The organism is Clostridium sp. 1001283B150225_161107_B6 (assembly GCF_015556325.1).
In the GTDB taxonomy this organism is placed as follows: Bacteria; Bacillota; Clostridia; order Lachnospirales; family Lachnospiraceae; genus Enterocloster.
Window position 1 is genome coordinate 173015 of the sequence record NZ_JADNMD010000006.1, and the last position, 57671, is coordinate 230685.

At 50.5% G+C, this 57671-nt stretch carries 53 protein-coding genes and 1 riboswitch (2 of these 54 running past the window's edge); of the genes, 14 read left to right on the forward strand and 39 right to left on the reverse strand.

Annotated elements, in window-relative coordinates; translation table 11 throughout:
• Together glnA and dapF are read right to left on the reverse strand one after the other, a co-directional pair.
• On the reverse strand, window positions 1-581 hold the 5' end (the start) of the coding sequence (gene glnA / locus I2H39_RS15775) for a type I glutamate--ammonia ligase (RefSeq protein WP_138309361.1). It extends 757 nt beyond the left edge of the window; only the first 581 of its 1338 coding nucleotides appear in the window; it begins with the start codon at window positions 579-581; its stop codon lies off the left edge, out of view.
• A 219-nt stretch (window positions 582-800) separates the two neighbouring features.
• The gene (dapF, locus tag I2H39_RS15780; protein WP_138309362.1) at window positions 801-1661 is read right to left on the reverse strand and encodes a diaminopimelate epimerase; all 861 of its coding nucleotides are present in this window, start codon (window positions 1659-1661) and stop codon (window positions 801-803) included.
• A 193-nt stretch (window positions 1662-1854) separates the two neighbouring features.
• On the opposite strand from dapF, the gene I2H39_RS15785 reads away from it, so the two are divergent.
• The 6 genes from I2H39_RS15785 (at window position 1855) to I2H39_RS15810 (ending at window position 7779) form a co-directional block, all read left to right on the forward strand.
• A complete protein-coding gene (locus I2H39_RS15785; RefSeq protein ID WP_330640775.1) occupies window positions 1855-2748 on the forward strand; it encodes an AraC family transcriptional regulator in 894 nt (297 codons plus the stop codon).
• Between the two features lie 145 nt (window positions 2749-2893).
• Window positions 2894-4057, forward strand: a complete 1164-nt coding sequence (locus I2H39_RS15790) for an ABC transporter substrate-binding protein (protein WP_138309364.1) — start codon at window positions 2894-2896, stop codon at window positions 4055-4057.
• A 154-nt stretch (window positions 4058-4211) separates the two neighbouring features.
• Window positions 4212-5093 carry a branched-chain amino acid ABC transporter permease gene (locus I2H39_RS15795; RefSeq protein ID WP_138309365.1) on the forward strand — a complete coding sequence of 294 codons (882 nt, stop codon included), beginning with the start codon at window positions 4212-4214 and terminating at the stop codon, window positions 5091-5093.
• Between the two features lie 19 nt (window positions 5094-5112).
• A complete protein-coding gene (locus I2H39_RS15800) occupies window positions 5113-6219 on the forward strand; it encodes a branched-chain amino acid ABC transporter permease (RefSeq protein WP_347708591.1) in 1107 nt (368 codons plus the stop codon).
• Entirely contained in the window at window positions 6219-7085 is an 867-nt protein-coding gene (locus I2H39_RS15805; protein WP_138309367.1) for an ABC transporter ATP-binding protein, read from the forward strand. Before I2H39_RS15800 ends, I2H39_RS15805 begins: the two co-directional genes overlap by 1 nt.
• Entirely contained in the window at window positions 7072-7779 is a 708-nt protein-coding gene (locus I2H39_RS15810) for an ABC transporter ATP-binding protein (protein ID WP_138309368.1), read from the forward strand. The genes I2H39_RS15805 and I2H39_RS15810 overlap by 14 nt, the downstream gene beginning before the upstream one ends.
• An 85-nt stretch (window positions 7780-7864) precedes the next feature.
• On the opposite strand, the gene I2H39_RS15815 is transcribed toward I2H39_RS15810, so the two are convergent.
• From I2H39_RS15815 to ftsH, 10 genes are all read right to left on the reverse strand, one after another.
• Window positions 7865-8614 (reverse strand): FCD domain-containing protein, encoded by a 750-nt coding sequence (locus I2H39_RS15815; RefSeq protein WP_240305318.1) that lies wholly within the window; start codon window positions 8612-8614, stop codon window positions 7865-7867.
• A gap of 123 nt (window positions 8615-8737) precedes the next feature.
• The gene (locus I2H39_RS15820) at window positions 8738-9670 is read right to left on the reverse strand and encodes an acetamidase/formamidase family protein (RefSeq protein WP_195626958.1); all 933 of its coding nucleotides are present in this window, start codon (window positions 9668-9670) and stop codon (window positions 8738-8740) included.
• A 16-nt stretch (window positions 9671-9686) separates the two neighbouring features.
• Window positions 9687-10676 (reverse strand): NAD(P)-dependent oxidoreductase, encoded by a 990-nt coding sequence (locus tag I2H39_RS15825; RefSeq protein WP_195626959.1) that lies wholly within the window; start codon window positions 10674-10676, stop codon window positions 9687-9689.
• Window positions 10677-10691: 15 nt separating this feature from the next.
• On the reverse strand, window positions 10692-11393 hold the full coding sequence (locus tag I2H39_RS15830) for a cyclase family protein (protein ID WP_195626960.1): 702 nt from the start codon (window positions 11391-11393) through the stop codon (window positions 10692-10694).
• Window positions 11394-11405: 12 nt separating this feature from the next.
• Window positions 11406-12473, reverse strand: a complete 1068-nt coding sequence (locus I2H39_RS15835; protein ID WP_195626961.1) for a substrate-binding domain-containing protein — start codon at window positions 12471-12473, stop codon at window positions 11406-11408.
• A 95-nt stretch (window positions 12474-12568) separates the two neighbouring features.
• The gene (locus I2H39_RS15840) at window positions 12569-13549 is read right to left on the reverse strand and encodes an ABC transporter permease (RefSeq protein ID WP_195626962.1); all 981 of its coding nucleotides are present in this window, start codon (window positions 13547-13549) and stop codon (window positions 12569-12571) included.
• Between the two features lie 12 nt (window positions 13550-13561).
• Window positions 13562-15055 carry a sugar ABC transporter ATP-binding protein gene (locus I2H39_RS15845; protein WP_195626963.1) on the reverse strand — a complete coding sequence of 498 codons (1494 nt, stop codon included), beginning with the start codon at window positions 15053-15055 and terminating at the stop codon, window positions 13562-13564.
• A gap of 33 nt (window positions 15056-15088) precedes the next feature.
• Window positions 15089-15847: a 3-oxoacyl-ACP reductase family protein gene (locus I2H39_RS15850; RefSeq protein ID WP_195626964.1), complete on the reverse strand. Its 759-nt coding sequence runs from the start codon at window positions 15845-15847 to the stop codon at window positions 15089-15091.
• 279 nt (window positions 15848-16126) lie between these two features.
• The gene (locus tag I2H39_RS15855; RefSeq protein ID WP_195626965.1) at window positions 16127-16765 is read right to left on the reverse strand and encodes an orotate phosphoribosyltransferase; all 639 of its coding nucleotides are present in this window, start codon (window positions 16763-16765) and stop codon (window positions 16127-16129) included.
• Window positions 16766-17015: 250 nt separating this feature from the next.
• Window positions 17016-19160 carry an ATP-dependent zinc metalloprotease FtsH gene (gene ftsH / locus I2H39_RS15860; protein ID WP_195626966.1) on the reverse strand — a complete coding sequence of 715 codons (2145 nt, stop codon included), beginning with the start codon at window positions 19158-19160 and terminating at the stop codon, window positions 17016-17018.
• Window positions 19161-19399: 239 nt separating this feature from the next.
• Between ftsH and I2H39_RS15865 the strand changes: the two genes are divergently transcribed.
• Complete coding sequence (locus I2H39_RS15865; protein WP_195626967.1) at window positions 19400-21010, forward strand: CTP synthase; 1611 nt, start codon at window positions 19400-19402, stop codon at window positions 21008-21010.
• A 148-nt stretch (window positions 21011-21158) separates the two neighbouring features.
• A complete protein-coding gene (locus tag I2H39_RS15870; protein ID WP_171042639.1) occupies window positions 21159-21323 on the forward strand; it encodes a hypothetical protein in 165 nt (54 codons plus the stop codon).
• Window positions 21324-21470: 147 nt separating this feature from the next.
• Here the strand turns inward: I2H39_RS15870 and I2H39_RS15875 are convergent, their stop codons facing one another.
• The 5 genes from I2H39_RS15875 to I2H39_RS15895 all read right to left on the reverse strand — a co-directional run bounded on the left by I2H39_RS15875 (window position 21471) and on the right by I2H39_RS15895 (window position 26166).
• Window positions 21471-22214: an amino acid ABC transporter ATP-binding protein gene (locus I2H39_RS15875; RefSeq protein ID WP_138309372.1), complete on the reverse strand. Its 744-nt coding sequence runs from the start codon at window positions 22212-22214 to the stop codon at window positions 21471-21473.
• Entirely contained in the window at window positions 22211-23014 is an 804-nt protein-coding gene (locus I2H39_RS15880) for an amino acid ABC transporter permease (RefSeq protein ID WP_027641035.1), read from the reverse strand. Before I2H39_RS15880 ends, I2H39_RS15875 begins: the two co-directional genes overlap by 4 nt.
• Before the next feature lie 94 nt (window positions 23015-23108).
• Window positions 23109-24056 carry a transporter substrate-binding domain-containing protein gene (locus I2H39_RS15885; RefSeq protein WP_195626968.1) on the reverse strand — a complete coding sequence of 316 codons (948 nt, stop codon included), beginning with the start codon at window positions 24054-24056 and terminating at the stop codon, window positions 23109-23111.
• A gap of 314 nt (window positions 24057-24370) precedes the next feature.
• Window positions 24371-25279: a class B sortase gene (srtB, locus tag I2H39_RS15890; RefSeq protein ID WP_195626969.1), complete on the reverse strand. Its 909-nt coding sequence runs from the start codon at window positions 25277-25279 to the stop codon at window positions 24371-24373.
• Between the two features lie 26 nt (window positions 25280-25305).
• Window positions 25306-26166 carry a hypothetical protein gene (locus I2H39_RS15895; RefSeq protein ID WP_138309375.1) on the reverse strand — a complete coding sequence of 287 codons (861 nt, stop codon included), beginning with the start codon at window positions 26164-26166 and terminating at the stop codon, window positions 25306-25308.
• A 195-nt stretch (window positions 26167-26361) separates the two neighbouring features.
• Here I2H39_RS15895 and I2H39_RS15900 point away from each other — a divergent pair, with 195 nt between their 5' ends.
• Window positions 26362-27597, forward strand: a complete 1236-nt coding sequence (locus I2H39_RS15900) for a BTAD domain-containing putative transcriptional regulator (RefSeq protein ID WP_138309376.1) — start codon at window positions 26362-26364, stop codon at window positions 27595-27597.
• Window positions 27598-27724: 127 nt separating this feature from the next.
• Here the strand turns inward: I2H39_RS15900 and I2H39_RS15905 are convergent, their stop codons facing one another.
• The gene (locus I2H39_RS15905) at window positions 27725-29104 is read right to left on the reverse strand and encodes an MATE family efflux transporter (RefSeq protein ID WP_195627031.1); all 1380 of its coding nucleotides are present in this window, start codon (window positions 29102-29104) and stop codon (window positions 27725-27727) included.
• 317 nt (window positions 29105-29421) lie between these two features.
• Between I2H39_RS15905 and I2H39_RS15910 the strand changes: the two genes are divergently transcribed.
• Window positions 29422-29979: a sigma-70 family RNA polymerase sigma factor gene (locus I2H39_RS15910; protein WP_138309377.1), complete on the forward strand. Its 558-nt coding sequence runs from the start codon at window positions 29422-29424 to the stop codon at window positions 29977-29979.
• Complete coding sequence (locus tag I2H39_RS15915) at window positions 29976-30743, forward strand: hypothetical protein (protein WP_138309378.1); 768 nt, start codon at window positions 29976-29978, stop codon at window positions 30741-30743. Before I2H39_RS15910 ends, I2H39_RS15915 begins: the two co-directional genes overlap by 4 nt.
• Before the next feature lie 174 nt (window positions 30744-30917).
• On the opposite strand, the gene I2H39_RS15920 is transcribed toward I2H39_RS15915, so the two are convergent.
• The 5 genes from I2H39_RS15920 to I2H39_RS29230 all read right to left on the reverse strand — a co-directional run bounded on the left by I2H39_RS15920 (window position 30918) and on the right by I2H39_RS29230 (window position 36241).
• On the reverse strand, window positions 30918-32354 hold the full coding sequence (locus I2H39_RS15920; protein ID WP_195626970.1) for a L,D-transpeptidase family protein: 1437 nt from the start codon (window positions 32352-32354) through the stop codon (window positions 30918-30920).
• 205 nt (window positions 32355-32559) lie between these two features.
• The gene (locus I2H39_RS15925) at window positions 32560-33273 is read right to left on the reverse strand and encodes a peptidylprolyl isomerase (RefSeq protein WP_138309380.1); all 714 of its coding nucleotides are present in this window, start codon (window positions 33271-33273) and stop codon (window positions 32560-32562) included.
• A 303-nt stretch (window positions 33274-33576) separates the two neighbouring features.
• Window positions 33577-34767: a putative hydroxymethylpyrimidine transporter CytX gene (gene cytX, locus I2H39_RS15930; protein WP_195626971.1), complete on the reverse strand. Its 1191-nt coding sequence runs from the start codon at window positions 34765-34767 to the stop codon at window positions 33577-33579.
• 12 nt (window positions 34768-34779) lie between these two features.
• The gene (gene thiD / locus I2H39_RS15935) at window positions 34780-35571 is read right to left on the reverse strand and encodes a bifunctional hydroxymethylpyrimidine kinase/phosphomethylpyrimidine kinase (protein ID WP_138309382.1); all 792 of its coding nucleotides are present in this window, start codon (window positions 35569-35571) and stop codon (window positions 34780-34782) included.
• Between the two features lie 148 nt (window positions 35572-35719).
• Window positions 35720-35829, reverse strand: a riboswitch (TPP riboswitch).
• A 19-nt stretch (window positions 35830-35848) separates the two neighbouring features.
• Window positions 35849-36241: a hypothetical protein gene (locus tag I2H39_RS29230; protein ID WP_227146657.1), complete on the reverse strand. Its 393-nt coding sequence runs from the start codon at window positions 36239-36241 to the stop codon at window positions 35849-35851.
• 114 nt (window positions 36242-36355) lie between these two features.
• On the opposite strand from I2H39_RS29230, the gene I2H39_RS15950 reads away from it, so the two are divergent.
• Window positions 36356-36718 carry a helix-turn-helix transcriptional regulator gene (locus I2H39_RS15950; RefSeq protein WP_195626972.1) on the forward strand — a complete coding sequence of 121 codons (363 nt, stop codon included), beginning with the start codon at window positions 36356-36358 and terminating at the stop codon, window positions 36716-36718.
• A gap of 14 nt (window positions 36719-36732) precedes the next feature.
• Here I2H39_RS15950 and I2H39_RS15955 read toward each other — a convergent pair whose 3' ends face one another.
• Together I2H39_RS15955 and I2H39_RS15960 are read right to left on the reverse strand one after the other, a co-directional pair.
• Entirely contained in the window at window positions 36733-38037 is a 1305-nt protein-coding gene (locus I2H39_RS15955; RefSeq protein ID WP_138309384.1) for a GHKL domain-containing protein, read from the reverse strand.
• A gap of 7 nt (window positions 38038-38044) precedes the next feature.
• Window positions 38045-38833, reverse strand: coding sequence for a LytTR family DNA-binding domain-containing protein (locus I2H39_RS15960; protein WP_330640771.1), 789 nt, complete (start codon window positions 38831-38833; stop codon window positions 38045-38047).
• A 120-nt stretch (window positions 38834-38953) separates the two neighbouring features.
• Between I2H39_RS15960 and I2H39_RS15965 the strand changes: the two genes are divergently transcribed.
• Window positions 38954-40411 (forward strand): sodium:solute symporter family protein, encoded by a 1458-nt coding sequence (locus I2H39_RS15965; protein ID WP_138309385.1) that lies wholly within the window; start codon window positions 38954-38956, stop codon window positions 40409-40411.
• A 120-nt stretch (window positions 40412-40531) separates the two neighbouring features.
• Here I2H39_RS15965 and I2H39_RS15970 read toward each other — a convergent pair whose 3' ends face one another.
• The 9 genes from I2H39_RS15970 to udp form a co-directional block, all read right to left on the reverse strand.
• Window positions 40532-41854, reverse strand: a complete 1323-nt coding sequence (locus I2H39_RS15970) for a hypothetical protein (protein ID WP_195626973.1) — start codon at window positions 41852-41854, stop codon at window positions 40532-40534.
• 172 nt (window positions 41855-42026) lie between these two features.
• Window positions 42027-42290, reverse strand: coding sequence for a CD3324 family protein (locus tag I2H39_RS15975; RefSeq protein ID WP_138309387.1), 264 nt, complete (start codon window positions 42288-42290; stop codon window positions 42027-42029).
• 625 nt (window positions 42291-42915) lie between these two features.
• Entirely contained in the window at window positions 42916-43494 is a 579-nt protein-coding gene (locus tag I2H39_RS15980) for a L,D-transpeptidase (RefSeq protein WP_195626974.1), read from the reverse strand.
• A gap of 448 nt (window positions 43495-43942) precedes the next feature.
• The gene (locus tag I2H39_RS15990; RefSeq protein WP_195626975.1) at window positions 43943-44695 is read right to left on the reverse strand and encodes a Sir2 family NAD-dependent protein deacetylase; all 753 of its coding nucleotides are present in this window, start codon (window positions 44693-44695) and stop codon (window positions 43943-43945) included.
• Window positions 44696-44817: 122 nt separating this feature from the next.
• Window positions 44818-45720, reverse strand: coding sequence for a DMT family transporter (locus tag I2H39_RS15995; RefSeq protein ID WP_195626976.1), 903 nt, complete (start codon window positions 45718-45720; stop codon window positions 44818-44820).
• 39 nt (window positions 45721-45759) lie between these two features.
• A complete protein-coding gene (gene deoC, locus I2H39_RS16000; RefSeq protein WP_195626977.1) occupies window positions 45760-46395 on the reverse strand; it encodes a deoxyribose-phosphate aldolase in 636 nt (211 codons plus the stop codon).
• A gap of 15 nt (window positions 46396-46410) precedes the next feature.
• Window positions 46411-47598, reverse strand: a complete 1188-nt coding sequence (locus I2H39_RS16005) for a phosphopentomutase (RefSeq protein ID WP_138309400.1) — start codon at window positions 47596-47598, stop codon at window positions 46411-46413.
• Window positions 47599-47610: 12 nt separating this feature from the next.
• On the reverse strand, window positions 47611-48813 hold the full coding sequence (locus I2H39_RS16010) for a nucleoside transporter C-terminal domain-containing protein (RefSeq protein ID WP_195626978.1): 1203 nt from the start codon (window positions 48811-48813) through the stop codon (window positions 47611-47613).
• A gap of 25 nt (window positions 48814-48838) precedes the next feature.
• Window positions 48839-49618: a uridine phosphorylase gene (gene udp, locus I2H39_RS16015; RefSeq protein WP_138309402.1), complete on the reverse strand. Its 780-nt coding sequence runs from the start codon at window positions 49616-49618 to the stop codon at window positions 48839-48841.
• Between the two features lie 367 nt (window positions 49619-49985).
• Between udp and I2H39_RS16020 the strand changes: the two genes are divergently transcribed.
• A complete protein-coding gene (locus tag I2H39_RS16020; protein ID WP_138309403.1) occupies window positions 49986-50732 on the forward strand; it encodes a GntR family transcriptional regulator in 747 nt (248 codons plus the stop codon).
• A gap of 10 nt (window positions 50733-50742) precedes the next feature.
• Here the strand turns inward: I2H39_RS16020 and I2H39_RS16025 are convergent, their stop codons facing one another.
• The 5 genes from I2H39_RS16025 to I2H39_RS16045 form a co-directional block, all read right to left on the reverse strand.
• Window positions 50743-51507, reverse strand: a complete 765-nt coding sequence (locus I2H39_RS16025; protein ID WP_330640769.1) for a response regulator transcription factor — start codon at window positions 51505-51507, stop codon at window positions 50743-50745.
• Complete coding sequence (locus I2H39_RS16030; RefSeq protein WP_195626979.1) at window positions 51473-53143, reverse strand: histidine kinase N-terminal 7TM domain-containing protein; 1671 nt, start codon at window positions 53141-53143, stop codon at window positions 51473-51475. Before I2H39_RS16030 ends, I2H39_RS16025 begins: the two co-directional genes overlap by 35 nt.
• A 130-nt stretch (window positions 53144-53273) precedes the next feature.
• Entirely contained in the window at window positions 53274-56072 is a 2799-nt protein-coding gene (locus I2H39_RS16035) for a hypothetical protein (protein ID WP_227146651.1), read from the reverse strand.
• A 310-nt stretch (window positions 56073-56382) separates the two neighbouring features.
• Window positions 56383-57291, reverse strand: coding sequence for a PHP domain-containing protein (locus I2H39_RS16040; protein ID WP_195626981.1), 909 nt, complete (start codon window positions 57289-57291; stop codon window positions 56383-56385).
• Window positions 57248-57671 carry the final stretch of an MFS transporter gene (locus I2H39_RS16045; protein WP_195626982.1) on the reverse strand. 773 nt of this gene lie beyond the right edge of the window, so only the last 424 of its 1197 coding nucleotides appear in the window; its start codon lies beyond the right edge, outside the window; its stop codon occupies window positions 57248-57250. The genes I2H39_RS16040 and I2H39_RS16045 overlap by 44 nt, the downstream gene beginning before the upstream one ends.

Sequence of the window (57671 nt, forward strand, 5' to 3'; positions counted from 1 at the left end):
TGCTGGGCAGGGGCAATCTCATGATGGCTGGCCTCCACCTCAAAGCCCATCTCCTCCAGATTCAGCACAATGTCCCTGCGCACATTTTCCGCCAGGTCAATGGGGGACACATCAAAATATCCCGCCATCTCATGTGTGCTGGTGGTTGGCCGTCCCTCCTCGTCCGTATGAAAAAGGAAGAATTCGCATTCCGGCCCAACATTGAGCACATATCCCATGTCCTCGGCCCGTTTCACAGCCCTCTTAAGCACATACCTTGGGTCGCCGGAAAAAGGGGTCCCGTCCGGGTTATACACGTCGCAGATAAACCTGGCCACCTTTCCCTGCTGGGGTCTCCAGGGAAACACCTCAAAGGTATCCAGGTCCGGATACAGGTACATGTCGGACTCGTCAATCCTCACAAACCCTTCAATGGCAGAGCCGTCAAACATGCAGCGGTTATCCAATGCCTTTTCAAGCTGGCTGGAGGTGATGGCCACATTCTTAAGCATTCCGAAGATATCCGTGAACTGGAGGCGGATAAACTCCACATCCTCCTCTTCCACCATACGCATGATGTCCTGTTTACTGTATTTGCTCATATTAGTCTCCTTCTCTTGCAAACTGTGATACCGTCAAACACGCAGAGGCGGGAACCTTTTACCATGCTCCCGCCTCCTGCAAAATCACCGGGCAGGGACAGGGCATCCCTTAAGACGCCCTCGTCTGCCTTCCCTTACCCCTGTTTTTTGATATAAAAAATATATCAGCAGAAAAATCATTTGTCAATGAAATTTCTCTGTTTTTTATTTTTTCTGATATCACTTTAACGCGCGAAGCTGCTCTGTGAAATGGCTTCCCAGTTTAATGGTGCCCACATACCCCACATCGCCGGTCATGTGGACCACACCCTCCTGGTCAATCTCCAGCTCCAGGATGCCGCCCGGCATCTGAACAAACATCTTGGGGTCCGTAAGCCCCAGGCGGTAGGCTGCAGCTGCAGCTGCACAGCAGCCGCTGCCTGATGCAAGGGTATAGCCGGCTCCCCTCTCATACACTTCGGTCTGGATATGGGTCCGGTCCAGCACCTTCATAATCTGGGTGTTGATTTTCTCAGGGAACTGCCTGGCGCTCTCAGAATACCGTCCAATCCTGCACACCAAATCCTTTGAAATCTCATCCATAAGGATAACGCAGTGGGGATTGCCGATGGACAGGCAGGTCACGGGATAGGGAATCCGGCCAAATACCATGGTCTCATTGATGATTTCCCTGCGCGGTCCCTCCACCGGCACATCGTCGCTCCAGAAGGATACCTTTCCCATGGACGCCTTTAACCGGGTGCCCTCCTCGTTGAGATAATGGATGGACGCCTCGCCGCCCTGGGAGAAAATGGTAAAGTCCTTTTTCTGTACATATCCTGCGTCCTTTAAATATTTTGCAAAAATGCGGACGCCGTTTCCGCTCTTTTGCGCAACACTGCCGTCCGGATTCCATACCACCATGGAAATCTGCTCCCCATCCAGAATGGGTCCCTCCAAAATACCGTCGGCGCCAACGCCGAAATTGCGGTTGCACATAAGCTGTACATTGGAAGGGGTCAGCTTCAGTTTGTTTTTATTGGGGTCATATACCAGATAATCATTTCCCAGTCCATGATATTTTTCTACTACGATTCTCATATAGATATCCTCCATATCTGCTGTCTGATTAAACAGCCCTGCTCCTGGCTGCGTAGCATAAGCTATAGTCACCTTTATCATTATTTTAACAAGCATTTTTTGATAAAAATATAGATATATTGCTATTATATATTGCAAATAATGCTCTATTTATAATATACTGCAATCATCACCCCGGTACATACCCAAATAGATGAACGAAGGAGGTAACGGTTCCATGCCCATTACAGATGATGCGCCTGCCTTTGAACGCCAGGGATTCCTGAAGGAGGACTTCAGGCTGTTCCATTTAAAGGATAAGGTTAGTCCCAGCTATGAATTCCACTATCACGATTTTCTGAAAATAATGGTGCTTCTGGAGGGAAAGGTAAACTATGTCATAGAAGGACGCTCCTATACCCTCCATCCCTTTGATATCGTACTGGTAGGCCGCGGACAGATTCACCGCCCCGAGGTGGACCCGGGGCAGCCCTATGAACGGCAGATACTATACCTGTCCCAGGATTTCCTGGACCGCTGCAGGGACGGCAGGGATTCCCTGGACCAGTGTTTTGCCACGGCTGCCTACCGTCATTCCAATGTACTGCGGCTGAAGGAGGATGTCCGGATAAATATGCTCTCCCTGCTAAAGCGGCTGGAGCGCTCCCAGAACTGGCAGCAGGAAGAATTTGCAGGAACCCTTATGAGCCGCCTTTTGTGTTTGGAATTTCTGGTGGGACTGAACAGGGCCTCCATGGACGACAAGGCCCAGTACCTTCCCACCGGTGTCTTAAACTACCGGGTCTCCGGCCTTATATCCTATATTAATGAACATCTGGACGAGGACCTGAGCATCGGGACCCTGTCCTCCTTAAGCTGCATCAGCCCCTACCATATGATGCGTATTTTCAAAGAAGAAACCGGCTGCACCATAGGAAAATACATCACCGAAAAACGCCTGCTCTACGCCAGGGACCTGCTCAGTGAAGGGTTTAATGCCACGGATGCCTGCTTCCGTTCCGGCTTCAGCCATTATTCCACCTTTCTCCGGGCCTATAAAAATCACTTTCACCAGCTTCCCAAACGGAATCCAGGCGCTAAAATATAAAGTATTTCTCAAAATTTCTTGAATTTTTTCTGATTTCTGTTATAATATACTCATTGTTTTCCTATTGAGGACAGTTGTCTTTGCAGCGTGAACACGCCAAATAAACTGGACCGGGATAAATTCAATGAAACAGGAGGAATGTATTATGAGAATCAGAAAAGTATTAGCAGTGACCATGGCAGCATGTCTGGCCATCGGCGCCCTGGCAGGGTGCGGCAGCAAAAAATCCGAGGAGAAAGTCATCAAAATCGGCGTATTCGAGCCAACCACCGGTGAGAACGGAGGCGGCGGCTTCCAGGAAGTGCTGGGTATCCGCTACGCCAACCAGATACACCCCACAGTCAACATAGGCGGCGAGGAATATTCCGTCAAACTGGTGGAGGTAGATAACAAATCCGACAAGACCGAAGCTGTCAATGCAGCACAGAAGCTGGTAAGCGAGAAGGTCAGCGTGGTGCTGGGCAGCTATGGTTCCGGTGTGTCCATTGCCGCCGGACAGATTTTTGCGGACGCCAAAATTCCGGCCATTGGCTGTTCCTGTACCAATCCGCAGGTAACAGAGGGCAATGATTACTATTTCCGCGTATGCTTCATCGACCCGTTCCAGGGCACGGTCATGGCTAACTATGCATACCAGAACGGCGCCAAGAGTGCTGCTGTCATCACCCAGTTAGGAGATGACTACTCCTCAGGACTCGGCTCCTTCTTTAAGGAAGCCTTTGCCAAGTTAGGCGGCGACATTGTCAGCGAGGAGCAGTTCCAGACAAACCAGACTGATTTCAAGGCCATCCTGACCAACATAAAGGCAGCCAACCCTGACATCATCTTTGCCCCGTCCTCCATCACCACTGCCCCGTTAATCATCAAGCAGGCCAGGGAGCTGGGAATCACGGCCACCATTGCTGCCGGCGATACATGGGAGAACTCCACCATCATTGAAAATGCAGGGGCTGACTCTGAGGGCGTAGTGCTCTCCACCTTCTTTGACGAGGCTGAACCGGCCAACGACGAGGCTGCTGCCTTCATTAAGGGCTTCAAGGAATACCTTGTTAAGGAAAAACAGGAAGACATTATCCCGGCTGTCTCCGCACTGGGCTACGATTCCTACCTGGCTGCCATCAAGGCCATTGAGGATGCAGGCTCCACCGACACCACTGCCATCCGCGACGCACTGAAGAACGTAGAGATTGACGGTGTAACAGGAAACATCACCTTTAACGAGACAGGCGATGCCAACAAGGATATTGCATTCATCAAGACCATTAAGGACGGCAAGTTCCAGTTCCTGACCACTACCACCGTGGAATAAGGTATCTGACTAATTACATATGGATACAGGGCTGCAGGCGGCATCCGCTGCTGCCTTCGGTCTTAACCAGCCTTGGACGTTCCAGGGCTGGTTGTATGTTTCAACGGATTTCTGGATACGGACCCAACTATAAAAACACAGGAGGCAGACTCATATGAGTTTAACAACATTTCTTCAGCAATGCCTGACCGGCATCTCCCTTGGCGGGGCCTATGCGCTCATTGCCATTGGCTACACACTGGTCTACGGCATCCTCCGCCTCATCAATTTCGCTCACGGCGATATCTTCATGATGGCCGGATACTTTATGATATTTGCCATGGCAAGCCTGCCCTGGTTCATTGCCATTCCCGTCACCCTGATTGTGACCATTCTTCTGGGCGTCACCATAGAGCGGGTGGCCTACCGCCCCTTGCGCTCCGCACCCAGAATGTCTGTCATGATTTCAGCCATCGGCGTTTCCTACCTTTTGCAGAATCTGGCCACTTACCTCTTTACCGCCCTGCCAAAAGGTTACCCGGAGATTCCTTTCTTAAAGAAAATCTTCCGTATAGGCGGACTGTCCGCCTCCTTTGTCACCTTCCTTACCCCTGTCCTGACCCTGGTGTTAGTCTACCTTCTCATCGCGCTGATTAACCATACCAAGATAGGCATGGCCATGAGGGCGGTTTCCAAGGATTACGAAACAGCTTCCCTTATGGGTATTAAAATCAATAAAACCATTACCTTTACCTTTGCAGTTGGTTCTTTGCTGGCCGGCATTGGCTCTATTCTGTATTTTACGGACCGTATGACCGTATTTCCCTTCTCCGGCGCCCTTCCCGGACTTAAATGCTTTGTTGCCGCCGTGTTCGGCGGAATCGGCAGCATTCCCGGAGCCGTCATCGGAGGCTTTATCCTGGGACTGGGAGAGACAGCCCTGGTGGCCATGGGACAGTCCACCTTCAGCGATGCGTTTACATTTATCCTGTTGATTGTCATGCTTCTCATCCGTCCCACAGGACTCTTTGGTGAGAAGACGACCGATAAAGTGTGAGGTGGCGGACATGAAGAATATGACAAAGAACAAAAACAAACTATATACCCTCATTGCCCTGGTGGTAATCATCGGCTTCCTGGCATTCCTGCAGTCTGACACAGCCGAATACAGCTACCAGATTTCCATTCTGGAGAGAAGCGCCATCTACGCAGTGGTGGCTGTATCCATGAACCTGCTGACCGGCTTTACGGGCCTGTTCTCACTGGGCCAGGCAGGGTTTATGGCCATTGGCGCCTACGTGGTGGCCATCTTCACCATTCCGGTGGGTTCCAGGGCCAGCGTGTACTATGTAAGCGGCATTTCGCCGGTGATTGCCAATATCCAGCTGCCCATCCCCGTGGCCCTGCTCCTTGGCGGACTGGCGGCAGCAGCTCTGGCAGCCCTTATCGGAATTCCTGTGCTGCGCTTAAAGAGCGATTATCTGGCCATTGCCACACTGGGCTTTTCGGAAATCATCCGCGCATTCATAGCTGCCCCCATGTTCGACACCATTACCAATGGTTCCTACGGACTAAAGAGCATACCGGGCTTTCCCAATATCTTTGCGGTATTCGGACTGGCCGCCCTGTGCATTGCCCTGATGCTTCTTCTCATTAACTCCTCCTACGGCAGGGCCTTTAAGTCCATCCGGGAGGATGAAGTGGCTGCCCAGTCCATGGGCATTAACCTGTTCCATTACAAGGAGCTTTCCTTTGTGATTTCCTCCTTCTTCACCGGGGTGGGAGGCGGAATGCTGGCCATGTTTATGCGCTCCATTGATTCCAAGACCTTCCAGGTGGCCCTTACATATGACATCCTGCTGATTGTGGTCTTGGGCGGCATCGGCAGCGTCACAGGCAGCGTTGTGGGCGCATTCCTGGTTACCGCAGGCAGGGAACTGCTGCGTTTCTTCGATGACCCCCTGACCATTGCAGGGGTAAGCGTTCCCCTGTTCCGTTCCGGATTCCGTATGGTTATTTTCTCCATCCTGCTGATGATGGTGGTCCTCTTCTACCGGCGCGGCATCATGGGGAACCACGAATTCTCCTGGGATGGACTGTTCCGGCTCATACGGGGCATTCCCGGCAGGCTTAAGGGCAAAGGCAAAAAGCCCTCTTCCGCTGAGAAGGGAGGTATACGCTGATGAATAACATGGAAAACAACGTAAAAAATGTATTGCATATGGAAAGCATCACTATGCAGTTCGGCGGCGTAGTGGCAGTGAACGGACTGACACTGGATGTAAATGAGCACGAAATCGTGGCCCTTATCGGACCCAACGGTGCAGGCAAGACCACTGCTTTTAACTGTGTCACAGGTATTTACCAGCCCACCTTTGGTTCCGTATCCTTTAACGGGGAGGTAATACTGGCCGATACACCCCAGGGCAAGATGCGCCGCCTCTATGAGGGCGATGTGCCTCCCGCGGACCTGGCTCCTGTGCGCAAAACCCCGGACCAGATTACCAAGCTGGGCATTGCCAGGACCTTCCAGAACATCCGTCTCTTCGGCGCTCTGACTGTGTTTGAAAATGTGCTGATTGCCAAGCATATGCGGGCAAAACAGAATGTCTTTTCAGCCACGCTGCGCCTCAACCATGCTGAAGAAAAACGCATGCGCGATGAATCCATGGAGCTTCTGGAAATGCAGGGGCTGGCCCATTTAAAAAATGAGATAGCATCCTCCCTGCCCTACGGGCTGCAGCGCCGCCTGGAGATTGCCCGGGCCCTGGCCACCAGCCCCAGCCTGCTTCTTCTGGATGAGCCGGCCGCCGGCATGAATCCACAGGAGACACAGGACCTGACTGACTTTATCCACAAAATCCGGGACGATTACCACCTGACCATCTTCATGATAGAGCACCATATGGACCTGGTCATGCAGATATCCGACCGCATCTATGTGCTGGACTTCGGCAAGCTCATAGCCCATGGCACGCCCGATGAAGTCCAGAACAATCCAAAAGTAATAGAAGCATATCTGGGGGTGAGCGACGATGCTGAAGATTAATGATTTAAGAGTGAATTACGGCGGTATCGAGGCTGTAAAGGGTATCAGCTTTGAGGTGCCTGAGAAATCCATTGTCACCCTCATAGGGGCCAATGGCGCTGGCAAGAGCACCACCCTGCGGGCCATTGCAGGACTGGTAAAGGCCTCGGCCGGCTCCATCCAGTTTGACGGCGCAGAGCTTTTAGGCATGGATACACCTGATATTGTATCCAAAGGCATCACCCTGGTGCCTGAAGGCAGACGGGTGTTTCCGGACATGACGGTCATTGAGAACATTAAAATCGGAGCTTACCTAAGAACCGATTCCCTGGACCAGGATATTGAGTGGGTGTACAGCCTGTTTCCCAGGTTAAAGGAGCGCAGCTGGCAGTTAGCCGGCACGCTTTCCGGAGGCGAACAGCAGATGCTGGCCGTTGCCAGGGCCCTCATGAGCCATCCAAAGCTCATGATGATGGATGAGCCGTCTCTTGGCCTGGCCCCCCTTATTGTGCGGGATATATTCAATATCATAAAGGAAATCAACAAACAGGGCGTAACCATCCTGCTGATTGAACAGAACGCCAACATGGCCCTGCGCATTGCAGACCAGGGTTATGTACTGGAAACAGGCCGGATTTCCCTCTCCGGAACCGGCAGGGAGCTGCTGGCAGACGAGTCTGTGAAGGCGGCTTATCTGGGGAAGAAAAAGAAATAAATTTAAATGCCGGGACTGCCACCCTATGTATACTATACAAAGCGGCAGTTCCGGCATCATTTTTAGGTTATCATAATTTGTATAACTATAAAGTAATTTCTCTGTCCTTCTTGACCAGACCAATTATCTGATTCAAATGCTCCTCCATTAACCGGGTAGCTCTCTCTTCATCCCTGTCCTGTATCGCTTCCAGCAGCTCCTGATGCACATTCACATATTCCATAGCATGTTTCTTAGCGCTCAAAGACGGTACTTTGGCTTCAATCTGGTGCTCTTCATAAGCTAACAAACGAGCAACCGCACTCATAAACTTATTTTTAGCTGCATCTACAATGTAAATATGGAAATCCAGACCAGCTCTGGAATCATCTAACTCATTACTGAGAAGCATTCTGTGCTGCTCCAAAGCATCACTCATTTGCTTAAAATCCTCTTGGGTAGCATTTTGAACGGCCAGCCTTGTAGCCTCTCTTTCAATAATAAGTCTGGTTGACAGCACTTCAATCAAATCATCGAAATGGGTAATCTCTACCGAATCCACAATATCATTGCTCAGTACACTTTTCTGAATACGGCTTCGGGTCTTCAGAACTTCATCAATGCCTTGCTTTGTCAAAGCCCTTCCTTTATTGGACACCGGAACCGTAAATCCTTTATTGTCCAGTATTTTAAGCACTCTGCCAATGGTTGCTGTCCCAACATGGATTTCAAGTATATCAAGCTCATTTTTCAAAGTCCAGGAACCAACCACATCATTATACTGCAGTATGATGTCCATGATAATATACTCAAGTAAATCCCCGCGAGCAGAAAAGCATTTCTCAATTTTCTTCATATCGTGCATAAACAATACATTACTCATTTTGTCTACCCATTTCCCGTTCTATTGTTGTTTACCATTTTACATAATACCATCATTATAAATGGAAAATCAGTAAAAATCAATATTCCTATATGTTTACTGGAAAATGCTGCCTTTGGGCAGTATTGCGTGTACCCCTCGTATCCCATTGACAATCTGCGTAATACGGAGATTTACTGCTATGCTACACAGTGATAATGCCTCTCTGTACTCATACCCATATAATCGTTCCATCAAACATGCCATATTACCAAGCGCCATATAGGATGCATCTGTCAGACTCTCTGAAAATCCAAATGTCACCCATCCTCCAGGTGTGTCGGCCACTGGGGAGCCGAAATTCCCATCTTGAATTTCCAATCTAATTCTGACTTCATTCATAGGACATTCAATAGCTGTACAGCCTGACTCACCATCTCCCTGGGCCGCATGTCCATCACCAACCGAAAACAGCGCTCCGTCCGTAAATATAGGCAGATATAAGGTACTGCCAGCTACCAGCTCTCTGCAATCCAGATTAGCCCCATGTAATCCTGGAGGATGCGTGGAAACTGGTTCTGCACTGTCTGGCGCAACCGTCAAAACTCCCATAAACGGATTCATTGAGACCTGATGCCCTATGTGACTTCTGCATGTTCCTCTTTTCTTATCCAAATCCCATATGAGAAAGTATTCTCCTTCCTGGCATTCAATCCGTTTCAGATGGTCCAAATCCCCATCCCCAACACGGCTCCACCCCCAATCAGAGGGAACAATCTTTTCCAAATGGACTGCAAGGGTCATTCCCGGTCTGGCTCCTTCAATGTAAATCGGTCCGCAAAGCGCGTGACCACTGTCTTCCGGAAACGTTCTCGGAAAAAACAGACCGCTGGAAGATTCCGGCTTGGCAGGGCGCTCCACTCTCCAATCTCCTTCCAGGGTTGAAAAGGTTACGGTATCGCCAGAACATATCTTTAAGGCTGGAGGTATCTTATTGGACAAATGGCCGTGTAAGTTTACTCTCTCAGGACCTACGAAGTAGTCTGCCATATTCTAGTTCCTCCTCTTATTGTTTCATTAAATCAGGATAGCTGTCTGCCCATTTGGTATAATCATCGAATGCTTTTTTACAATCATATTGCGGAATAAATCCAGTATCTTCCCGCAATCTGGAGACATCAAACATACCATTATCTTTCAATGCATGAAACCTGATATTTGCCTCTGATGGTTCTCCAATCTCATATGTAAATCCGAGATACCGTTGTGCTAACATATTACACCACTGTGCTATGGACCACCGGTAGATGGAACTGCTGTTATATACCATATGGTTTAAATGTTCAGGTGCCGTCTTAGCCAATGCTGCTATTGATGCTGCGATGTCCTTCACATATACCCAGCCTGTCATCCCCTCTTTCGGCAGGATTGCATGGCGGTGTTCCAGTGCTGCCTTCAAGGTCTGACATGGAGCACTCATCGTATCCCTTACCCCCGTGTCAAATTCCCATGCTCCAAAGACATCTCCTAACCGAATGGCCCTGACTTCCATATTGTATAATTCCCTGTAACGAAGGGCAATATGCTCAGATGAAAACTTACTGATTTCATATACATTAGAAGGCCTTAAAGGTACCGTTTCCAGTACGGGATTATATTCCTGTGATGAAGACCCGTATACCGCTACTGAGCTTACATAAATAAATCTGGCTGTCTTGCATTTTTTTGCTGCTTCCAATGCATTGATTGTACCGAAAGTGTTAACTCTAAAAATATGCTCGAACTGTTTTGTTTCACGTTCCCTTCCCGGTGTTATCACAGCAGCATGGATAAACACATCTGCATTGCTGGTCAGCAGTTCCGATTCCATATGCGCCTTGTCCAGTACATCCCCGCAAACGCAGCTGACTTTCCCAGGACAATTCCCAAATATATCTTCTGCCTGCTGTATAAGAGGCTGATTGGCATAAATAACCACATCATCACCTAGTCCGGCTAAATGATGGGCAAGGTTAATTCCTACAAACCCTGTACCTCCGGTCAAAAAAAACTTCATCCTGCTACCTTCCTTCTATTCCTCTATAACTGCATACGCGCGTACCGGAGACCCTGAACCATCTTTTAACTTAAGAGGAGCGCCATAGAACATGAACTCTCCCATCCCTATAAGCTCTGTAAGATTTATCAGCCACTCATAATGTGTAATTCCCAGGTTTCTGCACGCCCGATGGCTTGGGAACAGATTCAAATCCATGATATCTGTTGACGGCCCCTCTACGCCATGCAATCTTGAATTATGGTCTGCAAGCCATTTAACTGCCTCTGGGGTAATTTCCGGATTCACGGACAATATCTTTTTATCCGGGAAATACTTATTGTGAATTCCTGTAGCCAGGAGGACAATGTGTCCGTCTACTCTTACTCCTGATGCCTCCTGTGCCTTCTCCATGTCCTCTGCTGTAATCGCCCCGCGTTCCGGTATATGTGTCATGTCAAAGCAGACCGCCTTGCCAAAGAACATGTCCAGAGGCATCCTGTCTACACTCAGTCCATTAGGATTCATATGGAAAAATGCATCCACATGCGTCCCTATATGTTCCACCATGCCAATATAATTCCATGTAGAGGTAAACGGGTCCTCCGGCGTGCCGGATTCGGTCTTTCTGGATTCCTCATGTGACACCAACTGTACATAAATATTACCTGGAAATGCATCCTGTGCCGGCATGTTGCTGGTAATCTCTAATGTTAAATCAATGACTTTTCTGCTCATATTCATACTCCTCTATTTAATGACTTCTTCCGGTTTCAATACATTCTGAATCTCTGGGTCATCCAGATTCTCAATGGTAACCCACGTCACCGGTACATCAATTTTTTTCTCAACTGTTTCACCATTCAATACCTTGATGGCATTGAGTACTGCAGTTCTTCCAATCAGGTACGGATTTTGGGCCACTGCACCATCCACATAACCATCACGTATGGCGTCGAGAACTTCTGTGGAAGGGTCAAATGCAACAAATATTTTTTCTTTTAAATCCCCTTCACGTACTCCAAGGGTAACACCAGCGGACGAACCTTCATTTACAGTATAAAACCCGGTAATATCAGGATTGGACGTCAGTATATCCTGAGTAATATTATAAGTCTGATTCCTATCGCCCTTACCATAGTACGTTCCTATAATTTTGTAATTTGGATAGGTTCCCAGTTCGTCGGAAAATCCCTTCTCCCGGCCGCCCTCCTGTACAGCGCCAGGTACTGCAGATACAATTGCAAACGTTCCGCCTGCATCTCCTGCCAGTTCTTTTAATTTCCCTGCTGCAAATTTTCCTGCTGCTTCATCATTTGTACTTACCGTTGAACGTGGAAAATCGGCATTCAGCTTTCCGTCCATAATGATGACCGGAATACCCGCATCTTCAGCCTGCTGCAAAACCGGTACCATACCATCGGGATTCACCGGAGAAATAACAATTGCTGATACACCTCTCTGTATGAAATCCTCAACCAGTTTTACCTGTCCTTCCAAATCAGTATCCGTCCTGGTCCCTTGGAAGTCAATTGTATACCCTTCATCCAGACCTGCGCTCTGGGCCCCAATCCTTACATACTGCCAATAGTCAAACAAAAGGGATTTCGGAATGACTGCTATCACCTTTCCCGATTCTTCTTGTTCATTTTTTTCCTCTGATTGTACAGCAGGTTCCGTTTGTGCAGTATTTTCTGTCTGTTCCTGTGTCTGTGCTGCCGTATCCTTTTTTTCCTCCGTTTGTTTCTGCGCTCCGCATCCTGTAAGCATACTAATGACCAGTGCGGCTGCTAATGTAAAACTCCATACTTTTTTCATTTGCTACTCTCCTTTACACATTGTCCTTTACCTTATCCACGTTGCTACAGTCACATCAATATCAGATTTCTGTACTTTCTCTTTCCTCCTTTCTACTACTTTTTCCTGCTCCTCAGCATATCAATGTATACCGCTGCGATAATTACCATGCCGATGGCAATCTTCTGATAAAAATAAGATAGCCCCAACAGGTTAAGTCCATTGTTTAAAACCCCCATCATCAATGCGCCTATCAATGTTCCTACTATGCTGCCCTGACCTCCTGACATGCTCGCTCCACCGATAACAGCTGCTGCAATCGCGTCAGTTTCATATGCCTCTCCTGAATTCGGCTGGCCTGAAATCACCCTGGATGTCAGGATAATACCGGCAATTGCCGCCATGAGACTGCAGCATAGATACATCATAAACTTCACTTTCTTCGTATTCACACCGGAGAGGTATGCTGTATTCTCATTACTCCCCAAGGCAAAGATATGTCTGCCAAACTTGGATTTGTGAAATATAACTCCCATAACGACTGCCAGTACCGACAGAATTATGATTGGAACAGGAATGGTCCCAAATATTCTGCCTGCTCCAAAAACGCTGAAGCTTGATGGCAGTCCTGTAATGGGCACTCCATCACAAGCCACATATACAATACCTCTGGCAATACTCAACATACCCAATGTTGCGATAAAGGGAGCAATTCCTCCATATGCGATGATGAAACCATTGATTGCCCCGCAAGTCAAGCCGGCTGCAATGGCCATCAGAATTGCTATGGGAATACTTACATCATGTACAAGCAGCATGGATACCACAATACTTGAAAGTCCTACCACAGAGCCCACTGAAAGGTCTATGCCTCCCCCTGTAATCGTATAAGTCTGTCCAATGGCAACAATTGCGATAATGGAAGTCTGCAATGCTATGTTCAGCAGGTTTTTCTGTGTAAGGAAATTCCTGGCCGTAAAAGAGAAGAAGGTGCATAACAGCAGCAGCCCTAACAAAATACTTGCTTTTCCCAGGATTGTTTTTAATCTTGTAACCCCCATATGGGTAACCGATAATTGCTGCGTCTTTTCTTTCATTCGTATCCCCTCCTATTCTTGTGAAGCATAGTAATAAATTTTTTCCTGGGTTGCTTCACTAATATCTAAATCTGCTGCCAGCTTTCCATGGCTCATTACCAATATCCGGTCACTCATTCCCAGTATCTCAGGTAACTCTGACGATATCATGATTACAGTCACTCCGCTTTTTACCAACGTATACATTAGCTGGTAAATCTCCATCTTGGCCCCCACGTCTATTCCCCTTGTAGGTTCATCAAAAAGAAAAATATCTACATTGGCACTTAACCATTTTGCTAATACTGCTTTCTGCTGATTTCCTCCGCTCAGAGAATTGATATTTTGATTCCGGCCCGTTGTCTTTATATTCATTTTTTCAATATATTCATCCGTCTTCCTGTTAGCCATTCCTTCTCTCACAAGTCCACAAAAATTGACAAGCTGGTCATATGATGAAATAAGAATATTACTCTTTATATCCTGGTTAAGCATCAGCCCATCCCGCTTCCGGTCTTCCGTCGTATATCCTATTCCTGCCCGAATAGCCTTCTGAGGCGAATCAAATTTTCTTTTTCTTCCATGAACAATTATTTCTCCAGAGGTAGGGTGCAGTTTACCAAATATTGCATGTGCCAATTCTGTCCTTCCTGCTCCCATAAGACCAGCAATCCCCAATATTTCTCCCTTATAAGCTTCAAAACTAATATTCTCCAGTAAACCCTTTACAGAAAGCCCTTTAACCTCCAGCGTCTGCTCTCCCCTACTGTAATCTGGCTTCTTTGGGAAATATGCTTCAAGTTTCCTTCCCACAATTTCACTTATCAATTGTTCCTCTGTTATATCTGTCAGCAAATGCTCCGCTATGAAATATCCATCACGCAAAACCGTTACCCTGTCAACAATCCGTTTTATATCACTCATCCTGTGAGAAACATATATGATTGCAACTCCCTGTTCCCTGAGATGTTCCAGAATATCAAATAAAACCTCTGCCTCTGAATCTGCTAACGCTGATGTAGGCTCGTCCAAAATAAGCAGCTCACAATCGTAAGAAAGTGACTTTGCAATTTCCACCAGCTGCTGCTCTGCCACACTCAACTGAATGACTTTTTTATGTATATCAATCTTAAGCTGAAGCCTGTCTAATAATTTTTGAGCATCCTGATTCAATTTTCTTTCATCTACAAAACCAAACTGATTCATTGGTTCCCTGGCAATAAAAATATTTTGGGCGACATTTAAATCCGGTAGCAGGTTAAATTCCTGATGAACGATACCAATGCCATAATGGTATATTTGGGAAGGATGGCTGATATTTAATGGCTCTCCTTTAAATACCTTTTCACCGGAATCCGACTGAACAATTCCTGTAATAATTTTGATAAGTGTGGACTTTCCGGCACCATTTTCCCCCATAAGTGCGTGAATTTCTCCTTTTCGAACTTTGAGGCTGACATCATGTAGTACCTGAACTCCTGAATAAGACTTATTGATTCCTTTCATCTCCAACAAGACATCATTCATAATTATCCCTTTCTCCAGCCATGGCAGCAGCATTTAAAGCATCACGTCTCCGCAGTTTGGACCCAAGGTCTGCCCTGTATACAAATCTCCATCAGGTGAACTGGCTAAAAATATAGCGGAAGGTACCACCTCTTCTATCTCCCCAAAACGTGGTATGGCTAAATCCCTCATTTTCTCTTTTCTCCATTCTTCTGATACGCTCTCCATCATCTGTGTATTAATTGGTCCCGGTGCAATGCAATTAACAGTAATACCATATTGGCCCAAATCCCACGCCAGCGATTTTGTCATGCCTATGACTCCTGCCTTAGCCGCTGCATAATGACAATGGTCTGTTCCCCCCTTCTGGGCAATCTGAGAAGCAATATTAATAATGCGGCCGCTTTTTTGTTTCATCATAATTGGTACTGCATACTTACATGTCAGAAAAAAACTTCTTAAGTTGACTGCTATCATCCTGTCCCATTCTTCAACCGTCATATCAACTATGGACTTAGGGCCTGTAATTCCAGCATTATTGACCAGAACATCTATATGTCCAAATTCTTCTTCAGTACGCTGAATCAGCCTTTTGGCTGTTTCCTCCTGTGATATATCTCCGGGCGTCAAAACTACCCGTATACCAAATCTTTCCATTTCCTGCGCCCATAGCATCATTCTTTTGTCATCACAGCCATAATAATTCAGTGAGAGATGAGAACCTTCTCTGGCAAATGCTTCGGGAAATCCACGGCTCATCCCATAACCATAACCAGCACCTGTTATGACAGTAACCTTCCCCTCTAATTTCATCTTTTCGCTCCTCTCTTTCAAATCATATTGAATTAAATGAATAAACCCCCTCACTACTCATCATTGATGATTAGTGCTTGTATTGTCAATATAGCACAACATTTTCTAAAAATCAAGACTATTTTCAGCATTTTAGAGTGAAAATACGTTGTATTATCAGAATCAACCCAGAAAGGCCTCAATTAACCAGAAAAAACCATCTCACAGGAAAGGCCGGAGAGCACATTCGCTCTCCGGCCTTTCAACCTGCATCCCTATTATTTATATCATCCAGCTCCACTACAAACTGGTATACCCATAAGCATTCACCAGGGCATCCAGCTTCTTGCCCTGCTTGCACAGCGGGCAGTCCCTGTAGTCATAATACGTATAATCAGGCAAATCCTTCTTTCCGAAAATAGATGTAATCCTGTATCCGTTGAGCTCCTCCAATGTGCTGAAGATAGCGGTAATGGCCCTCAGATTGCCTCCATAATACCGGATGGATTCAATTCCTTTGTTCAGTGCCAGACCCGTGGTCACGGACGCTGTCAGGATAACGACATTCTTATCCCGAATCATGGGAAGTATGTTCTCCTTAAATATCATCTGGCTGTTGCTGTTGAACTCCGGAGTCACGATGTAGATGGTCTTATGGGCATTCATGGAGAGAACTCCTGCACTGGTCAGTTCCTCTGCCAGGAAACTGCCTATGACCTGGGTTCCCTCGAGACACACAATGGTGTCCACTACCGTGTCATAGAGGAACAGTCCGGACAGGCTTCTGGCAATCTCCTGAGCCTCGCTGAGCCTGGTCTTTAAGGTTGTCATATCCAGATAATAATTGATATGGGCATGGTTGGTGGCAAAGTGACCCGGTGTAATCTTAAGCGGTGCATTACAGCCGGTGGTATGTATCTTAACATACTTATTATCCATAAAAACGCCCCCTTTTACAATGGTACGGACATTGGTTGCTATATGTATTATTATACTAAATAATCCTCCCCGGTACAAGGGCAATCCGGCTGTCTTACCATTTTCTGCTAAAAATTACAGACATACGGCAATGTACAAACCAGACTGCCCGCCGTGCAAAACAGGCGCCAGCACTGCTTCCCAGCAGCATTGGCGCCTGTTTTTCTTTATCATTTCCGTCTGATATTGCTGTCCTATGGATTGGCAGATTCTACTGATTCCTGTCATTGCCGGGATGGCTCCACATTGTATCCTCCGGCTTCTTTTCTGAATCATTAAACCTGTCTGAATCCTCCGGCCCTGGCCGGGTTCCCGGATTCGGCTGTGTGTCCGGGTTCATACGCGCTTCCTGGTCCGGCTGCGCCTCCTGGCCCATCTGCCTGTCCTGGTCCGGCTGCGCCTCCTGGCCCATCTGCCTGTCCTGGACTGCCTGCGGTTCCTGGTCCGTTTCCAAAGCATCCTTCTTCTCACCGGATAACGCTTTATCCTCAGCCTCTTTGGTTTCTTCCGGCTCCGGAATGCCTTTTACCCTGCGGAATATCTGCATGAATTCCTTACCTGTGATTGTCTCCTTGTCAATGAGGAATGCCGCTATCTGGTCCATGGCATCCTTGTTATCGCTTAAAAGGCGTATTGCCTCATCGTAGGAATCCTTCAGTATCTTCATGACCTCCCGGTCAATCTCGGCTGCCGTAGCATCGCCGCAGTTCAATACGGCACGGCCTGTCAGATACTGGTTCTCCTGGGACTCAAGTCCCATGAGTCCGAATTTTTCAGACATACCATACTGAGTCACCATGGCCCTGGCCAGGTTGGTGGCCTGCTGGATATCATTGGCTGCTCCCGTGGTAACGGTCTCAAATACGATTTCCTCCGCAGCGCGGCCTGCCATCAGCTCTACCAGCCTTGCCTCCAGCTCCTTCTTGGTGTTGAGGTATTTCTCCTCCTCAGGCACATTCATGACATATCCAAGAGCGCCCATGGTCCTCGGCACAATCGTAATCTTCTGCACTGGCTCGGAATGCTTCTGCAGCGCGCTCACAAGGGCGTGGCCAACCTCATGATAGGACACGATGCGGCGTTCTTCCTTGCTCATGATACGGTCCTTCTTTTCCTTGCCCACCAGCACCACTTCCACTGCCTCAAACAAATCCTTCTGCGACACGGCATTGCGCCCGTGCTTAACCGCATTGATGGCTGCCTCGTTCATCATGTTGGCCAGGTCCGCGCCCACAGCGCCCGAGGTGGCCAGAGCTATCTCCTTAAAGTCTACGGATTCATCCAGGAGCACATCCTTGGAATGCACCTTAAGTATGTTGATACGGCCGTTAAGGTCCGGCTTATCCACCACCACGCGGCGGTCAAAACGTCCCGGACGGAGAAGGGCCGGGTCCAGAACCTCCGGACGGTTGGTGGCGCCCAGTACCAGAAGTCCCTTGGTGGAATCAAAACCATCCATCTCGGAGAGCAGCTGGTTCAGGGTCTGTTCACGCTCGTCGTTGCCGCCCATACGGCTGTCGCGGCTGCGTCCAATGGCATCAATCTCATCAATGAAGATGATACAGGGCGCATTCTCAGTGGCATTCTTAAACAAATCACGGACACGGGACGCACCCACACCCACGAACATCTCCACAAAGTCAGAACCGGAAAGGGAATAGAAGGGCACATGGGCCTCTCCTGCCACTGCCTTGGCAAGCAGGGTCTTACCTGTTCCGGGAGGGCCCACCAGAAGAGCTCCCTTAGGCAGCTTGGCGCCAATCTTGGTGTACTTGCCCGGATTGTGGAGGAAATCCACGATTTCAGTCAGCGACTCCTTGGCCTCGTCCTCACCGGCCACGTCCTTGAAGGTGATGCCGGTCTCCCGCTGGACGTACATCTTGGCATTGGACTTGCCCACCCCCATGATTCCGCCACCGCCCATGCGCTTCATGGTGAAGTTCATGAGGAACAGCAGGAACAGGAATGGGACCGCATAATTCAGCAGGACCAGAAGAAGGGTGCTGCTGTCGCTCTTCTCGCGGTTGGTGACCACGTTATTATCCAGTATCCTGCTGACAAAATCATAATCGCCTTCCAGTCTCACCACATAATAATCCAGATTCTGGGAATACTTAGTATTACCCTTCTTAGGGATAACCGTGATTTCCGTACTGCCCACCTTGATGGAATCCACCTCGCCCGCTTCCACCATCTGGACGAACTCATTATAGGACAACTCCTGACGTTTCTTGGAATTCAGATAGTTGTTCATACTGCTGACCACGATAAATGTGAGTATGGCCGCCACCACCAGCATGGTTATGGTCTGCCAGTTACTCTTCATATTCGGGTCCTGTTTGTTATTATTATCCATATTGTACAAATTCTCCCTCTGAATGGGCCATCTATCAATTCCCAACAAAAACCCATTCTCTACCATTATAGTGTCAGTCTCCCCATAAATCAAGAAAAGAACAATTAATTTTCTTAAATTTTTACAAAAAGTCCTGGATTTATTCTCAATGAGGATGTATAATGTTTCAGTTATTTTTTTGATACTATATCAAACAAGTCACACGACACCCACAACAAGAAAAGGAGGTATCCCCAATCATGCCAGTCAAATACGTATTCGTAACCGGCGGCGTAGTATCCGGCCTGGGAAAAGGCATCACCGCAGCATCCCTTGGCCGTCTGTTAAAGGCCAGAGGCTACAAAGTGACCATGCAGAAGTTCGACCCCTACATCAACATCGACCCCGGCACCATGAACCCGGTGCAGCACGGAGAAGTCTTTGTGACGGACGATGGCGCTGAGACAGACCTGGACTTAGGACACTATGAGCGTTTCATCGACGAGAGCCTTACCAGAAACTCCAACGTCACCACAGGCAAGGTCTACTGGACGGTCCTGCAAAAGGAACGCCGCGGAGACTTCGGCGGCGGAACCGTACAGGTAATCCCCCATATTACCAACGAAATCAAAAGCCGTTTTCACCGCAACTACATGGAAAAGGAGACGGAAATCGCCATCATCGAGGTCGGCGGCACGGTAGGCGACATCGAAAGCCAGCCCTTTCTGGAGGCCATCCGCCAGTTCCAGCATGAGGCAGGCCCCGGCAACACATGCATCATCCATGTAACTCTTATCCCTTATCTGAAAGCCTCAGAAGAGCTTAAGACCAAGCCGACTCAGGCCAGCGTAAAAGACCTTCAGGGAATGGGCATCCAGCCCGATATCCTTGTCTGCCGCTCCGAACTCCCCCTGGACGACGGCATCAAGACGAAAATCGCCCAATTCTGCAATGTTCCCAAACATCACGTACTCCAGAACCTGGATGTGGACGTGCTCTATGAAGTCCCCCTTGTAATGGAGGAAGAGCATCTGGCCCAGTCTGCCTGTGAATGCCTGGACCTGCCCTGCCCTGAACCGGACCTGACAGACTGGAAGGCCATGATAGACGCATGGAAGCATCCGGAACAGGATGTGACTATTGCTCTGGTAGGCAAATACATCCAGCTTCACGACGCCTACATTTCCGTGGTGGAGGCCCTGAAGCACGGAGGCGTTGCCAACCGTGCCTCTGTCCATATCAAATGGGTGGACTCCGAGACAGTCACCCCGGAAAATGCCTCTGAAATCTTCAAAGACATCCATGGCATCCTGGTTCCCGGCGGCTTTGGCGACCGCGGCATCGACGGAAAGATTTACGCCATCCAGTATGCCCGGGAACACAGCATACCATTCCTGGGACTTTGCCTGGGAATGCAGCTGTCCATTGTGGAATTTGCCAGAAATGTGGCCGGGTACGCAGACGCCCACAGCGTGGAGCTGAATCCCGCCACCACCCATCCCGTTATCCATCTCATGCCGGAGCAGAACGGAGTGGAGGACATCGGCGGCACCCTGCGGCTGGGCTCCTATCCCTGTGTCCTGGACAAGACCTCCAAAGCCTATGGACTGTACAATGAGTCCACCATCCATGAGCGCCACAGACACCGCTACGAGGTCAATAACGACTACCGGACAGCGCTTGCAAAATGCGGCATGATGCTCTCCGGCCTGTCCCCTGACGGACGGATTGTGGAAATGATAGAGCTTCCGGACCATCCCTGGTTTATCGCCACCCAGGCCCATCCCGAGCTCAAATCCAGGCCCAACCGGCCCCATCCCTTATTTAAAGGATTTATTGAGGCTGCTCTAAAGGAAAAAAACCAGAAATAACATGATATCTCAAAATCCCCCTGAGCAGGACAGCTATTTTGAAAGAAATGGCTGCTCTGCTTTCAATTTACCAGTATGAGTCCTCTGCCTTGGCGCAAACTATATTTGAGAATCAATCAAAAACACACCACAAGGAGGTGAAATCCAATTGGAACACAAGGAAAAAGACGATTTTGACGTTGACATACAAGCCTGCTCCACCATGGACTGTACAGGCCTGATACCTTCCCTGCCTCAGGACGAGGCGGAAAAGGAAGCCTATGAGGATCTCTATCCCTATGTAACCAAGGCTGTCTCATCAGACAAGGAATAAAGCAGCAGCCCGGCACAAATAAAAACGGAGCCGGGACATCTGCCTCCGCTCCGTTTCCATCTCATCTGTCATACTATTATACTGCTATTGCAGTCTGCATCTGCCAACTGCAATCTTATAATCTGTATCTGCATCCGCCAACCGCAATCACCCGTGCATAAACCTGCTCAAAAACTCCTGGGTCTGAAGCTGTTTAGGCGAACCGAATATCTGGGAGGGCTCTCCCTCCTCCACAATCACGCCGCCGGCCATAAATGCCACATGGCTGGATACATCCCTGGCAAAAGCCATTTCGTGTGTGACGATAATCATGGTAAGGCCCTCTCCGGCCAGCTTGCGCATGACCTCCAGCACCTCGCCCACCATCTGCGGGTCCAGTGCAGATGTGGGCTCGTCAAAAAGCAGCACCTCAGGTTCCATGGCCAATGCCCTTGCTATGGCCACCCTCTGTTTCTGTCCGCCGGAAAGCTGTCTGGGCTTTGCATTGATATAGGGAGCCATCCCCACCTTCTCCAGGTAGTACATGGCATTCTTATGGGCATCTGTCTTGTTCTTCTTAAGAACCTTTACCTGTCCGATGATACAGTTCTCCAGCACAGTCATGTTGTTGAACAGATTAAAACTCTGGAACACCATGCCCACCTTGGAGCGGTACTGGGGCGCATTAACCTTTTTATCGGCAATATCCGTTCCATGGTACATGATTTCACCTGTGGTAGGCGTCTCCAAAAGATTCAGACATCGGAGCAGGGTGGATTTTCCGGAACCTGAAGCTCCGATGATGCAGGTCACATCTCCGCTGCTGACTGAAAAGTCAATATCCTTGAGCACGGGATTGGTACCGAAGGTTTTGCTCAAATGACGGATTTCTAATATTCTGTCTCCTTTCATCGCGCATCCTCCTTCTTCTTATCCTTCTCATCCGGGAACCGGTACATACCGCTGGTATGGGCCAGGGTATCGGTGGTGGCCAGGTCGTAGTTGTCCGCGCCGTCCATCCGGTTTTCCCACCAGCGCAGGATTCTGGAACAGGTGAATGTCATGATGAAATATACAATCATGGTGATGGTATATGCCTCGAAATTCATGTACAGGGCTCCTGCTGCTGCCTTGGTCTTATACAGCAGCTCCGTGACGCCGATAACAGAGAGCACGCAGCTGTCCTTGATATTGATAATCAGGTTGTTGCCAATCTGGGGCATGATGTTCCTCAGAGCCTGGGGCAGAATCACATAGAGCATGGTCTGTACATGGGTCATGCCGATGGCCTTTGCTCCCTCTGTCTGTCCCGGGTCAATGGAAAGAATTCCGCCGCGGACCGTCTCAGCCATGTAAGCGCCTGTATTGATGGAAAGAATAAAATAAGCAGCGCCCCACATGGACATATTGATTCCTAACATGGGCAGAAGCCCGTAATAAATAAACATGGCCTGGGCCATCATGGGTGTTCCGCGGAAGAACTCCACATAGGCGTTCAGAATCAGTTTCACGACCCAGAGTACAGCCCTCTTTACCGGGTTGTCTCCCCGTTCATTCGGTATGGTCTGGACTATACCCACGGCAAAGCCTATGATACAGCCCACCAGGGTACCTACCAGGGCAATCTTAAGGCTGACGCCTGCGCCCTGGAGCATTGACATACCGTATCGGTTGAATACGACCATAACACGGCCGAAAAAGTCTGTTGGCATATCCCTTCTCCTTACTCTTTAACGTACTTTCGCCTGCCGGCAATGCCATCCTTCTGCAAATCAGTTGCTTATCCTCTGCAGATGAACCTGCGTATTAATTTGCCAGAGGCTGAACAGAGATAGCTTCGTCCATCATCTTGGAGAAGTCATCCTTTGTCATCTTTGTGAGGACGCTGTTAATGGCATCCTTTAACTCCGTATTGCCCTTCTTTAAGGAAATACCGATATTGATATCTTCATCCGTTACCTGGAAGTCAGCATCGCCGCCTCCAAACTCAATCATCTTGAAGTTAGGATAAGCGATGAGAGCGCCCTTGCCTGTAGGCTGGTCAGTAACAACCAGGTCGCACTTGTCGGCGTTTAAGGACATCAGCATGTCAGGAGCGCTGGCAGTTGCAGCCAGTACATTGGCATCCTGAATCTGAGGCAGACAGGTGTTGTACCAGATGGTGCTCTGCTGGGACGTACAGGTGGCACCCGCCAGGTCTGCAACGCTCTTGGCATCTGCATACTTGCTGCCTTCCTTTACCAGGGTAACGATGGTTGCATAGTAATATGGCTCAGTGAAATCCACTGCCTGAAGGCGCTCGGAGGTAATGGACTGTCCTGCGATAACACAGTCAACCTGTCCTGTGGTGACAGCCGGAATCAGGGAATCCCAGTCCAGACGTACGATTTCCAGGTCATATCCCAGTTCCTCACAAATCTTTTTTGCCATCATAACATCATATCCATAAGCAAACTCATTGCTGTCAGCAATAGCCACTGCACCGTTGGAATCATCCGGCTGCGTCCAGTTGTAAGGCGCGTATGCACATTCCATGGCCACGCGCAGCGTCTTCTTCTCCCCGCTGTCTGCGGCTGCCGTGGTATCGGCTGCGGCGTCGCCCTCTGCCTTGGCATCGCCGGCTGCAGCTGCTGTCTCTGCCTTTGTGTCTGCTGCTGTTGCTGCTGTACTGCCTCCGCCGCAGGCTGTCAGGGAACCGGCAGCTAGGACGCCGGCCAGAATCAGGCCTAAAACTTTCTTTGCACTCATTTTCATAATAATCTCTCCTCTTAAAAATATTCCCGGCTTTACTGTCTAAGAAAAAAGCCACACCCATCCACACAGGTATGACTCCACTGTCATCTGATGACCGGCAATCCCTAAACAGCTAAAACCTTGCCCTATTAAACACGGCGCACTTTCATTTCTTAAGCATACATGCGCCTAACGTGCTAAGTATAACATAACTCGTCCTGTTTTCCAATACCCAAATACGTTTTTTTATGCAGGAAAAAGGTATAAATACTTGTAAAAACAGCCATAAATCCTTTAACTGGGAATTCATGGCTGTCATATATAATCACTTTCTGCTATTTATTTTCCTTTGTTCCGGCTGCTGTTTCCTGGCCGGTTTCCTGGGTCCCTTCCCCGGCCTTGTCCCCCATCAGTTCATCCATGCGCTGTAAGAATGCATCATCGGGCTGGATTTGATTTCCGTCCTCATCCACCTCCACGGCAAACAGGAACGTCCTGGCATCGTTGATTTCGTAGCTGCATGTAACCAGAGTATACAGTGTCCTGGCCGGATATGTAATCTCCTGGCTGTAGCCGCAGGGCTTCACCATCTCATGCACAAAGGCGTCAAAGGATTCCTGGGATTTGAACCTGGTCTTGCGCACAATGGGCTGGGCCTCCCCGTAATAGGCAGCCACTGCCTTTAACCTGATTTCCCGGTCAGGCGTATAGATGCTGAAAAACTGGTGCTCTTTAAAATACGCCTCGTCCTTATAACGGTTTACATCCTTGAACATGCTTCCGTTCTTCATATTATGGCCGTACAGCACATTGTTGCGTCCCACAAAATCGCCCTGGCTCTCGAAGTCCAGGTAAATGGCGCCTGCAATATTCTCCTTGCCGTAAAAGTCATGATTCAGGTAGAAATCGTTATCCTCTCCCTGTACAATGGGATAATCGATGTTGGTATCCGGCACACGAATCCACCCAATGGTATCCGGATTCTCCTTCATCAGTTCCTCAAAGTTAATTGGGGATACATAGGGTTCTGTCTCCGGCTCCGCAGGGCCGGGCTCTGTCACTGCCTCTGTGGACGGCTGCGGGGTTGTCTCCCTGGCCAGTTCGGCCAGCCGTTCATATTCCTCCCTGGTCCTCTTGTCCTCCAGCCAGCTGTGGACGCTCATGGCGCCGCTTACCAGCATGATGGCCAGCAATACAAGGATGATGACGCCCCGTATCCTGCTATTTCCTTTTTTCTGATTCATAGATGATTATATGTCCTTTCCTGCTGTCATCCCATATGGCCGGAGGCCGCTTTAAGCTCCCCATTCCATCCTTCGCTGTCAGCCACTGCCTCCTGTATCAGAAGCAGCATCTCCAAAAAGCTGCGGAAACTAATCTGCCTGCGCTTCTCCTTCCAGCAGATGGTTCCCTGCCAGGTGGCGTTCCGTCTGAACATGACCCTTATGACAAAGGTCATGGGACCAAAGCCTTCTGCATTGACCATGACGCTTCTGGGAATGATGATGCTGCCCTTCTCCTCTCCTTCCGGAAGAGGCAGAAGGAGGCGTTCCACTTCATCCCTGAGCTCAAACTCACTGGCAAATTCCCGCCGGTCCGGCACCGCCGGATGGGATACGTCCCCGCCCATGACGAAATGACTGAAATTCCGCACAGCCACCTCACACATCCGCTTGCCCAGGCCGTGGATGATATCACTTCCGCATCCGAGAGAACGGTCCAGATAATCCATCAGCTCCAAAAAGCTCTGAAAGGAATAGGTGCTGCCGTTTCTCAAATCCATTATATCACCCTGCCATGTGGAATGAAACCTGTATTTCACATGAAGACTGAACTCGGCCAGTTTTCCCTGTATCCGTTTTTTTCCGGACTCATCCCCGCAACGTAAGGATACCCCGGCGTGGTTCATCCCCACAAAGGACCTCTGGTCCACACTCTTCATGGGATAGCGGAGTTCATCGTACAGGTTCTCCAGGCAGATGGCCATCTCTGAGATACAGCCAAAGGGCATTGCCTCCTCCAGGCTGTCATGATAAAGCCTCCCCTGTAACAGGCGGCCATCAAAACTGTCAATGGCTACATTTACATATTTGTATGAATCCGGTAGGGCCCCTGTTTTTGCAATCGACATATATTCACCTGCTTTTCTCTAATAAATTGACATAGTAATCCCATTAAACCTGTTATCATTATAACAGCCGCCGGTTACAATCCGGTTACAAAAGTACAGGGTACTACTTTTTTATGTATTTTTTTTCTGGACAATTATGGTTCTGGTTAGTATACTTATCTTAGAGTGACCCCGCTTTTGCAAAGGAGAGCAGACATGAATGCATCCGTTATGGAAGACAGACCAACAATTTATATAAAAACCCTGGGCGGATTTTCCCTCAGGGTTGGCGATAAAGAGATAACCGACAACAGCAACCAGTCAAAAAAGCCATGGTGTCTCCTGGAATATCTGGTTGTATTCCAGAAGAAATCCATCAGTCCCGGCGAACTTATCAACATCGTGTGGGCCGACGACCCCGGCGTCAACCCGGGCGGCGCCCTGAAGACCCTGATGTTCCGCAGCCGCAAGCTGCTTGAACCCCTGGGGATTCCTCCCCAGAAGCTGCTGGTCCAGCAGCGGGGCTCCTATTGCTGGACACAGGATTATCCATCTGTCCTGGACATTGACCAGTTTGAGTCCATCTGCACCCGGGTGCTGAATCAGGATATGGGAGAAGATGAAGCCCTGGAGCTGTGCCTTGAAGGGCTGGAACTGTACAAGGGGGATTTCCTTCCCAAATCCGAATATGAATCCTGGGTCATCCCCATCAGTACATACTACCATTCCCTGTACCAGAAGCTGGTCTATAAGACAGTGGAGCTGCTTACTAAGAAGGAAGATTTCTCCAGGATAACCTCCATCTGCCAGACAGCTGTGGGAATTGAACCCTTTGATGAAGAATTCCACTATCACCTGGTTTACTCCCTCTACAGGGACGGCCACACCAGCCAGGCCATTGAAGAATACAACCATACCCTGGACCTGTTTTATAATGAATTCTCCATCTCGCCGTCAGACCATTTTAAGGATTTGTATAAGGCTATCCGCAGCAAAGAACAGGGCATCAACACCAATCTGGATTCCATACAGGAAACCCTTAAGGAGGAAGCCTCCGGAGGTGCATTTTACTGTGAATATCCCGTATTCCATGACCTGTTCCAGCTGGAACGCAGGGCCATTGAGCGCACAGGTGATTCCATCTATTTGTGTCTGCTCACCATCGGCGACCTGGATGGACGGGTCCCCAAAACAACGGTCCTCAGCAAGGCCATGGAGCATCTGAACAGTGCCATCCGCGATTCCCTGCGGTGCAGCGACGTGTACACCCGCTACAGCATCAGCCAGTACATTATCCTCCTTCCTACTGTGACCATGGAAAAGGGAGAGATGGTCATGAAGCGGATACTGGGCAATTTCCGCAGGCTCTACAGCCGCAAGGACCTGGTTGTGGATTACAAGCTTCAGCCCGTACTTCCCTGGGAGCGAACCCCGGCAGGTATCCGGGAGTAAAGGATGTATAACAATTTCACATTCATAAATGAAAAAGCTGCAGGATTATCCTCCATGGGATTTTCTCCTGCAGCTTTCTTTGATAACATCCGGACTACTCCGGTTCCACCTGCGGCCCTGCCGCAAATTATTCTGTCCAGCCCGCTGCCCGGCTCCTGCCGTAAAACAGCTTGTTCAGGCTCTTCATCACATGGCGGTAAGCCGGTATGAGAAACAGGTCTGCGGCTATCCAGGCCACCGGGCTGGCGATGCACACAGCTATGTAGCCAAACACAGGCACCAGACAGAAGCCCACAAAGGAACGCGCCGCCATCTCGCATACACCGGCAATGATGGCCAGCCTGGAATATCCCAGTCCCTGAATCATGAAGCGGACCGCATTGACAAACACCAGAGGGATATAGAACAGGCTGTTGCCCATGAGAAACAGGCGTGTGTTCCTCAGTATTTCCCCTTCTCCCTTGTCCACAAACATCAGGGCAATCCATTCGCCGAAGAAACAGAGCACGGCAAAGGCTATCACTGCATAGACACAGCCCATAACAGCCCCTGCCTTCAAGCCCCGGTCAATACGGTCCAGCTTTCTGGCTCCCACATTCTGTCCACCGTAGGTGGCCATGGTGGAGCCCAGGGCATCAAAGGGACAGCAGAAAAACATGCTGATTTTGCTGCCTGCGGTGACTGCGGCCACTGCCATGGAGCCAAGGGAATTAACTGCGGTCTGCAGGATTACGCTTCCTATGGCGGTGATGGAATACTGCAGTCCCATGGGAATTCCCATGTTGCATAAAATCTTCATGTAATGGGCATCCGGTCTCCACTCGTCATCATTCATCTTAAGGATGGTAAATTTTTTTCTCATATACAGCAGACACAGAATTCCCGACACTGCCTGGGCCGTAATGGTTGCCCAGGCAGCTCCCGACACCCCCATCTTAAGGACCAGAATCGTAAAAAAGTCCAGGGCCACATTCACCACGGAGGAGAACACCAGGAAAATCAGAGGGGTGGTGCTGTCTCCCAGGGAACGTATGGTACAGGACAGCAGGTTATAGAGATAGGTGGCCGGAATCCCCAGGAAAATCACAAAGATATAGCTGTAAGCCCCGTCGATGATATCCTCCGGCGTCTGCATCAGCTCCAGGATGTTTCGGCATAACAGACATACGGCCACGGTCATGACCACGGAAAACAGGATTGCCAGCCATGCGCTGTTGGCCACGAACCGCCTGAGGGCCTTTTCGTTTTTTTCACCGAATTTCTGGGCCACCGGAATGGCAAAGCCGCTGCACACTCCCAGGCAGAAACCGATTATCATAAAGTTGATGGAGCCGGTGGAGCCCACCGCTGCCAGGGCCCTGACGCCCAGGCACTTGCCCACGATGATGGTGTCCGCCATATTATACAGCTGCTGGAACAGCAGCCCGCACAGCATGGGGATGAAAAATCCCAGTATCAGTTTTACCGGGGAGCCTTCAGTCATATCCTTTGTCACATTTGCGGCCATGTATGTATTCCTCTCTGTTTCCATGAATTTCATCCCAATAATGTACTCTCTTAACCTGCAATTTGCAAGTAGAAAATAACACCGGAATCCGTGAACCGTACATACATAATATACAATAGGGTTTCTTCAGAATTCTGTGCGGTCGGTATTTTACAAAGAAGGAAGGCAAAAAAAAATAAAATGCCGTTCATGTGCAACCAATCCATGCCTGTTTCCTACTCTATTAGTAAAGGGGGGAATTCCTGTATTTACTGCCGGCCGTGTACATGGCAGATTATCCAAAGCGAGCCCTGCACTTATATATCAGGAGGTGAGATATGAACGAGCAGGATATGATAGATTTGTTCTGGCAGCGCTCTGAACGGGCTGTCATTGAGGCGTCGGAAAAATTCGGTTCATATTGCAGGAGGATTGCCTGGAACCTTCTAAAGAACAGGGAGGATGTGGAGGAATGCCTCAATGATACCTGGCTTGCCGCCTGGAACCGCATTCCTCCGGACAGGCCTGATAGGCTGTCGGTTTATCTGGGGCGCATCACACGCAACATTGCCCTGGACCGTTATGATTATAACCATGCGAAAATGAGGAATAAGAATCTGAACCGTCTGCTGTCTGAACTGGATGAGTGCGCCGTGTGGGCGGACAGTGCGGAAGTACAGTATGAAAAAGGGGAGACAGCCAGATTAATCAGCCGATTTCTGTGGGAGCAGGAGCAGCAGAAGCGGGTTCTCTTTATCCGCCGCTATTGGTATGGGGATACGATTCGTTCCATTGCAGCTGTGACCGGTATGAGTGAAAGCCATGTGAAATCCCTGCTTTTTCGTATGCGGAAATCGCTGAAAATGTATCTTGAACAGGAAGGAGCACATCTATGAAATCAACGGAGTTGTTTAAGGAAATTGGCAGTATAGACCAAAAACTCATAGAAGAGGCCATGATATTTTCCGCCTCTGAGAACCAGCAGTTCCTGGACAGTAAACGGATTTCCCCTCTGTTTTCAGGTAAAAAAGGAAGGATGATTGCAGCCGCAGCCCTGGCCGTCATGATAGCCGCCTTTGCTTTCCCAGGAGAGATAACCTCCCTGGCGTCAAAAATCAACAGCTATCTTAGCGGTATAGTAAAGACCCCCGATGACTCTGTTGATTTGGGTGCTGCCCGTTCCCTCAACACAGGCAGAGTCCAGGGTCTGGACGAAAACCTGTGCAAATATTACACATCCTTTCAAGCGCTTGAGGATGACTTAGGGCTGGATTTGCTGGAATATAGTGAACCGTACCGGCTGGCACTGGGCAGCGGCCCCCGGCCCATCTCCCTGCAGTATTTTGATTATAATGAATCTGCCTCCATATCTGTTTCTGTTGCATATAATGATGCGGGTGGCAGGCCGGTTTATATGTCTTACGATATGGATTTCCTGACCGGTTCTGATGGGTATCTGGGAGCCTTTGGGGTTGTGGGGAAGGAAACGGAAATGGAAATGGAAACCTTCTGCCACCCGGCGCTGGACATACCTGTGGCTCTTATCACATCATCCGGCGGCGGGGTATTTGCCTGTTTTATCTATGAGAATGTACGTTATATAGTGATTGGCGGCAGGGACGTGAATCAGGTAAAAGAGTTTGTGGGACAGCTGCAATAAAAATCCGGGCAAAGCTCCAAAACATACAATGGCGGCGCTTTATATAGAAAATATTGAAAAAGGTCAGGCAAATAACAATATGCGGATGGCAGGGCCATCCGCATATCACTGATTTTATTATATAGCTGGTTTGAATTTATGCCGGACAGGGATTGGCCATTGCGCTGCCCTCTGTTATTGGTAGCAGAGCACAGGCATGCCCTTATAAATCAGGTCATAGAGTATGCTGGCTTTTTCCGGGGGAAGGTTTATACAGCCATGGCTTCCGCTGGTCTGGAAAATAGTGCCTCCGAATTTGCTTCTCCATGTGGCATCATGGAAACCAATGCCTCCGTTAAAAGGCATCCAGTAATCCACATGGCTCTCGTACTCATAGGTGCCGTCCGCCTTCTTGGCGCCCCTCAGTATCCTGTCCTTTTCCTTGTAGGTCAGACTGTAGATGCCTGCGGGCGTGTCGTAATTCTTGGATATATTTCCCGTGACGCAGGGCGCGTCCCACACCAGGTTTCCCTCCTGGAACATATATACATGCTGGCCCGTCAGGTCCACCTCCGCATAGGTGGCGCCCCAGTCAGGAGCAGTACGGTTGGCTGCCGTCAGTGCATATACAGGCTCCCTGTCCGCCGGAGCAGCTGCGGGGCCTGCCTGAATCAGGGCAGCCAGGGCCTGCACCTCGCCTGCCACATCTATTTTCCAGCCATAGGGGCCTGTCAGCTCCACATCCTTGCCAGTGGCTGTATGGAATATACGGGCAGTTCCTGCTGTATCCCTTCTGGCGGCCATCTCTGTCACAAAGGCCGTAATTTTCTCCATGTCAACCGTCACAACCCCGTCCTGGCTTCCTGTGACCCAGGTGGCTATGGTATCCCCGCCCAGAGTCTCCCGCTCCTCGCCGAATACATAGCTGATACTCATATCGCGGTACTGGTTCATACGTGTACACAGGGCCATAAGATTCTCATCTGTCTCCCATACATTTACCTGGTAGTAACAGCCCGCGCTGTCCACGTCCACTGAGCTCTGGCCTGCTTTTACGGCTGCCGTAATCACCTCTGTGGTCCTGGCCTCGTCCACATTATTCCCCTGGACAGCCGGTATAATGGAAAAAGGCTGTCCCTCCTCATAGGAGGATATATGGGCATCGGAAGTGACCGTGATGCCGGAGCCGCTTATGAGGTTCAGAGCCTTAATCTTTGCCCCCAGGGCCTCCTGGCTGTAGGTCACCGTCATGGTCATGGTATGGGAGTTATCCGCATCCGGTCCTGAGACACGCCCGGACGCGTCCTGTGCATCCAGTATGGCCTTAAGTCCCTCCGGAACCGCTACCTTGTAACCGATATCCGTGCCTGTTATGGTTTCCTGGCGTCCGCCTCTCTCCTTGATGGTGAGATTGTATTCACCGGCATAAAAGCCTTCGATTCTGTCCTTGGCCTCATCCACGGTCAGTCCGCCCACGCCCACGCCGTTGACTTTTGTACCGGATACAAAGCGGGCTGTGTCTCCGCCTTCATCTGCCAGGGACACAAAAGCCCCTGCCAGCACAAGCACAGCCGCTGCCGCCAGCGCTGCTGCCAGCCTTCCCATCCATGTCCTCTTCCTTAATTTCTGCATAAATAATCCTGCCCTGCCTTTTATTGATATTAACTGCATTATTTTCTGCCCCTGCCTGAATATGGCAGGACGCCTTCTTAACATAACAGCCCTTTTGCATATTTTCAATATAAAAACCAAAAATGTAAGAATTCTTCATAAAAATATAAAATCCGGGGTCCCAAAAACAGGGAATCCCGGATTCTTTCGTATGTCAGGACCATTATCAGTCCACTACCTCAATGCTCTCAATAACAGGCTGGTTGGCCTTTGCCACGGAACCATTGTTGTCCTCCACCTTTGTATCCTCACAGATGGCATCCACTACCTCCATGCCCTCTGTCACATACCCGAAGCAAGCATAATCCCCGTCCAGGAACGTACTGTCCTCATGTACAATGAAAAACTGCGAGCTGGCGCTGTCCTTTATCTGGGAACGTGCCATGGAAATGGCGCCCCTGGTGTGGGACAATGGATTTTCCACTCCGTTGCTGGAAAACTCGCCCTTGATTTCCTGGTCGGAACCGCCCATGCCTGTTCCCAGCGGGTCGCCGCCCTGAATCATGAAACCGCTTATGATGCGGTGAAAGGTAAGCCCGTCATAGAAGCCGTCCTTTGCCAGCTCCAGGAAATTAGCCACCGTAATGGGGGCCTCATCCCCGTATAGCTCCACGGAAATGGTGCCGTAATCCTTTACATTAATCTTTACATGGTGTTTTCCTGCTGCTGTCTTAATTTCCTCAGAAGCTGTATCCCGGGCTCCCTCTGAAGCCTCTGCTGTCTTAATTGTCTCTTTCTCAGCAGTCTCTGCCTTGGCTGCATCTTCCTTGGCTGCCTCGGTCTGCGCTGCCGTGGTTGCGGTCCCTGCGCTGGTGCTACATCCGGCCAGGGCTGAAACTGCCAGTACCGCCGCTGCACATATACTCATCCATTTTTTCATAAATTATGCTCCTCTTCTTATGGAAAAACCAGTCCGCCGTCCCTATGTCCGGCCATTTTCCCGTAATAGGCGCCTGGGCGTTATGTCACCCGGACTGCCAGAGCATATTGTAACACCTGCAATGCCTTCCCGTAAAGGACTTTATAGAAATATCATACTTTTGTCACAATTTCCGCCAGCGTGAACCGGGAAATCTGCCGGCCGGCCGCTGCCTCTCAGACCTGTCCGGCCGCTGTTTCTCATACCAGTCCGCTGCCTCTCAGACCCGGCTGGCCGCTGTTTCTCATACCAGTCCGCTGCCTCTCAGACCCGGCTGGCCGCTGCACGGCCGGCAGCCGCCACACGGCGGCAGACCACGCACAGCGCCACAGTGGCAGCCATGTCAGGAAGGGTGCTTCCCACAGGGGTATCCACATGCATCAGTATGCGGTACATCACAAAACCAGCAAGCCAAATAACCAGGTTCACTATATTGGCTGTCTCCGCCTCATGGTCCTGCCTGATAATGAAATAATCCGCAATCTGGATGGCAATCATGGGTGCGAACACGGAGCCGATGAGATAAAGGAAATCCGTAATATTGTCCATGGGGTATACCATGGCTGCCGCAGTACCCACAATGGTTACTGCAACTGCCGCCCATTTTTCCTTTATCCTGCCTGTAATGGACACACTGGACACACCGGCGGAGTATGCGTCCAGGAATGTGGTGGTCACGGTGGACAGCACGATGATAAGAAGTCCGGCTATTCCCAGTCCTGCCTTGACCATGATGACTGAAATATCATATTCACCCGTATAGATGGCTGCGCCCATTCCAATGACGTACATGAAGCAGCTTACCAGGCCGTATACAAGGGCGCTGGCTGCCGTTGCCCCAAAGGGCTTTTCGGCCTCTCTTGTATAATCGCTGATTAGCGGCAGCCAGGACAGCGGCATGGCCACGGACAGCTCCACAGCCGCCCCGAAGCTCAGGGAACCGTCTGTCTCCGGGACCGGCGCTCCGCTGCCTGTAAATATGACCCGACACAGAAGAAGTGTCAGTACGAACAGGGCTGCCATTGCCGCTGTATTGATTTTTCCCAGATTCCTGATTCCAATCAAAAGCCATACCAGAATCAGACCTCCAATTACAAGGCACCAGACCCACAGGCCCGCGTTAAAAATACCGTTGGCAGCCAGTCCGCCGTCATAAATCATGATGGAGGTCCAGCCCACCAGCTGCAGGACGTTGAGCCCGCAAAACAGCAGGCTTCCCTTCTGTCCAAAGCTCATCTTCACTGTTTCCATGGAACTGCGCCTGGTGTACCCGCCAATTAGTCCTGCCATGAACAGCAGGGCGCAGCCAATCACATGGCCCAGCAAAATGGCTGCCAGGCCCTTTCCAAATCCCAAAGGCGCCAGATAGGTGCCTGTCAGTATCTCAGCAATGGATACACCTGCCCCAAACCATATGAGGCTGTTGGCAAATACGGAAGTTCCCTTTTCCTTCATACCCATTCCTCCTTAATATTCGCCCCGGATGGCAAATGCATGGTTCATTGGTCCGCTTCCCTTTCCCAAGTCCAGCCGGGCTTCCAGCGCACCTGAGAGGTATGCTTTGGCGCGCTCCACCGCCAGGTCCATATCCATGCCCTTGGCCAGGTTGGAGGCAATGGCGCTGGACAGGGTACAGCCTGTCCCGTGGGTATTGGGGTTGTCAATCCGCCTGCCCTTGAACCACTTAAGGTTTCCGCCGCGGTACAGCAGGTCGTTGGCGTCATTCAGCTGGTGGCCTCCCTTAAGAAGCACGGCGCAGCCATAGCCTTCCCCGATATTCCTTGCCGCCAGCTCCATGTCGCCGGGATTATGTATCGTCATTCCTGACAGCACCTCTGCCTCCGGTATATTGGGAGTCAGCAGGCTGGCCATGGGCAGCAGGATTTCCTTTAACGCCCCGATGGCCTCCCCGCTAATCAGCCTGGAACCGCTGGTGGATACCATGACCGGGTCCACCACCACATTGGCAGCCCTGTAAAATGCCAGCCTGTCCCCGATGGCCTCTATCAGGCCCCCGGAGGAAACCATACCGATTTTAACTGCATCCGGAACAATATCCGTAAATATATCGTCCAACTGTTCCCTTAAAAAAGATGGAGTCACCTCCATAATTCCTGTCACGCCGGTTGTATTCTGGGCAGTCAATGCCGTTATGGCGCTCATGGCGTAAACCCCGTGAGCGGTCATGGTCTTGATATCTGCCTGGATGCCGGCGCCTCCGCTGGAATCGCTTCCAGCGATTGTTAATGCTGTTTTCATAATCTTTCTCCTTTTCGCATTAATTTTATAAAGCGGCAGAAGGTGGTGCCCCCAATCCGCCGCCGGGAAGCTCCGGCGCCCATGCCTGATGCCATACAAAACCGCCCCGCGCATAAAAAAGGCGGAACACCAAAACAGGTGCTCCGCCGGCAATCGTCCGTTATGGTCCCTACGTTGGCATTATCCAAATCAGGTAATGGGTCTAAGCATGAACAGCTTACTCTCAGCCCACTTAAGTGAGCTCCCCGTTTATTTACATCTACCATTATACATGGTTTTAAGGAGATTGCAATCCTTTTATCTTCTGATTGACTGCATACAGCACGATTTTCATGGTCACGTTCTTTTCCTCATCAATGACCAGCGTAAGGTAGCCTTCTTCCTTCCTGACCACCCGTCCTGCCACACCTCCTATGGTGATGCCCCTGTCCCCCTCCACATCCCTGGCGCATTCCGCTGCCAGGGCAGCCATGTCCGCATCATTGATAACAGGAGGAGCGCCCCATATCATCTCGTACTCTGCCTCACCACGGAATGTTTCAGCGGTCGCCCTGGCAATCTCACCGATTCTCCTGTCCAGTTCCTGGCGCACATCCTCCTCCAGAGCACGGATGGTGCCCTCAATCAGCACCTCGGAGGGGATTACATTGTAGGCAAAGCCCGCCTCCACATGGCCGATGGTCAGTACCGAGGGCTTTACCGCCGGAATCTCACGGGCAATGATTTCCTAGCCTTCTTGACTTTATTATCAATAATTGATATCATGATTCTGGAGGTATTTTGAATGAATAGTCGTATACGGGAATTGAGAAAAACACTTGGCCTGAGCCAGAAAGAATTTGCAGAAAAAATCGGGTTGAAACAAAATGCCATAAGCTATATGGAAAAAAGCGGTTCCACTGTTACGGAGCAGAATATTAAGACCATCTGCTCCCAATTCAGTGTCAATGAAACCTGGCTCCGCACGGGTTCCGGACCCATGTTCCTTGAAAATAAAAAAAAGTGGAAAGAGTTCCTGGATATTTTCGATGAACTCTCTCCGGCTTTGCAGGATTATCTGATTAAGGCGGCCAGGGACCTGCTGGATACCCAGTCCAAGATGGATGCCCAGTCCAAATTACAGTCTCATAAAGACAGCAAGCAATAGCATATCTGCCCATTCTATCCCAGAGCCCGGTCCACAATTTTCACCATGGCCGTAAAGGTGGTGTCGTTGTAATCCACGTCGAACTCGTCCCCCGGCTGGTTCAGGATTCGCTTTATGCTCAGTATGCCCAGCCCTCCGTCCCTTTTGCTGGACAGAATCCTGCTGCCGTTCTTCTTAATCTGTCCGTTGTAGGAGTTTTCCACCAGCATCATCAGGTGGTCATCCAGCCATCTGGCCTGGACCAGGATGAAGCGCTGCCCTGACAGGCGGCGGCATGCTTCCAGGGCATTTTCCAGCAGATTGCCGATGACAATGCACAGGGTCAAATCATCCACCGGCACATGGGCGGACAAATCCACCCTGGCAGTGAACTCCACCCCATCCTGCCTTGCCCTGGCAGCATACTCCTGGAGAAGTCCGTTCACGGCCTGGTTCTGGCAGAACACCATCTCCGCCGTCATGTCCAGTTCCCGTTTCAGGTTCATCAGATAATTGGTCCGTTCTCCCCTGTCCATATTCAGAAGGGCATGGATGTGATGGCGGAAATCATGTTTGATGATGCGCACCTGTTCAATGTAATCCAGGGTCTGGTTGTAATGCTCCCTCTGCTGGCTGATAAGCTGTCTGGCAAACTGCAGCTCCTCCTCTGTCCTGCGCCTGCACATGATTTCCAGGGTGCTGCTTAAAATCAGCACATAGAGCACCAGTATCATGATGCACAGTGCCAGGTAGAACAGCACGTCCTCCAGCCCGCGCACAGCCAGGGAAAGGGATGAAAATATGGTGTTGTTTCCGATAAAAAGAATGAACAGGGAAACCGATGGGTACGTCAGCAGCAGTGAGCAGGAGCGCCTGGATAACTGGTCAAACAGCCGGTCCACCTTATCCCTCAGCCAGAACCGTACAAACACATAAAAACCGCAGGCCCACAGCAGGGATACCGCCACACAGATTTGTCCGTATGTCAGGGAAACATGCCCCTTTAACATCCAGGCTGCAAACTCATTCAGCGATGTGGACAGGACCGCGAACAGCCATGCGGATATGTACAGGAAGCCTTTCTTAAGAAGGGTGCCCTTAAAAAAGATAAGGAGCACCAGGAAATAAAGGCAGGAAAATACGCCCCGGAACACAAAAAAGACCTGGGGGCTGATATGGAATACAGATTCCATGGATATCATGATAACCCACAGGTAGGCGGAAATAGCTGCTATGTTCTCCCTGTAGCTGTGTTTTGGCTCCAGACACACGAAAATGGGCATCATACGCACAGCCAGGTTAATCAGGTTCATAAAGACAGTACATGCCGCGTCGTTCATAGGCACCTCACTTCAGCCGGTAATGGTAATAGGCATTCTTGCTCTGTTTATAAAAATTCCTGGATATGGGAATCATCTGCCCATCCCTCATGTAAAAGCAGGAATCCTCCAGCTTATCCACATAATCCAGATTCACCAGGTAGCTTTGGTGGCAGCGCAGAAACTGGGAATGGCATTCAAGAGCCTGCTGCAGCTCGGACAGCTTTTGGTTAATGGCCAGTACTTCCCCATCTGTCAGTCTCACAAAGACTCGGTGCAGACGGTTCTCAAACCAGGCCAGACGCTCCAGGGGAAGCTCTACATTCACCCGGTTGTGCACCACGGACAGGACCGCCTTTTTCACTCCCAGCCTGCGCCTCATCACCCGTTCCATGGTGGACCGGAAATTCTCTTCCTCCACCGGCTTAAGGATGAATCCTGCCGCCTCCACCCGGTATCCCTCCACTGCGGATTCCAGGGAGGATGTAATAAACACCACCACAGGATGGCCCTGCCCGTCTTCCCCTGCCAGTGCTTCCGCCGTATCAATACCGCTCATACCGGGCATAAGCACATCCAGAAGATACAAATCATACGCCCTTCCTGACTCCAGAAGCTCCCTTCCGGCAGCATATGTATCTATGTGAACCTCCAGGCCTTCCCTGTCAAAAAAGCGCCCGGCATATTCCGCTGCCTGAATGCGCTCCTGCTCTGTATCGTCACAGATAGCCACCTCATACATACCCAGTGCCCCCTCTCCCATAAAACTGCTGCACGTCCCACAGCCTATCCTATATTTTATTGGCATTGATGCCATAAGTCAAGTTCCCCTGCAAAGTATCATATTCGGTATAATTTCTGCAGAAATGGCCCTTATTCCCCTGTTCCTGCTATGGTAAAATAATGGTAAGAAAAACATTTCAACAGGAGGGGTTTTATGGGTTCAAATGTAATTGTAACAATCATTGTAATCATCTACCTGCTTTTGATGCTGTGGATTGGCTGGTACTCATCCACTAAAATTTCCACCAACACCGACTTCATGGTGGCCGGACGCCGCCTGGGACCGCTTCTCATGGCCGGCACCCTGGCAGCCACGGAAATCGGCGGCGGCAGTTCCCTGGGCGTGGTCCAGAACGGTATGTCAGGCTTTGGACTCAGTGCGTCCTGGTACATAACCACCATGGGCATCGCATTCATCATCCTCAGCTTTATTGCACCCAAATTCAGGGCAGCCACGGTCAAGACAGTTCCTGAATACTTCCGCAGGCGCTACGGCAAATCCTGCGGCATCATAACAGCCGTCATCATGCTCCTTCCCCTGGTGGGCCTTACTGCCGGACAGTTTATTGCATCTGCGGTCATCCTGTCCACCATGCTGAACATTGACTACCAGGTGGCTGTCATCATCGTTGCCGTGGTGGTTACGGTTTACTCCATCATGGGCGGCCTCTGGAGTGTTACGCTGACAGACTTTGTCCAGGTATTCCTGATTGTAATCGGCATGATTATCGCAGTTCCCTTTGCCATGAATTACGCCGGGGGCTGGGGAAATGTGGCGTCCAATATACCGGAGGGCACCTTGAGCCTGTTCCAGGGCTATGACCTGTTTGGAATCATCTCCCTTGTAATCATGTACACAGCCACCTTCTCCGTGGGACAGGAGGCAGTGTCGCGTTTCTACGCTGCCAGGGATGAAAAGGCAGCCAAGGGCGGCGCATGGCTGGCAGCCCTGGTCAATTTCATCTATGCCTTCATTCCTACCATCCTGGGCATCATCACGCTGGCCTTAATCAATATGGGCAAGTTCAGCTCCGCACAGTTTGAGTCCGTGGGCGCCCGTTACGCCCTGCCGGTTCTGGCCATCAACACCATGCCGGCCCTTATATGCGGACTTCTGTTTGCAGGCATCATCTCAGCCACCATGTCCAGCTCTGACTCCGACCTCCTTGGCGCAGGCTCTATCTTTGCCAATGACATTTACAAGGCAGTTCTGAAGCCGGATGCATCCAGCCAGTCCGTTATGAAGGTGACCAAAATCGTTATGTGCCTGGTTGGCGTGGCCTCCATGTTTATCGCCCTCTTCAACACCCAGAGCATTGTATCCATCCTGATGTTCTGCTTCACCTTAAGGGCAGCCGGGTCCTTCTTCCCGTATGTCATGGGCCATTACTGGAAAAAGGCGTCCACAGCAGGCACCATTGCATCCCTGATTTCCGGTACCATCGTGGTGGTATACCTGGAGCATATTTCCAAGGGGATGCTGTTCGGCATAAAGTTCAGCCAGCCCATTATTCCGGGTCTGGTGGCTGCCTTTGTCTGCTTCATCATTTTCTCGCTGGCCATGCCGCCTAAGGAAGAAACCACGGAGCTGGTACCTGAGGAAGACGACTAGAAACAGATTCACGATGTAATACAAACCAAAGGGCATATAAACCCATGACAGGGACTGCTGCTTCCGGCGTATGGACGGATGCAGCAGTCCCTGTGTTTTATGATTGATTCCCATATTATATTACTTCCGTTTTTTCCAATCCCGCACTACCCTGTCCGCCATTTTCCCGGCTGTATCACGGTTCAGAGGCATAACCCGGCCGTGGTAGGGGAAATATATCAGGTTGGACCAGAGCACCTCATATCCCCCTTTATCATACTCTTCCTCTGTGGGCAGATAGCTGCTGCATCCGTTTGTATAGCCGTTAAAAAACAGAAGCTGCTCCTCTGCCCCCTTCCGGATATCAATGGCAATCCGGCACATGACCTCATTGGGAACGCCGCAGAGACAGCCCTGGTTGACAAAAAGGTACTGTATCTCAATGTCTGCGTACTGGCGCAGGATTCCCTTTTCATTGAGCCTCTTTACCTCCTCCAGCCACATCCCTGCGTCAATGCCCGCCTCCCGCTTTGCTTCCTCTGCAATATACGCTGCCCGTTCCATATCAGGCACATCCGCTGCAAACCGGCAAAAGGAAGAGCGGAGTTCCAGCCGTTCTAAGGGCTGCATTTCTAGTGAACCATACACAGACGCCACGCTGCGGCAGATATCCTCTGCCATCTGTTTGAGGGCCCGCCGGCTCTGGGATTCATATTTCTTCCTGTATTCCTGTGAAAATCCGTTCCGGGCCATCTCGTAACAGTGAATCTCCGTGTATTCCAGGTTATCCTGATGATATCTGGGGCGGATATCCCCGGAGGCCCCTTGCACCATCATGACACGGCAGCCGTATGTTTCCTCCAGCCGTTTCCTTGCAGCCCCAATATAATCTGCGGAAATAAAATAATTATCCCCGGTCAGCACATTTGCATGGGCTGTCACGCGGACAAGAAGGACCTCCCGGCCCGGCCCTTCCCCTGCTGCCAGCCTCAGGATTCCCAGCCGTCCGTCCGTCTGGTCCGGCTCGTTCCTCCGGTTCACCCCAACAGTGTTCTCCCCGATTCCCCAGGCCGCCTCCATGGGCCTCATATTTCCTTCTGCCTCCCGGACAGCCTCCGCCGCTTTCTTGCATACCATTTTAAAATAATCCGGCTCCGCCGCCCCGTTAGGCGCGCTGTGGGTATGGGAAAAACACACCATGATTTGCTCCCGTTCCGTGCGAAGCGCCTCCGCAGCCCTGTCTCTTAGAACATTGGACAGCTCCACTGTAAAGCCCAGGCTGTCAATGGTAATAAGGCCTCCCCTCACGCCGGCGTTCTCCCATACCAGGGCCTGAAGCCTCAGCGCATCCCTCACACCCTGAGACCGGTTGTCCGGACGGTAAAATCCCACCATTTCAACCGGACTGACCGGCGTTATATCCGCCTCTCCATAACCGGCCCGTATCCTGTCATAAGTCTGCATCTTAAGACACCTCTTTTCTGCTTCTGATAATTCCATCCTATCTCAGCGGACGCAGATATGCAATCTACTGTTCTCTTCTGCATGGTTTGGTACAATGGTTTCCGCAGCTATTCCGTATCCTCCCCTGAACTGCGCAAAAACAGGGGACCGCGCAGCCGCAGTCCCCTGACCTTTACTTTTGGTATACAATCTTGCGAATGGCATGGACGGAAAGACAATACGCATCACCCAGTTCCTCCAGGGATGCCCCGCGCCGGTAAGCATCCACGATTCCGGCGTTGCGCTCTGCCAGTTCCCTGCGGCAGCCGCTTTGCTCTCCCCACGCCTTGCGCTGGTCTTCCCTGGCCGGAATGTAAATATATCCGGCCTGTATGTATTCCTGCAGTTCCTCCACCAGATGACGGGGCAGGACTGCTTTCGCATTAACATATTTCATGTTGGCTCACTCCTTATACTCATCAATCCCAAGGAAGCAAAGCCAGCACTCATCTCAGCGGCCGCTATTACTCCATGCAGGCGCCGCTGAGCTTACCGGCCTTGCATGGAGCCAGACATTGTTGTTTTTCTTCTTATTCCTGCACATGTTCCTCTCCCTCCAAACCATTCTTTTTCCTGTATTATACCAGAAAGCAGGCGCATTGGCCAGAACCAGCCCTCTGTTTTCCATTTTCTCATTTTCTATTTCTAAACAATCATTAAGGATTTTCCTGTACCTGCTGTAAGGAACCAACCCTATAATAGAGAAAAAACATCCACGGAGGCATACAGCCATGATAGACGAAATCATGGTAATCGCCCATACGGACTGCGGCGTCAGGGGAATGGAAACCAGTACCATCCGTGAACACCTGATACAGAGAGGTATCAGCCGGGAGTCCATGGAAGCATTTGGGGCAGCAGTCGGTTCCCTGGAAAACTGGTTTGATGGTTTCCTGTCTCCGGAGGACTCCGTGGTACGCTCCCTGGATATTCTAAGGAATCATCCTCTCATGCCGGCGGACGTGGAGATACGGGGCTTTGTCATGGATGTGCACACAGGAGGGCTGAAGGAGATACCGGCTCTATGGTCCCACTGTCACCGGAACACCCAGAGGGCAGTATTCCCACAGGATATCCATCACGTCATTTGTAACCGCAATGCAGCCGGAGGTTCCGCCTCCCTGGTCCCCGTGTATCTCGATGGCCCCGCCTAAAGGGGTGTTCCAGGGCGGCTGCCTGCCCGCCTTATTCGCCTCCACAATGGCATTATACTGCTCCTCATTAATCAGGCCGTCCCTGAGGCCCCGCTCTGCGTCCTCGGCATTGGGATAGGAAAGCCCCAGTGCCAGATAGCATATACTCTGGTCATTTCTCGTACACACATAGAATGAGCCGGAGGGCGTAATTTCATCCCCCTCCTGCACCTTGTCCCCTGTCTCAGACCGCCGTCCCAGCTTAACGGGCCAGGTCCCTATGGTCTGGGAATACTGTTTCAAAGTCAGTGTGTTTCCCATTTTGCTCACATAAATGTTCACCCCGTTGACAGAGGACTGATACGCTGCCCCCGGTCCCGCTGTCTGCCCGGCCATGGCGCCCAGGGGACTGATTGCCGCCAGGGACAGTGCCAGGACTCCGGCAGCAGCACATTTTCTGAATCTCATCCTGTTCCATCTCCTTACTCTTATTTACATATTTGGTTTAGTATACCATATAATCCCAAATTCTAAACCGATGTAATAAAATCGAAAGGAAAATATAAAGAAAATAATTCAGGCCCCGGACATGCATATCCCTGTCGGATATACATTCCGGAGCCTGTTTCCTGTCTGAGGGGATTGATGGCAATGCCGTAATCCGTAATAACCACGTCAATGCTCTCTCCCGGCTCCACGGTGACCTGGCAGTAGCCGGGGAATCTTAAATACAGAAAGGCTTTATCTTAAAAATCATTAAGAATCCTGTTCCGGCCATAAAAATGCCCGCAGCTCTCCGTGTGAAGTGTGCGGGCATTGATTTTTGGTCCTGTCATAATTCTTATGCTATATGCACAAATCAGGGCATAAAACAGGCCGGAAAGCTGCATGCTTTCCGGCCTGTCATTATCCCTGTTTATTCTTCTGTTTTCTCTTCCCCATACCCCAGCCGGGGCAGTACATTCATGGGATGGTCCAGTATCACCAGGTCTGCATCCTTATCCAGATAGTGCTCCTGCCTATGGATGATTACCATGTTCCGCCCGGCAAAATATTGTATGTACTGGCAGAACACCTCGGAAGCCAGGGTCGTGCCCAACAGCAGCAGGGTATCTGCCTTTGTTATCTCCTCCGTGGTCCTGGTCATGTTCTGGCTGTCCACCATCTCGCCAATCAGGGATATCATGGGCCGTATGGGAACATTACAGTCCCTGCAGATTGGAACCCGCTTTGCGCCTGCCATGTATTCAATGGGATATTTTTTCTTGCATCTGGGACACTGGTTCTGGTAAATGCTTCCGTGAAGGTTTATAACATGACGGCAGCCGCCCCTGCGGGCCTTGTCGTAGATGTTGCTGTCAATGATGCACTGAAGCTTTCCGGCCCGTTCCATGGCAGCCAGGGCCGGGCCGGAAGCAGTGTCCCTTGGCGCATTGTGAAGCATCTCTTTTTTGTAGAACTCAAAAAACTGCTCCGGGCGGGTATTGTAAAATGCACTGGTGTACATCTCCTCAACGCCGTAGCCATACCGGTTCTCGATGTCATAAGCCTTATCCTGTTTCTTGATACCGATAAAACCGCCCTCTTCCATCATACCGGAACCGCAGAGAGCCACAGTATAGGTACTTTCATCCAGAATCTTTCTCAACTGAGCTATTTTTTCATTCATAGTGATACCTCCTTCCAGTCCAACCCAGAAAATCCCCCCTGGGAGGTTACAACTGTATCTTATTATCACTATTATATAATTTTTTCCAGATAATTTCCACCATTTTTGTCAGTTTTATCTTACTATTTTCCTTTTAAAACGTCATTTTCTTTCTTTTCCACCTTAGAATAAAGGAGAACGCCCCCGATTATCACCACACCCCCTGCTATCTGGAGAGGGGCGGGCACCTCCCCGAACAGGAACAGGGCAAACACGGCTGCAGCCACAGGCTCGCACAGCTTGGAGGCAGATACAAAGGAGGGGGAAAAGAATTTCAGGCACCAGCTGAAGATACTGTGCCCTAAAAGAGTGGAACACACACTGAGGAGCAGTCCCACCACCACGGAACGCATCCCGTAGCCGGTAAAGGCAAGCCCGCTTAAAGCCGTTGCAAGCCCCAGGGCCAGGGCGCAGAACACATAGACTATGTAAGTGTAAATCGTCGTGGACATATATCCCCTGGCCTGCCGCCCAATCAATGTGTATACAGCACAGAATACGGCGGCAGCAAGGGCCAGCACGTCCCCGTACAGATGGTTTCCGCCGGCTGAGTAGTCGGAAAATGCAATCAGCAGGCTTCCTCCCACGGTTACAAGAATGCTCAGGACAGCAGCCCCGGTTATCTTTCCCTTCATAAACAGGCAGTACCCCAGCGCCACCCATATGACCTCCGTACAGACAATGGCAGTGGAACTGGCCACCGAGGTCTGGTTCAGCGATTCAAACCATGCAGTAAAATGCAGCGCCAGGAACACTCCGCTGGCCCCGCACAGAAAAACCGTCCTCCTGTCCGTGTCCATCAGCTCCCGCCTGCAGTCCTTCCGACCCAGAACCACCGGCGTCATCAGAGCCACGGTCCAAAGCAGGCGGTAAAGGGCCGTGACCACAGCAGGGGCCTGGGAATATTTAACAAAAATAGCCGATAATGAAATACCGGCTATTCCTATGATTATCATGACCAATGGATGTTTTTCCATCAACTTCATCTTAAGTATCCTCGCTTATGTGATTGGCCGTCTCCCGGCCTATGGAATCAGCCTGCTGGTTCCCAGGCGGTCTGCGCCCAGCTCTATGAAACGCTCTGCATCTTCGATGGAGGCAATTCCGCCCGCTGCTTTTACCTTTACCTGAGGGCCTGAATATTTCCTCATAAGAGCCACGTCCTCCGGCGTTGCGCCGGCTGTTGAGAATCCGGTGGAGGTCTTTATGAAGTCAGCGCCCGACTCTGTTACCACCCGGCACATTTCCTTCTTCTCTTCCTCCGTCAGAAGGCAGGTTTCAATAATGACCTTCAGGCATCTGCCGCTGCAGGCAGCCTTAATCTGTCTGATTTCATCCAGGACCTGGCCGTAATGTCCCGCCTTTACCAGCCCGATATTGATAACCATATCAATTTCATCCGCACCGTTTTTCACAGCATCCTCTGTCTCAAACACCTTCACAGCGGTGGTCATGTTGCCGTTGGGGAATCCGATAACCGTACAGACAGCCAGATTATCCCCCACAAATTCCTTTGCCTGCTTCACATAACAGGGCGGAATGCACACAGAGGCAGTTCCGTATTCCATGCCCTCCCTGCACAGCTTCTCTATCTGTTCCCAGGTAGCTGTCTGCTTTAACAGCGTGTGGTCCACCTTGCGTAAAATATCCTTCTTATCCATGATTTTTAATCCTTTCTATAGTTCCTCCAGAACCGATGTCCCTATGGTGCCTTCCGGCATCTTCACTCCGAAGTTATCAGCAACCGTTGCCCCGATGACTGCAAATGTATCCGCCTCGCCCAGGTCCTTTCCGCCCTCCATGGACGGGGAATAGGCGATGAAGGGCACCTGCTCCCTGGTGTGGTCCGTGCCTGAATAGGTGGGGTCATTGCCGTGGTCCGCGGTGAGAATCAAAAGGTCGTCCTGGCGCAGAAGCGGAAGCAGACAGCCCAGCTTCTCATCAAAGCGCTCCAGCTCCCTGCCGTATCCTTCCGGATTGCGGCGGTGCCCCCACAGGGCGTCAAAATCCACCAGATTCACAAAACAAAGCCCCTTAAAATCCCTTTGCGCATACTGGATGGTCTGCTCCATGCCGTGGACAGATGAATTGGAATGGTTGGACTGCGTCAGTCCCTCCCCGTCAAAAATATCATATATCTTGCCAATGGACACCACATCATAGCCAGCATCCTTAAGGGCATTTAAGGCAGTCCTTCCATATGGCTTAAGGGCATAATCATGACGGTTGGAGGTACGTCTGAATTCCCCCTTCTTCATGCCGGTATAGGGTCTGGCAATGACACGCCCCACCTTCCACTCATCCCGCAGGGTCAGTTCCCTGGCAATCTCGCAGTAGCGGTACAGGTTGTCAAGTCCCATGGTTTCCTCGTTGCCGCATATCTGAAGCACGGAGTCAGCGGAAGTATACACTATCAGATGGCCTTCCCGAATCTCCTCCTCTGCCAGTTCATCCAGGATTTCCGTTCCGCTGGCACTCTTGTTGCCGATGATTTTCCGTCCGGTCCGCTTCTCCAGCTCGTCAATCAGCTCCTTCGGAAAGCCGTTGCTGGTAAATGTCTGGAAAGGCGTGGTGACCAGAAGCCCCATCATCTCCCAATGTCCTGTCATGGTGTCCTTGCCCCGGCTTCTCTCTTTCAGGCGCATGTAACGCCCCAGAGGATGTTCCTCGGGCTCCATTCCTTCCAGCGGATGCAGATTGGCCATGCCCAGCTTTCTCAGGTTGGGAATCTTAAGCCCAGGAACCTCCCGGACAATATGCCCCAGGGTGTCCACGCCCACATCGCCATATTCCGGCGAGTCCTCCACTGCCCCGATTCCCAGGGAATCCAGGACCACTACAAAAATACGTTTATATTTTCCCATCTTACGACCTCCTTAAAATAATGTGACCAGGCCCACTACCATGGCGCTGATCAGGCTGACTGCCACACCGCCTAACATTGCCTTAAACACAAGGCGGGCAAGGGTGCTTTTCTTTTCAGGGCACAGGACCGCAATTCCCGACACGCAGATTCCCAGACTGGAGAAATTGGCAAACCCGCACAGGGAAATGGCGCATATCATCCCTGTCCTGTAATCCATGGAAGATATCATGCTGCCCAGCTGCTGGAACGCAACGAATTCATTGAGAACCAGCTTGCTTCCCAGGAGATTTCCTTCCATCAGGATTTCCGACGGGTCCAGGCCCATGAAAAAGCCAAAGGGAGCAAATACATAGGAAAATACCTGCTGCAGACTGATGCCGCAGACGCCCAACAGCTTATTCACTGCCGCCACCAGAGCCACCATGGCCACCAACGACGCACCGATGGACAGAGCCATCTGCATACCGGTGACAGCTCCCTCTGCAACCGCCTCTATAACGTTGGTATTATTCCCCTTATTATCCATCTTAACGCTTCCCACTTCCCTGACTTTCTCAGTCTGGGGCAGAAGCATCTTTGCCACCATAATACTGCCCACCGGCACCAGGGTGCTGGCAATCAAAAGGTACTCCATGGGAATGCCCAGGGCCGTGTATCCGCCCAATATGGACACGGACATGCTGCCCATGCCGGAAACCAGGACCACCATGACCTCGCTGTCCGTCATCTGGCCCAGGTACTTGCTCACCAGAATCGGGCTGTCTGTCTGCCCCAGGAACATATTGGCAACCGCCACAAAGCTTTCCACCTCGGAGGTGCCCATAAGCTTACCCACTGCTTTACCAATCCATTTTACCACAAATCCCAGAATTCCGATATAGTAAAGAAGACTTACCAGGGCGGACAGGAATACAATATTGCCCAGGACCTGTATGGCAAATACAGACCCCGTAACAGCCGTGCTGTCCGCCAGCGAGCCGAACACAAAGCTTAAACCGTCCTGCCCGCAGTTAATGACACTGGTCACTGCGTCCGACACCCTGGACACCACGTACCGTCCAGCCGGAATCTTTACCAGTATGACTGCAATCAGGAACTGGGCAATGACTGCCTTGACCAGCATCCTGACGGATATGTTTTTCTTCTTCCAGGAAATCAGATACATGATAAGCAGCACCAGAAGGATACCTGTAAGGTTTAATACTATCTTCATTTGTTCCCACCCCTTACCTTTCTCCTTACGCCTGCTTATCTGCCCGAATCAGTCTGCGGACTGCTTCCACAGCCACCTTTATGGCTGCCTCCGTATCGTGGACAATGGGGTTATCCAGTCCGGCCTCCTGGCGTTCCTGGTTGCCCACCACCAGAAAATCAGAACCGCAGCGAACTCTTAAGTGGCTGGCAGCAATGAACAGGGCCGCGGATTCCATCTCAGATGCCTTGCAGCCCAGACGTTTCCAGGCCTCCCACTTGTTCAGAAGCTCATAGCTCACCGGCATGCGTTTCGGCTCATGCTGGCCGTAAAAAGCGTCCTTGCACTGCACCACCCCCGCGTGGTAGGTATATCCCAGGGCCTTTGCAGAAGAAACCAGGGCATTGGTCACATCCAGGTCGGCCACGGCCGGGAACTCGATGGGAGCGTATTCCCTGCTGGTGCCCTCCATGCGGATGGCGCCTGTGGCGACCACGATATCCCCGCCCTTCACGTCCATGTCCATCCCGCCGCAGGTCCCCACGCGGATGAAGGTGTCAGCCCCGCACAGCACCAGCTCCTCCATTGCAATGGATGCAGAGGGACCGCCGATGCCCGTGGATGTCACGCTTACCTTTTCCCCGTCCAGATAACCGGTGTATGTAACATATTCCCTGCTGTCCGCCACTAACTCCGCATTGTCAAAATGCCTTGCAATCTTTTCGCAGCGCTTTGGGTCTCCCGGCATGATGACATACCGCCCCACATCTCCCTTTCTTATCTGTAAATGATACTGTAACCCTTCTTCTCCTGAATAATTCTGCATGATAATTGCCCTCTCTTTCTTAATTGCTCTTGCTTTTTTGTTTGCATGTCTGTCTGGCAGCCCTTTTACGTACATACCCGCCGCCTCTTATACGTTTTCTTTTGTTTGTTTTCTTGTCTGTTTATCGCGCACTTGTATAATATCATTTAACTTGTATAATTACTAGATGGAATAATCTACAATTATTACAGAGGATTTTTGTATATAATAACAATATATCATGGGTTTTTTATGGCTTTTTACTGATTTTACCGTATTATACAACTAGACATGTCTATTTTATTGACAAAACAGCCCCGGGGAATTATGATGTTGAATAAGAACTTGTATATTTTTTGTGATACAGCCAGACAGGAAAGGTGAACTTATGGAAGTAGATGTATTATCTGAGAAAGTAAAGAAATTAAAGCATGTAAAAGTATATAACCGCCTGTATTCCATGATACAGGATGGTGTGTATCCTCCCGGCAGCCAGCTTCCCTCTGAACCTGAGCTGGCCCTTCAGATGGATGTAAGCCGCATGACCCTGCGCAGGGCTCTGGCACTGCTGCAGGAGGACAACCTGGTCATTAATATACGCGGAAAAGGAAATTTCATCAGCGAACACAATCCCGATGCAGAACTGCCGGGCCTGGAGGTCACCCAGCACCCGGTCCGCTGTACGCTGTCCGGCGCCATTGACGAGACGGAGATGGAATTCCGCATAGAACCTCCCACAGAGTCCATCAATCAGAACCTGAAGCGAAAGACAGCTGTGGTGGTAATTGCAGACCGCTGGTATAAACGCGCAGGTAAGGCATGTGCCTACAGTCTCAGTTTCATCCCCATCGAGGTCATTTCCGAAAAACAGATAGATTTACGGGAGAAGGAAGATTTATTCCAATATCTGGAGCATGGTGTATATGAGGACGCCTGCAGCAGTACCTGCCAGCTCTCATATACCACCACAGGCAATTTTACAGCCGTCAAGTACATGCTGTCCCAGCACGCCTCCTTCATCCTGGTCCAGGAAACACTGTACGGGGAAAACCACCGGGTGCTGGTGTCCGGCAAACATTATATACCTGTGGAATCCTTTAAAACCCAGGTCAATGCAGCTGCCGGACGTGGATAACGGCCTGTTTTCATTCATCCAGATTATGTTTCACTGTAAATACAGCCAGCTGGGTCCGGTCCTTTAGTTTAAGCTTTTCCAGCAGACGGGAGATGTTGTTGCGCACGGTCCCCTCTGCCAGGAAAAGCGCCCCTGCAATCTCCCTGTTGTCCATTCCCCGGGCAACCAGCCGCATGATGTCCCGTTCTCTGGGCGTCAAATCCGTTGTCAGGTCTGCCTTTGCCCCTCCGGGCATCATCTGGCGGCGCATCCCCTCAAAGACGCTTCCGCCGAAAACCCGGATTCCGGCGCAGACCGCCTTGACGGACTGAATGACCTTATCATCCTCCATCTCCTTTAAGATATACCCGTCAGCCCCGCTTCCCACAGCGGCGTCCACCGTCTCCCTGTCATCAAAGGTTGTGAGGACCAGCACCTTTATATCCGGATAATCCGCCTTGATTCTGGTTATTCCGTAACTGCCGTCGTATTCCGGCATACGCATATCCATAAGTACCACATCCGGCCTGTGCTTTCTGCATAGCTGCCACGCCTCCTGACCGTCGGCGGCCAGCCCCACCACCCGGATGTCCTTGTCCTGCTCCAGAATCGCCCTGAGCCCCTGCCTCAATATCTGGATATCATCGGCAATCACTGCTTTTATCATATGGTCCCGCTCCTTTTTCCCGATTGTACACTGATTGAAGAATCCTGGTATGCGGCTTGTTTTTGCCGCACCGGTCTTTCTGCCGCACCAGTCTTTACACCGCACCGTCATTGCGCCCTGCAGCTCCATAGGGCAGACTTATATATATCTGAAATCCTTCCCCGTCTCCGGATATGAACCTGACGGTTCCCCCGGCCTGTTCCGTCCTATGGCGTATACCGCGGATTCCATTTCCGTCTTCTATGTGGCTGCACCCGTCCCCATTATCAAAGATATACAGATTCAGGCTGGCTGCGCCGAATTTAAGTATCACATCCATATGCGTTGCATGGGCATATTTAAGACAGTTGGTAATGGCCTCCCTGAGACAATCATACACAACAGGGGACAAATGGGAATACGCCTGCCTGTCTTCCCCCTGTATTTCCACCTCCACCTCAAATTCCTTTACACTGCCTGCCAGCTGGTATATCCCCTGGGTGATGAGGCCGCAGGAGGCAGACTGCCTGAGATTATTGATGGAACAGCGCAGCTCCCGAATCCCGCTGCCTGCCAGTTCCTGGGCCTGGGTCAGGTATTCTTCTATGCTTCCGTCCTGTCCGCGGTCCTGGCCCGGACCGTTTTCCCCCTTATATGCAATACGTATCAGCCTGAGCAGGGAATTAATCATGGTCAGCGTATGGCCCGCGGTGTCATGCACCTCCTGGGCAATGCGGTTTCGTTCCTTTTCAATGGCAAGGCTCTGGTTGGAAACAGCCAGTTCCCGTCCCTGCTCCAAAAGCTGATAATATCGGCCCACATCCGTAAGCATGACGGTTCCTGCAATCATATCCCCCTTTTTATCCTTATGGATATACTGCCTTACTTCCAGCTTCCGTGTTTCATCACCATCTTCCAGCGAAAATACAGGCGCATGGGAATCCGCAGAATCCATGGCAGCGCCCCTTTCCTCCAGCATATTCCTGAGCAATTCCATCTCATCCCCGGTCCGCAGCCCCAGCCACTGTCCGGCGGCTCCGTTGCAGTAGGTAATCCTGCCGCGCCTGTTATATACCACCACTCCCTCTGCAATGGAATCAAATATCTTATCAAAGGCCATGGTATTGACATCCAGGAAATCATACCGGAACACAGCCAGCAGCATGAGAATACTGGACAGGGCAAAGGCAGGGGGAGTCAGGTCAAATCCGGTTCTCACCAGCCCTGTCATGTAAAGCAGGTTAAAGGCCAGCGGCACTGCCGCCGCCAACAAAATGACAACAATATGCGCCAGGGCGACACGGTTCTTTTTGAAAGCCATCAGCACCACCGCCATGCCGGCCAGCACACAGATATATGTATAGGCCATGTGAATATAGAACACCGGTCCGTACACCACCTGCGCCACCTCAAAACGGACATAAAACAAATGATGGTATTCATTGGTCAGAAGGACTGAATAGTTAACAGCCGATATTCCAAACAACAGCAGTTCCGCTGCATGGCCCGGTTTTCTCCGGCTGTAAAGGAATGCAAACTCCAGCCATGCCGGTCCGATGAAACTGATTCCTATGTAAGAAATGCCGTATGCCAGGTACTTCATTCCCTTCGTCATAGGGAGAGCCGAAAACAGCTGCGGTATACACCATATAATGATAAGGAGCTGGCAGACTGCCAATGCTCCTGTGGTCCTGTTTTTATCTGCCTTCATCAGCAGCCAGCCCGATGTATACAGAGACAGGCCGATGGCGGAAAGATAGGCAATTTTAAGCATGATATCAAGCATATACCAAACCTCCTCCGGGCAGATTGCCGTACATTTCACCTATAAGGCAAAACAGGGCACAGGCATGGCCTGTACCCTTGATTATAGCCTCTGAGCCGCTGTGTGTCAAAAGAATTGTGGCTGCGTCCTCTCAGCGCTTTTTCATTTCATTCACCGCTGCGAATACAATGAGTCCCAGTCCTGCCGCCAGAAGATACACCCACCATGACAGGCTGAGCCAGAAATCCTTTGTCATGTAAAGGGCCACGGAAATGATGATAATGCCGGAAATCCGAATCCATCTCATGCATTTTCTCATATGCGCTCCCAGGAATACCGCCAGACTGACAGCCTCCAGTATCAGAGCATCCCACACCGCTCCTGTGGATACTGCATCCAGAGCCATAATTCCCAGGCACAGGCAGTAAAGGCCGGTCCGGATATTTGTTATCTCCTTCCCGTTTCCCCATATGCGGCCCAGCCCCCAGGCGAACCCTGCCGCAGGGACCAGCTGTATCTCCAGACTGAGTATCTCAGGCCACCGGATAAACGGCTGCAGCCAGAATGCCGTCACTGCCAGGGCCGCTGCCAGGGTTAATGCCATCCTTCTCCACTCTTTGAGAGCAGCAAACTGAAGTACGTACAAGGCCGTCAAAAGGATATATACACACTGCCATTCCCGGCCCGCCTCCCAGGTCATGGGGAGCAGGACAAGTATGACCAGAATGTGGAACCAGTCCACATCCCATCCCCTCTTTTCTCCTTCCCGGCATACTATGACAGGACGGTACCGCCGGAACAGGATTCCCGAAAGAATGAGCAGCGCTGCCGTGGCGCCGTACACCTGGTTTTCCGTCAGGCCATATCTTGCAGCTGCTGTCAGCGGAAGGGGAAGGACAGCCGCTGACGCTGCCAGATGAAGCCAACTACATCCGCCTTTGTAGAGAAGTACATAAAAACCGGCAAATGCAGCCCCACAGAGTACCATATTCCAGAGCGCCAGGGATGCATCACTGTAAAATGCAGCCATCATCAGCAGAAACACCGCCAAGCCCGTCACATTCCAGAACACTTCCCTGAGTTTGCTCCGGCCGCAGCGCATAAGCGCCGCATGTTCCAGGCCGTAAACAGCCGCCACCAGCACCATCCGGAGCACACCATTTGCCGTCATGCTTTCCGCTATGATATATACGCCTGCCATGGAGTACAGACAGCTGCCTTTGATAAACCGCTCCTGCTCCGCATGTTCCCTGCCAAGGGATTTCACCAGCAGGTATACGGCCAGCAGAAGGAAAAACGGAAGGGGCTCCCGGTTTCCCAGCCGCAGGATTACCTGGGCAGCCGTACCAATAGCCAGAACCGGAATACAGAACCGGTCTTTTTTTACCCAGTCCCACGCAGCCACAGCCAGCACATATCCCCATACAATTGCATCATACCCAATGTCCATGCCCAGTATCCGGTTTAAAACCGGCCAGCCAGTGGCAGTCAGGGCAAAGAGCACTGCCGGGATACCGGCGCGCAGAACCGGGTATTGCCTGCCCCACTCTGCCATGACTGCCGCCAGGAGAATCACCCCCGCGGATGCAGTCAGCTGCTTTCCTATATTATCCCAGATAAACATGGCGTCCAGCATAAGGATTGCCGTGTCAATGGCCAGAACCGCGGTAAAAATACATCCGCCCGGCAGATTGCCAAGAGGACTTCCAAGTCTTCTCTCACCCAGGAACCATACGCCTGTCATAACTGCTGCCAAAAATAATTGATATGTATAGTCAACGGGAATACAGAAACCTGCATATTGGAAGAATATCATTACGGCGAGACTGTGAAGTGTCTTCATTTCCGGGCTCATGCGGCGCAGAGCCGCAATAGCTGTCCCGGCTGCCATCATCCCAAATGCCAGGGTATTCCAGATTGTGATTTCCTGTATTCCCGGCACCATAATTCCCGTCATGAATTCTATCCATCCTGCAATGGCTTCATAGGCCATGATTCCGCTTACCATCCAGAAATGAAGCATTGCGAAGAAGCCCAATTCCCCCATCAATTCACTTGCAAATCCGCCTGCCGGGGTACCCGCAGAGTCCTGGAACCTTTGTTTTCTCCTGTAAATCTCACTTCCTCCCAACAGAAGGAAGGAATAATACATCATGCCGTTAACGCAGTCAGTCCCTTTGCACTTCAGCGCTCCCATCAAAAACAACATGCTGATCGTTATTCCCCACAGACATGCCTGGGTGTAAACCTTATTATGAAATCTTCTGATTTTAGAAAAAAGAGCAATTTCCGTGGCCACACTGCCTGCCAGCAGTACGCGGAAACGGTTCTCTCCCTTTAAAATAAATTCCGGCCCCAGCAGTTCAAAATATCCCGCCGCCAGAACAGTCAGAAACAAAAACACACTGCCCAGTATATAAAACGCCTGTCCGGTCCGCTCTATCTTAAAAAATCGTTCAGCTGCCCGGCTTGCCCCGAAAAACAAACCGGAAAACCCCAGAACCATAACTACCTTGGAAAAGCTGGGCAGCACATGCCATGCCGTGGTCGCAAAAATCAGACCGGCCAGCACCACAAATATAACTCCGATGATTAAGGCTGCCGTACCCTGATAGAATCCTGCGCCATTTTTCGGTATCCGTACTGCGGCAGTATGCTTTCTGGGTAAATGCGGATACGCGGTGATGCCTGTTTTTGCTGCGGCAGGTCCGGCCTCTTTTGTTATGCACCCGTTTTTCTCCGGCGCCTTCCAGTCAGACCTGCTTACCAGGGTGTCCTTTAGGACCGCATTTCCTTTAAGCTGCGCTGTTTCATCCATTTTACCCAAAACACGGTTAAGTTCCTCTATCTTCCTTTTATACCGGCTGTTCACCACAGCCAGAACAATTATAACAGCCAGCTCGGCAAATGGAGCCACCAGCCAAATCAACAAAATTACAAACCACCCCATACCCATTCCCCTTTCTGCAAGTTCCTTTTTCCGATAGCGCCTATGTGGATTTCCTTTTCATGCTTTCATTATAGAGAACAAATCCGGCCAGTCATAGATGTTGTCCGTCATTACACCAGTGACATTTGTCACTGATATCTGATTCTGCACCGTATTATCCGCATATTCTAATCCGGCAGGCAGCTATTTCCCCAAACATAAGACAGCAGCCACCGGCAACCGCCCCTTTCCGGGAACGGATTGCCAGTGACTGCCGTATATAAACCGTATTTAGTTATCTCCAGCCTCTTTAACTATTTCCAGCTGTATTCTATTCACTCTCCCCAATGACAGGCCCCAGCTGCTGCACCATTTTCTCATAAGGAACCCAGCATCCATGGCCCCCAACCAAAATGGACGGCTTTGTCTTTCCATGATAATCACTTCCGCAGGTAAACATCTTCCGCCTGTCACATGCCGCCTTATGATAAAATGCAGCCTGCTCCTCTGAATGGTAGCTGCTGAATGCCTCAATTCCATCCAACCCTGTCTCAAGTATGGGGTCCAGCAATTCTGCATGATTCCTCAAATTAACCCCCGGATGCGCCAGCACCGCATAACCTCCGTTTCTGTGTATGATATCCACCACCTGCTCCAGTTCCGGATAATCTATTTTTACATAGCAGCATTTTCCCTGGGAGTAAAAATCCCAGTAAAAATTAACAAAAGGGTTATCTCCCCTCTCTCCCCCTTCCCTATAGGGAAGAAGCAGGGCATGGTTCCTGTATTCTTCCTTCCCCAGGAGCACCTCCGCGAACATTTCCCCGGTCCACCGGTCCTTCCAGTAATAATCACGGGCCAGTTCTGCCATGTCTTCCTCCGTGACATCAAACCCCATTTTCCTGGTTGCCTGAAGCATATGCCGAGATGCAGCCGCTGCCTGGTTTCCTATGTTCTCCTCTATATATGCAAAATCATCGCTTTTATAGTCAATTCCATACCCCAATACATGGAGGTTCACTCCCTCAAATGTACAGTCAATCTCAATCCCCGGAACATACCTGATTCCCGCCCTCCGGGCAGCCTGGCTGCCCGCCTCATTTGCCCGCACACTGTTGTGGTCCGCAATAGCCATCACACAGATGCCGTTCATGCCGCATCGCCTCACCAGCTCCTGTGGGCTGAATTCACCGTCATCACTGTAATAGCTGTGCATGTGTAAGTCCATTAACTTTTCCATCCTGAACCTTCCCCATCCTTTCTGTCATGCCTATCATCAATACAACAAATACAACCAGGCACGCCGGATACAGGGTCACGCTGATACGTTCCGCCGCCAGCCCAAACAGCGGAGGCATAAATGTGGACCCCACATATGCGCAGGCCATCTGCATCCCCATCATGGACTGGGAATACTGCACCCCAAAGTTATCCGGTGTTTCGTGGAGCAGGCTGGGATAGATTGGCGCACAGCCCAGCCCCACCATGACAAGTCCAGCCAGCACAGCTCCGCGGCCAGCAGGAAGAAGCAGCAGCACAGTCCCTGCAAAGGCAGTCAGCTGTCCGCACCGCACCATGCTCCTGTCACCCAGACGGTCCGTGACAAAACCGCTGGCCAGT

What these genes read in the sequence shown, in the direction of transcription:
- I2H39_RS15910 (WP_138309377.1), top strand. Translation starts at nt 29,422, where the DNA reads ATGAACGAGCAGGATATGATAGATTTGTTCTGGCAGCGCTCTGAACGG.
- I2H39_RS16025 (WP_330640769.1), bottom strand. Translation starts at nt 51,507, where the DNA reads ATGGAGCTGCAGGGCGCAATGACGGTGCGGTGTAAAGACTGGTGCGGC.
- srtB (WP_195626969.1), bottom strand. Translation starts at nt 25,279, where the DNA reads ATGAATCAGAAAAAAGGAAATAGCAGGATACGGGGCGTCATCATCCTT.
- I2H39_RS15960 (WP_330640771.1), bottom strand. Translation starts at nt 38,833, where the DNA reads ATGGCATCAATGCCAATAAAATATAGGATAGGCTGTGGGACGTGCAGC.
- I2H39_RS16035 (WP_227146651.1), bottom strand. Translation starts at nt 56,072, where the DNA reads ATGGGGTGGTTTGTAATTTTGTTGATTTGGCTGGTGGCTCCATTTGCC.
- I2H39_RS15875 (WP_138309372.1), bottom strand. Translation starts at nt 22,214, where the DNA reads ATGAAAGGAGACAGAATATTAGAAATCCGTCATTTGAGCAAAACCTTC.
- I2H39_RS15955 (WP_138309384.1), bottom strand. Translation starts at nt 38,037, where the DNA reads ATGAACGACGCGGCATGTACTGTCTTTATGAACCTGATTAACCTGGCT.
- I2H39_RS15790 (WP_138309364.1), top strand. Translation starts at nt 2,894, where the DNA reads ATGAGAATCAGAAAAGTATTAGCAGTGACCATGGCAGCATGTCTGGCC.
- I2H39_RS16030 (WP_195626979.1), bottom strand. Translation starts at nt 53,143, where the DNA reads ATGCTTGATATCATGCTTAAAATTGCCTATCTTTCCGCCATCGGCCTG.
- I2H39_RS15830 (WP_195626960.1), bottom strand. Translation starts at nt 11,393, where the DNA reads ATGAGCAGAAAAGTCATTGATTTAACATTAGAGATTACCAGCAACATG.
- udp (WP_138309402.1), bottom strand. Translation starts at nt 49,618, where the DNA reads ATGCAGAATTATTCAGGAGAAGAAGGGTTACAGTATCATTTACAGATA.
- I2H39_RS15975 (WP_138309387.1), bottom strand. Translation starts at nt 42,290, where the DNA reads ATGAAATATGTTAATGCGAAAGCAGTCCTGCCCCGTCATCTGGTGGAG.
- I2H39_RS16010 (WP_195626978.1), bottom strand. Translation starts at nt 48,813, where the DNA reads ATGAAGATAGTATTAAACCTTACAGGTATCCTTCTGGTGCTGCTTATC.
- I2H39_RS15950 (WP_195626972.1), top strand. Translation starts at nt 36,356, where the DNA reads ATGAATAGTCGTATACGGGAATTGAGAAAAACACTTGGCCTGAGCCAG.
- I2H39_RS15800 (WP_347708591.1), top strand. Translation starts at nt 5,113, where the DNA reads ATGACAAAGAACAAAAACAAACTATATACCCTCATTGCCCTGGTGGTA.
- I2H39_RS15835 (WP_195626961.1), bottom strand. Translation starts at nt 12,473, where the DNA reads ATGAAAAAAGTATGGAGTTTTACATTAGCAGCCGCACTGGTCATTAGT.
- dapF (WP_138309362.1), bottom strand. Translation starts at nt 1,661, where the DNA reads ATGAGAATCGTAGTAGAAAAATATCATGGACTGGGAAATGATTATCTG.
- I2H39_RS15810 (WP_138309368.1), top strand. Translation starts at nt 7,072, where the DNA reads ATGCTGAAGATTAATGATTTAAGAGTGAATTACGGCGGTATCGAGGCT.
- I2H39_RS15820 (WP_195626958.1), bottom strand. Translation starts at nt 9,670, where the DNA reads ATGGCAGACTACTTCGTAGGTCCTGAGAGAGTAAACTTACACGGCCAT.
- thiD (WP_138309382.1), bottom strand. Translation starts at nt 35,571, where the DNA reads ATGAAAACAGCATTAACAATCGCTGGAAGCGATTCCAGCGGAGGCGCC.
- I2H39_RS15815 (WP_240305318.1), bottom strand. Translation starts at nt 8,614, where the DNA reads ATGAAGAAAATTGAGAAATGCTTTTCTGCTCGCGGGGATTTACTTGAG.
- I2H39_RS15845 (WP_195626963.1), bottom strand. Translation starts at nt 15,055, where the DNA reads ATGAATGATGTCTTGTTGGAGATGAAAGGAATCAATAAGTCTTATTCA.
- I2H39_RS15980 (WP_195626974.1), bottom strand. Translation starts at nt 43,494, where the DNA reads ATGAGATTCAGAAAATGTGCTGCTGCCGGAGTCCTGGCACTGTCCCTG.
- I2H39_RS15855 (WP_195626965.1), bottom strand. Translation starts at nt 16,765, where the DNA reads ATGGATAATAAGTATGTTAAGATACATACCACCGGCTGTAATGCACCG.
- I2H39_RS15995 (WP_195626976.1), bottom strand. Translation starts at nt 45,720, where the DNA reads ATGAAGTTGATGGAAAAACATCCATTGGTCATGATAATCATAGGAATA.
- ftsH (WP_195626966.1), bottom strand. Translation starts at nt 19,160, where the DNA reads ATGGATAATAATAACAAACAGGACCCGAATATGAAGAGTAACTGGCAG.
- I2H39_RS15825 (WP_195626959.1), bottom strand. Translation starts at nt 10,676, where the DNA reads ATGAAGTTTTTTTTGACCGGAGGTACAGGGTTTGTAGGAATTAACCTT.
- I2H39_RS15990 (WP_195626975.1), bottom strand. Translation starts at nt 44,695, where the DNA reads ATGAATGAAAAAATAGCTCAGTTGAGAAAGATTCTGGATGAAAGTACC.
- I2H39_RS15915 (WP_138309378.1), top strand. Translation starts at nt 29,976, where the DNA reads ATGAAATCAACGGAGTTGTTTAAGGAAATTGGCAGTATAGACCAAAAA.
- I2H39_RS15795 (WP_138309365.1), top strand. Translation starts at nt 4,212, where the DNA reads ATGAGTTTAACAACATTTCTTCAGCAATGCCTGACCGGCATCTCCCTT.
- I2H39_RS16005 (WP_138309400.1), bottom strand. Translation starts at nt 47,598, where the DNA reads ATGGGAAAATATAAACGTATTTTTGTAGTGGTCCTGGATTCCCTGGGA.
- I2H39_RS15805 (WP_138309367.1), top strand. Translation starts at nt 6,219, where the DNA reads ATGAATAACATGGAAAACAACGTAAAAAATGTATTGCATATGGAAAGC.
- I2H39_RS16020 (WP_138309403.1), top strand. Translation starts at nt 49,986, where the DNA reads ATGGAAGTAGATGTATTATCTGAGAAAGTAAAGAAATTAAAGCATGTA.
- I2H39_RS16040 (WP_195626981.1), bottom strand. Translation starts at nt 57,291, where the DNA reads ATGGAAAAGTTAATGGACTTACACATGCACAGCTATTACAGTGATGAC.
- I2H39_RS15965 (WP_138309385.1), top strand. Translation starts at nt 38,954, where the DNA reads ATGGGTTCAAATGTAATTGTAACAATCATTGTAATCATCTACCTGCTT.
- I2H39_RS15880 (WP_027641035.1), bottom strand. Translation starts at nt 23,014, where the DNA reads ATGCCAACAGACTTTTTCGGCCGTGTTATGGTCGTATTCAACCGATAC.
- cytX (WP_195626971.1), bottom strand. Translation starts at nt 34,767, where the DNA reads ATGAAGGAAAAGGGAACTTCCGTATTTGCCAACAGCCTCATATGGTTT.
- I2H39_RS15885 (WP_195626968.1), bottom strand. Translation starts at nt 24,056, where the DNA reads ATGAAAATGAGTGCAAAGAAAGTTTTAGGCCTGATTCTGGCCGGCGTC.
- I2H39_RS15850 (WP_195626964.1), bottom strand. Translation starts at nt 15,847, where the DNA reads ATGAAATTAGAGGGGAAGGTTACTGTCATAACAGGTGCTGGTTATGGT.
- I2H39_RS15920 (WP_195626970.1), bottom strand. Translation starts at nt 32,354, where the DNA reads ATGCAGAAATTAAGGAAGAGGACATGGATGGGAAGGCTGGCAGCAGCG.
- deoC (WP_195626977.1), bottom strand. Translation starts at nt 46,395, where the DNA reads ATGGATAAGAAGGATATTTTACGCAAGGTGGACCACACGCTGTTAAAG.
- I2H39_RS15785 (WP_330640775.1), top strand. Translation starts at nt 1,855, where the DNA reads ATGAACGAAGGAGGTAACGGTTCCATGCCCATTACAGATGATGCGCCT.
- I2H39_RS15840 (WP_195626962.1), bottom strand. Translation starts at nt 13,549, where the DNA reads ATGAAAGAAAAGACGCAGCAATTATCGGTTACCCATATGGGGGTTACA.
- I2H39_RS15900 (WP_138309376.1), top strand. Translation starts at nt 26,362, where the DNA reads ATGAATGCATCCGTTATGGAAGACAGACCAACAATTTATATAAAAACC.
- I2H39_RS15865 (WP_195626967.1), top strand. Translation starts at nt 19,400, where the DNA reads ATGCCAGTCAAATACGTATTCGTAACCGGCGGCGTAGTATCCGGCCTG.
- I2H39_RS15970 (WP_195626973.1), bottom strand. Translation starts at nt 41,854, where the DNA reads ATGCAGACTTATGACAGGATACGGGCCGGTTATGGAGAGGCGGATATA.
- I2H39_RS15895 (WP_138309375.1), bottom strand. Translation starts at nt 26,166, where the DNA reads ATGTCGATTGCAAAAACAGGGGCCCTACCGGATTCATACAAATATGTA.
- I2H39_RS15925 (WP_138309380.1), bottom strand. Translation starts at nt 33,273, where the DNA reads ATGAAAAAATGGATGAGTATATGTGCAGCGGCGGTACTGGCAGTTTCA.
- I2H39_RS15905 (WP_195627031.1), bottom strand. Translation starts at nt 29,104, where the DNA reads ATGGCCGCAAATGTGACAAAGGATATGACTGAAGGCTCCCCGGTAAAA.